47 protein-coding genes and 2 pseudogenes (1 of these 49 only partly in view) are annotated in these 57,671 nt (G+C 42.0%); 14 read left to right on the top strand and 35 right to left on the bottom strand.

Annotated elements, in window-relative coordinates; translation table 11 throughout:
- Both V7K32_RS12395 and V7K32_RS12390 read left to right on the top strand, forming a co-directional pair.
- Positions 1-2,307 carry the 3' portion of a heavy metal translocating P-type ATPase gene (locus V7K32_RS12395; RefSeq protein ID WP_334993544.1) on the top strand. The gene continues 15 nt to the left of window position 1, outside the view, so the window shows 2,307 of its 2,322 coding nt (coding positions 16-2,322); its start codon lies off the left edge, out of view; the stop codon is at positions 2,305-2,307.
- Positions 2,308-2,326: 19 nt separating this feature from the next.
- On the top strand, positions 2,327-2,554 hold the full coding sequence (locus tag V7K32_RS12390) for a hypothetical protein (protein ID WP_334993542.1): 228 nt from the start codon (positions 2,327-2,329) through the stop codon (positions 2,552-2,554).
- A 28-nt stretch (positions 2,555-2,582) separates the two neighbouring features.
- On the opposite strand, the gene V7K32_RS12385 is transcribed toward V7K32_RS12390, so the two are convergent.
- A complete protein-coding gene (locus V7K32_RS12385; RefSeq protein ID WP_334993540.1) occupies positions 2,583-3,017 on the bottom strand; it encodes a heavy metal-responsive transcriptional regulator in 435 nt (144 codons plus the stop codon).
- A 439-nt stretch (positions 3,018-3,456) separates the two neighbouring features.
- On the opposite strand from V7K32_RS12385, the gene V7K32_RS12380 reads away from it, so the two are divergent.
- Positions 3,457-4,545 carry an aromatic ring-hydroxylating dioxygenase subunit alpha gene (locus V7K32_RS12380; RefSeq protein WP_334993538.1) on the top strand — a complete coding sequence of 363 codons (1,089 nt, stop codon included), beginning with the start codon at positions 3,457-3,459 and terminating at the stop codon, positions 4,543-4,545.
- Between the two features lie 764 nt (positions 4,546-5,309).
- Here V7K32_RS12380 and V7K32_RS12375 read toward each other — a convergent pair.
- Complete coding sequence (locus tag V7K32_RS12375; RefSeq protein WP_334993536.1) at positions 5,310-7,292, bottom strand: heavy metal translocating P-type ATPase; 1,983 nt, start codon at positions 7,290-7,292, stop codon at positions 5,310-5,312.
- Between the two features lie 507 nt (positions 7,293-7,799).
- Here V7K32_RS12375 and V7K32_RS12370 point away from each other — a divergent pair.
- Positions 7,800-8,183 carry a hypothetical protein gene (locus V7K32_RS12370; RefSeq protein WP_334993534.1) on the top strand — a complete coding sequence of 128 codons (384 nt, stop codon included), beginning with the start codon at positions 7,800-7,802 and terminating at the stop codon, positions 8,181-8,183.
- Between the two features lie 439 nt (positions 8,184-8,622).
- Positions 8,623-8,985, top strand: coding sequence for a hypothetical protein (locus V7K32_RS12365; RefSeq protein ID WP_334993532.1), 363 nt, complete (start codon positions 8,623-8,625; stop codon positions 8,983-8,985).
- Positions 8,986-9,195: 210 nt separating this feature from the next.
- On the opposite strand, the gene V7K32_RS12360 is transcribed toward V7K32_RS12365, so the two are convergent.
- From V7K32_RS12360 to psaK, 10 genes are all read right to left on the bottom strand, one after another.
- Positions 9,196-11,874: a DEAD/DEAH box helicase gene (locus V7K32_RS12360; RefSeq protein ID WP_334993530.1), complete on the bottom strand. Its 2,679-nt coding sequence runs from the start codon at positions 11,872-11,874 to the stop codon at positions 9,196-9,198.
- Between the two features lie 134 nt (positions 11,875-12,008).
- Positions 12,009-12,827 (bottom strand): pyrroline-5-carboxylate reductase, encoded by an 819-nt coding sequence (gene proC, locus V7K32_RS12355; RefSeq protein WP_334993528.1) that lies wholly within the window; start codon positions 12,825-12,827, stop codon positions 12,009-12,011.
- 106 nt (positions 12,828-12,933) lie between these two features.
- On the bottom strand, positions 12,934-13,536 hold the full coding sequence (locus V7K32_RS12350) for a cell division protein SepF (protein WP_334993526.1): 603 nt from the start codon (positions 13,534-13,536) through the stop codon (positions 12,934-12,936).
- Positions 13,537-13,920: 384 nt separating this feature from the next.
- On the bottom strand, positions 13,921-14,589 hold the full coding sequence (locus V7K32_RS12345; protein ID WP_334993524.1) for a YggS family pyridoxal phosphate-dependent enzyme: 669 nt from the start codon (positions 14,587-14,589) through the stop codon (positions 13,921-13,923).
- Entirely contained in the window at positions 14,586-14,864 is a 279-nt protein-coding gene (gene pipX / locus V7K32_RS12340) for a transcriptional coactivator PipX (RefSeq protein WP_100898955.1), read from the bottom strand. The genes V7K32_RS12345 and pipX overlap by 4 nt, the downstream gene beginning before the upstream one ends.
- Positions 14,865-15,309: 445 nt before the next feature.
- Positions 15,310-16,899, bottom strand: a complete 1,590-nt coding sequence (locus V7K32_RS12335) for an anthranilate synthase component I (protein ID WP_334993522.1) — start codon at positions 16,897-16,899, stop codon at positions 15,310-15,312.
- A gap of 124 nt (positions 16,900-17,023) precedes the next feature.
- Positions 17,024-17,941 carry an energy-coupling factor transporter transmembrane component T family protein gene (locus tag V7K32_RS12330; RefSeq protein ID WP_334993521.1) on the bottom strand — a complete coding sequence of 306 codons (918 nt, stop codon included), beginning with the start codon at positions 17,939-17,941 and terminating at the stop codon, positions 17,024-17,026.
- Between the two features lie 167 nt (positions 17,942-18,108).
- Complete coding sequence (gene der, locus V7K32_RS12325; RefSeq protein WP_334993519.1) at positions 18,109-19,479, bottom strand: ribosome biogenesis GTPase Der; 1,371 nt, start codon at positions 19,477-19,479, stop codon at positions 18,109-18,111.
- Between the two features lie 489 nt (positions 19,480-19,968).
- Complete coding sequence (locus V7K32_RS12320; protein ID WP_334993517.1) at positions 19,969-21,165, bottom strand: site-2 protease family protein; 1,197 nt, start codon at positions 21,163-21,165, stop codon at positions 19,969-19,971.
- 634 nt (positions 21,166-21,799) lie between these two features.
- Positions 21,800-22,054 carry a photosystem I reaction center subunit PsaK gene (gene psaK, locus V7K32_RS12315; RefSeq protein ID WP_334884305.1) on the bottom strand — a complete coding sequence of 85 codons (255 nt, stop codon included), beginning with the start codon at positions 22,052-22,054 and terminating at the stop codon, positions 21,800-21,802.
- Between the two features lie 111 nt (positions 22,055-22,165).
- Here psaK and V7K32_RS12310 point away from each other — a divergent pair, with 111 nt between their 5' ends.
- Positions 22,166-22,798 (top strand): phosphoribosylanthranilate isomerase, encoded by a 633-nt coding sequence (locus V7K32_RS12310; protein WP_334993515.1) that lies wholly within the window; start codon positions 22,166-22,168, stop codon positions 22,796-22,798.
- 69 nt (positions 22,799-22,867) lie between these two features.
- Here the strand turns inward: V7K32_RS12310 and folE are convergent, their stop codons facing one another.
- The 5 genes from folE to V7K32_RS12285 all read right to left on the bottom strand — a co-directional run bounded on the left by folE (position 22,868) and on the right by V7K32_RS12285 (position 27,760).
- Complete coding sequence (folE, locus tag V7K32_RS12305; protein ID WP_334993513.1) at positions 22,868-23,572, bottom strand: GTP cyclohydrolase I FolE; 705 nt, start codon at positions 23,570-23,572, stop codon at positions 22,868-22,870.
- A gap of 122 nt (positions 23,573-23,694) precedes the next feature.
- Positions 23,695-24,420 (bottom strand): SDR family oxidoreductase, encoded by a 726-nt coding sequence (locus tag V7K32_RS12300; protein WP_334993511.1) that lies wholly within the window; start codon positions 24,418-24,420, stop codon positions 23,695-23,697.
- Between the two features lie 355 nt (positions 24,421-24,775).
- Entirely contained in the window at positions 24,776-25,756 is a 981-nt protein-coding gene (locus V7K32_RS12295) for an acetyl-CoA carboxylase carboxyltransferase subunit alpha (protein WP_334993509.1), read from the bottom strand.
- Between the two features lie 143 nt (positions 25,757-25,899).
- Positions 25,900-26,919 (bottom strand): long-chain acyl-[acyl-carrier-protein] reductase, encoded by a 1,020-nt coding sequence (locus V7K32_RS12290; protein WP_334993507.1) that lies wholly within the window; start codon positions 26,917-26,919, stop codon positions 25,900-25,902.
- A gap of 142 nt (positions 26,920-27,061) precedes the next feature.
- Positions 27,062-27,760: an aldehyde oxygenase (deformylating) gene (locus V7K32_RS12285; RefSeq protein WP_334993505.1), complete on the bottom strand. Its 699-nt coding sequence runs from the start codon at positions 27,758-27,760 to the stop codon at positions 27,062-27,064.
- Between the two features lie 177 nt (positions 27,761-27,937).
- On the opposite strand from V7K32_RS12285, the gene V7K32_RS12280 reads away from it, so the two are divergent.
- Entirely contained in the window at positions 27,938-28,765 is an 828-nt protein-coding gene (locus V7K32_RS12280; protein ID WP_334993503.1) for a carbohydrate ABC transporter permease, read from the top strand.
- 121 nt (positions 28,766-28,886) lie between these two features.
- On the opposite strand, the gene V7K32_RS12275 is transcribed toward V7K32_RS12280, so the two are convergent.
- Entirely contained in the window at positions 28,887-29,918 is a 1,032-nt protein-coding gene (locus tag V7K32_RS12275) for a hypothetical protein (RefSeq protein ID WP_334993501.1), read from the bottom strand.
- A gap of 254 nt (positions 29,919-30,172) precedes the next feature.
- On the opposite strand from V7K32_RS12275, the gene moaA reads away from it, so the two are divergent.
- On the top strand, positions 30,173-31,159 hold the full coding sequence (gene moaA, locus V7K32_RS12270) for a GTP 3',8-cyclase MoaA (protein ID WP_334993499.1): 987 nt from the start codon (positions 30,173-30,175) through the stop codon (positions 31,157-31,159).
- 80 nt (positions 31,160-31,239) lie between these two features.
- Here the strand turns inward: moaA and rpsD are convergent, their stop codons facing one another.
- Entirely contained in the window at positions 31,240-31,848 is a 609-nt protein-coding gene (gene rpsD / locus V7K32_RS12265) for a 30S ribosomal protein S4 (protein WP_334858756.1), read from the bottom strand.
- Positions 31,849-32,301: 453 nt separating this feature from the next.
- Between rpsD and V7K32_RS12260 the strand changes: the two genes are divergently transcribed.
- Positions 32,302-33,003 carry a hypothetical protein gene (locus V7K32_RS12260; RefSeq protein WP_334993497.1) on the top strand — a complete coding sequence of 234 codons (702 nt, stop codon included), beginning with the start codon at positions 32,302-32,304 and terminating at the stop codon, positions 33,001-33,003.
- An 830-nt stretch (positions 33,004-33,833) separates the two neighbouring features.
- On the opposite strand, the gene hetR is transcribed toward V7K32_RS12260, so the two are convergent.
- The 7 genes from hetR to V7K32_RS12225 form a co-directional block, all read right to left on the bottom strand.
- Complete coding sequence (hetR, locus tag V7K32_RS12255) at positions 33,834-34,733, bottom strand: heterocyst differentiation master regulator HetR (RefSeq protein ID WP_334993495.1); 900 nt, start codon at positions 34,731-34,733, stop codon at positions 33,834-33,836.
- Positions 34,734-36,554: 1,821 nt separating this feature from the next.
- Positions 36,555-39,020 (bottom strand): EamA family transporter, encoded by a 2,466-nt coding sequence (locus V7K32_RS12250; RefSeq protein ID WP_334993493.1) that lies wholly within the window; start codon positions 39,018-39,020, stop codon positions 36,555-36,557.
- 1,054 nt (positions 39,021-40,074) lie between these two features.
- Positions 40,075-41,382 carry an inorganic phosphate transporter gene (locus V7K32_RS12245; protein ID WP_334993491.1) on the bottom strand — a complete coding sequence of 436 codons (1,308 nt, stop codon included), beginning with the start codon at positions 41,380-41,382 and terminating at the stop codon, positions 40,075-40,077.
- Positions 41,383-41,481: 99 nt separating this feature from the next.
- Positions 41,482-42,528 carry a zinc-dependent dehydrogenase gene (locus V7K32_RS12240; protein ID WP_334993489.1) on the bottom strand — a complete coding sequence of 349 codons (1,047 nt, stop codon included), beginning with the start codon at positions 42,526-42,528 and terminating at the stop codon, positions 41,482-41,484.
- A gap of 63 nt (positions 42,529-42,591) precedes the next feature.
- A complete protein-coding gene (locus V7K32_RS12235; RefSeq protein WP_334993484.1) occupies positions 42,592-42,813 on the bottom strand; it encodes a hypothetical protein in 222 nt (73 codons plus the stop codon).
- A gap of 49 nt (positions 42,814-42,862) precedes the next feature.
- The gene (locus V7K32_RS12230; protein ID WP_334993482.1) at positions 42,863-43,417 is read right to left on the bottom strand and encodes a PIN domain-containing protein; all 555 of its coding nucleotides are present in this window, start codon (positions 43,415-43,417) and stop codon (positions 42,863-42,865) included.
- Positions 43,418-43,436: 19 nt separating this feature from the next.
- Positions 43,437-43,865, bottom strand: a complete 429-nt coding sequence (locus V7K32_RS12225) for a helix-turn-helix domain-containing protein (RefSeq protein ID WP_334993480.1) — start codon at positions 43,863-43,865, stop codon at positions 43,437-43,439.
- Between the two features lie 379 nt (positions 43,866-44,244).
- On the opposite strand from V7K32_RS12225, the gene V7K32_RS12220 reads away from it, so the two are divergent.
- On the top strand, positions 44,245-44,748 hold the full coding sequence (locus V7K32_RS12220; RefSeq protein ID WP_334993478.1) for a GNAT family N-acetyltransferase: 504 nt from the start codon (positions 44,245-44,247) through the stop codon (positions 44,746-44,748).
- A gap of 16 nt (positions 44,749-44,764) precedes the next feature.
- On the opposite strand, the gene dacB is transcribed toward V7K32_RS12220, so the two are convergent.
- The 6 genes from dacB to V7K32_RS12190 all read right to left on the bottom strand — a co-directional run bounded on the left by dacB (position 44,765) and on the right by V7K32_RS12190 (position 51,024).
- Positions 44,765-46,228 carry a D-alanyl-D-alanine carboxypeptidase/D-alanyl-D-alanine endopeptidase gene (dacB, locus tag V7K32_RS12215; protein WP_334993476.1) on the bottom strand — a complete coding sequence of 488 codons (1,464 nt, stop codon included), beginning with the start codon at positions 46,226-46,228 and terminating at the stop codon, positions 44,765-44,767.
- 74 nt (positions 46,229-46,302) lie between these two features.
- Entirely contained in the window at positions 46,303-46,794 is a 492-nt protein-coding gene (locus V7K32_RS12210; protein WP_334993474.1) for a tellurite resistance TerB family protein, read from the bottom strand.
- Positions 46,795-47,489: 695 nt separating this feature from the next.
- Entirely contained in the window at positions 47,490-48,722 is a 1,233-nt protein-coding gene (locus V7K32_RS12205) for a hypothetical protein (protein ID WP_334993472.1), read from the bottom strand.
- Complete coding sequence (locus V7K32_RS12200) at positions 48,719-49,063, bottom strand: hypothetical protein (protein WP_334993470.1); 345 nt, start codon at positions 49,061-49,063, stop codon at positions 48,719-48,721. Before V7K32_RS12200 ends, V7K32_RS12205 begins: the two co-directional genes overlap by 4 nt.
- Before the next feature lie 50 nt (positions 49,064-49,113).
- Positions 49,114-50,556, bottom strand: coding sequence for a tetratricopeptide repeat protein (locus tag V7K32_RS12195; RefSeq protein ID WP_334993468.1), 1,443 nt, complete (start codon positions 50,554-50,556; stop codon positions 49,114-49,116).
- Positions 50,557-50,634: 78 nt separating this feature from the next.
- On the bottom strand, positions 50,635-51,024 hold the full coding sequence (locus V7K32_RS12190) for a hypothetical protein (RefSeq protein WP_334993466.1): 390 nt from the start codon (positions 51,022-51,024) through the stop codon (positions 50,635-50,637).
- A gap of 680 nt (positions 51,025-51,704) precedes the next feature.
- On the opposite strand from V7K32_RS12190, the pseudogene V7K32_RS28730 reads away from it, so the two are divergent.
- Positions 51,705-51,791 (top strand): annotated as a pseudogene (locus V7K32_RS28730) (DUF4351 domain-containing protein); the annotation flags it as partial.
- Between the two features lie 178 nt (positions 51,792-51,969).
- Here V7K32_RS28730 and ilvB read toward each other — a convergent pair.
- The 3 genes from ilvB to V7K32_RS12175 all read right to left on the bottom strand — a co-directional run bounded on the left by ilvB (position 51,970) and on the right by V7K32_RS12175 (position 55,969).
- Positions 51,970-53,883 (bottom strand): biosynthetic-type acetolactate synthase large subunit, encoded by a 1,914-nt coding sequence (ilvB, locus tag V7K32_RS12185; protein ID WP_334993464.1) that lies wholly within the window; start codon positions 53,881-53,883, stop codon positions 51,970-51,972.
- A gap of 132 nt (positions 53,884-54,015) precedes the next feature.
- On the bottom strand, positions 54,016-55,278 hold the full coding sequence (locus tag V7K32_RS12180; RefSeq protein WP_334993462.1) for an MFS transporter: 1,263 nt from the start codon (positions 55,276-55,278) through the stop codon (positions 54,016-54,018).
- A gap of 97 nt (positions 55,279-55,375) precedes the next feature.
- A complete protein-coding gene (locus tag V7K32_RS12175; RefSeq protein WP_334993460.1) occupies positions 55,376-55,969 on the bottom strand; it encodes a hypothetical protein in 594 nt (197 codons plus the stop codon).
- A gap of 194 nt (positions 55,970-56,163) precedes the next feature.
- On the opposite strand from V7K32_RS12175, the pseudogene V7K32_RS12170 reads away from it, so the two are divergent.
- From V7K32_RS12170 to V7K32_RS12160, 3 genes and pseudogenes are all read left to right on the top strand, one after another.
- Positions 56,164-56,712, top strand: a pseudogene (locus tag V7K32_RS12170) (LemA family protein).
- A gap of 6 nt (positions 56,713-56,718) precedes the next feature.
- A complete protein-coding gene (locus V7K32_RS12165) occupies positions 56,719-57,330 on the top strand; it encodes a hypothetical protein (RefSeq protein WP_334993458.1) in 612 nt (203 codons plus the stop codon).
- The gene (locus V7K32_RS12160) at positions 57,297-57,644 is read left to right on the top strand and encodes a DUF3137 domain-containing protein (RefSeq protein ID WP_334993585.1); all 348 of its coding nucleotides are present in this window, start codon (positions 57,297-57,299) and stop codon (positions 57,642-57,644) included. Before V7K32_RS12165 ends, V7K32_RS12160 begins: the two co-directional genes overlap by 34 nt.
- Positions 57,645-57,671 lie beyond the last annotated feature (27 nt).

The following is a 57,671-nucleotide window of genomic DNA, read 5'->3' as shown; positions in this document are numbered from 1 at the left end:
CTCAAACTTCGAGGTATGAGTTGCGCCGCTTGCGCCAACAACATCGAAAAGGCAATTCGCTCTGTTCCTGGGGTAAGGGACTGCAATGTTAACTTTGGAGCAGAACAAGCTGCTATCAAGTACGATCGCTCTCTAGCTAATTTAGAGAAAATCCAAAGTGCGATCGCATCTGCGGGATACTCTTCTTACTCACTCCAGGAAGAATTGCTCACCGAAGAAGATGATGCAGAGATTGCGAGTAGGCAAGCATTACAACGCCAACTCTCCCTCAAGGTAATGGTGGGAGGTGTAATCAGCATTTTCCTATTTTTGGGGTCGTTGCCTATGATGACTGGGTTAAACTTACCCTTAATTCCCAGCTTCTTGCAAAATCCTTGGATACAGTTAGTGCTGACAACCCCCGTCGTGTTCTGGTGTGGTGGATCTTTTTACCGCAATGGCTGGAAATCCCTCAAGCGGCATACGGCGACGATGGACACGCTGATTGCTTTGGGTACAAGTGCAGCATATCTATATTCTTTGTTTGTTACTGTTTTCCCGAAATTTTTTATTGCTCAGGGCTTGATACCTCATATTTATTATGAAGTTGCCGCCATTGTCATTACCTTAATTTTGTTGGGGCGATTGTTAGAAAATCGCGCTAGGGGACAAACTTCTGAAGCCATCCGCAAACTCATCGGATTGCAAGCTAGAGATGCCAGAGTCATTCGTGATGGTAGAGAAATTGATGTTCCCATCGCCGAAGTCAGAATTAACGATGTGATTTTGGTACGTCCCGGTGAAAAGATTCCCGTAGATGGTGAAGTGATTACAGGCGCTTCGACGGTAGATGAAGCGATGGTGACGGGTGAAAGTTTGCCAGTCAAAAAGCAGCCAGGAGATGAGGTGATTGGGGCGACGATTAACGGTGCGGGTGCATTTCAGTTTCGGGTGACACGAGTTGGAAATGATACGTTTTTGGCTCAAATCGTCAAACTGGTGCAACAAGCCCAAGGTTCTAAAGCCCCAATTCAGCGCTTGGCAGATCAGGTTACAGGATGGTTTGTACCAGCTGTGATTGCTGTTGCGATCGCCACTTTCGTCATTTGGTTTTATTTCACGGGCAACCTCACCCTAGCAACAATGACAACGGTAGGTGTACTAATTATCGCCTGTCCTTGTGCTTTGGGTTTAGCTACCCCCACTTCTGTAATGGTGGGGACGGGCAAAGGTGCAGAAAATGGAATTTTGATTAAAGGCGCAGACAGCTTAGAACTAGCACACAAAATTCAAACTATCGTTCTAGATAAAACTGGTACTTTGACTCAGGGTAAACCCACTGTTACAGACTTTGTAACTGTCAACGGCACAGCTAATGGTAATGAAATCAAGCTTTTACAGTTAGCAGCAACGGTAGAACGCAATTCTGAACATCCTTTAGCTGAAGCTGTGGTGAAATACGCCCAATCTCAAGAAGTGAGTTTAACAGAGGTAAAGAACTTTCAGGCTAATGCAGGTAGTGGTGTGCAAGCAGTTGTTTCAAATCAGCTTGTGCAAATTGGTACACAACGCTGGTTAACAGAAATTGAAATTAATACTATAGCTCTCCAGCAGTATAAAGATGCCTGGGAAGCGGCTGGTAAAACAGTCATTTTGATTGCTGTAGATGGGGAACTACAAGGTGTAATGGGTATTGCCGATGCCCTCAAACCTTCCTCAGCAGCAGTGGTAAAAGCCTTACAGAAGTTAGGTTTAGAAGTAGTAATGCTGACCGGAGATAATCGTAAAACTGCTGATGCGATCGCTCTCCAAGTTGGCATCCAGCGAATCTTTGCCGAAGTCCGTCCAGATCAGAAAGCGGCGATTATCCAATCTTTGCAAGGGGAAATAGAGAGATTTCCAAAATCCAAAATCCAAAATCGTTCGACTGAGCGAAGTCGAAGTCCAAAATCCAAAATTGTCGCAATGGTAGGCGATGGCATAAATGACGCCCCAGCCCTAGCACAAGCTGATGTGGGAATTGCGATTGGGACGGGAACAGATGTAGCGATCGCAGCTAGCGATATTACCCTAATTTCTGGCGATTTACTCTTAATTGTGACAGCTATTCAACTTAGTCGCGCTACCATCAACAATATCAGGCAAAATCTCTTCTTTGCCTTTATTTACAACGTTATTGGTATTCCCATTGCGGCTGGAATTCTGTTTCCCATCTTTGGTTGGTTACTCAATCCAATTATCGCCGGTGCTGCGATGGCTCTTTCTTCGCTGTCTGTTGTTAGCAATGCTCTCAGATTGCGTAACTTTCAACCAAAAACTATCTCATAATTTTAGGATAATTTCGGAAATGTTCAGTAAAAAAATGCTTTGGGGAAGCCTTACAGCTTTAGTGTTTCTCACTGGAACATCAGGCGTAGTATTAGCAGAAATGCCAGCCCACTCGCCAGAGCAAAACAGCCAATTTTATCATATTGAGCAACCTTTGGGCTTGAAAGTTGGGGTTGCGATCGCAGGTTTAGCCTTAATTGGACTAGAATTATGGTGGTTTCTTCTTTATAAAAATCCTGAGTCTTAGATAAGAAACAAACAAATTCTTTTAATTTTTAATTTTGCCTTGCGGTACTAGTGTTTTGAATGATCGGACAAATTGTATCCTCATGCTGTCCGCCGATATTCTTCCAGCCGGAAAGTAATCCCTTTATTTCAGACCGTAAAGTTAACAACTGATCAATTTGGCGATCAATTTGCAAGAGCTTCTCTTCGAGCTTGTCTTGAATTTCATCACAGGGAGCTTGTCCTTGGTCATAAAGCTGAAGAATATTTCCAATTTCCTCTAAGCTAAGACCAAGATTTTGTGACCTTTTAATGAATGCTAGACGAGTTAGCACATCCAATGAAAACTGGCGGAAGCCTCCCTCTGTTCGTCTTGATGATTTAATTAAGCCTAAACTCTCGTAATAGCGAATTGTCCTGATGGGGATTTTACTTATATCTGTTACCTGACCAATTAAAAGAAGTTTTTTCTCTTGAGTTAACATAGGAAATTTCCAAATTATTGTAATTATTATTACATATCGTCATCCTATTTTAATGAAAATCATAAGATTCAGATCCCCGACTTCTTAGAGAAGTCGGGGATCTCGTTGTCCATGAATGATTTAGGATTGCTAGATTTTACTAGTTTATTCAGTCGTTTTAGAGGCTAAAAAAATATTGTCATCAGTAAGGGGGATTTTTATATAAATAGGGAATTTACTAAGTTTTAATTATTCCAATATCTAATTTAAATAGATATTGGCTTAGTTAAGCTTAATGGGCATATTTTTGACAATTTTAATATAATTTTTTTATAATTATACTTCTTACTTTTATCCATTGCTTGGGAACCTGTTGCTCATGGTACTGAAAGTAACTGTTTTTATCTAGTTCTCATGTTACTTCTAGATCAACAGCTTCACCTCAAGTGAAACCATAAAAATGAATCTCAACTCGCAGACTTTTAGTTCAACCCGTAAACCTAAAAACTTCAATAATCCAGAGCATTTTATTGAGGGATGGTATTGGGTAATACCCTCTCGAAATCTGCGGGTGGGTGAAGTAAAACCTGTCACTATTTTGGGCAGACAACTAGTGATTTACCGTGGTCAAGACAAAAGAGTAGCTACCTTTGATGCCTACTGTCCACACATGGGCGCTCACCTTGCTGAAGGCAAAGTTGAGGGTAATGCACTACGTTGTTTTTTCCACCACTGGAAGTTTGATGCTGAGGGAATGTGTATTGATATTCCATGTTTAGATACACCACTTTCCCTAAAGTTACAAACTTGGCCTACTGCTGAGAAGTACGGGATGATTTGGGTTTGGACTGGAGAAATACCACAACAACCCTTACCTTTTGTTCCAGAGTTGGAACAAAAAGAGTGTGATGTCGCTATCCATTCTCATTTTGTGATCAACTGTCACCCCAGCGTGGTGATGATTAATGCGATTGATGCTCAACACCTCAATACAGTTCACAAACTGCCAATAGAAATTATTTTTGAAAGACAAGAACTGAACGAGAATGCAATTATCTTCAGTAATACTACACCTATCAAAGACAATTTCTTTTTAATTAAGCTCATTCGTATTTTCTACAAAAATGCTATAACTTACAGTATTTGCTATTGGTATGGTAGCATTGGCATTGTAACACTTGGCCCTGATTTTTTCCATGTCCACATGATGGTTGCAGTTCGCCTCCACGAAGGGGGAAAAACTGAAGGTCAAGTTCTGTTGATGACTAAAAAACGTAAAGGAATTTTTAGTTGGTTATACAATCGAGTTGTACTATGGCTGACTAAGATTGCAGCTAAGTACTTTCTCATGGGTGACATCAAGATTCTTCAAACAATTCAGTTTGATTTGAAAACTCCCATCAAAGTAGATCAGCCAATCATGCAGTTTATTAACCATGTTGAAAAACAGCAATCTCTAATGTGGGGGACTTGGCAAGAAGAGCGATCGCGCGATGTGGAGAGCAAGCCCAAGCGCGAGAGATGGCAAGATACAATGAGTAATGATTAATATTATGTTTATCTGCCCAGAATTGGGTCAAGCTGCTTGGTCATTTAAACATACACGAAATCATACCATTGTCAACAAACTTTGCAACAAATGAATCGGTTCTAGGGGCGTACAACTGTACGCCCCTAAAAATGTAGGTATAGGAGATATTTGGTAAAATGGTATAACAATTAATCAAGGTTAAAAGTTCAACAAAATTACTTTTAACTTTTAATTTATTTTTGACTGGGCTACCAGATAAATAAAAAGAAGTGGCAAAGCCACTTCCTAATTCCCAGGTAGAACCTAAGTTATGAGTATAACCATTGCAAAAATTTGAAATAGTATAAACAAACACCAATTAACTTAATATCTATGTTTTCCTTGTTTTCTGAGTTAGGAAATTTTGATTTACATCAGCCAAATAACTGTATATTTACATAGTTTCATAATTGCAATGCAGACTTAATTTTATTAAACCTTATGTAAGTTGAGAACCGTAGTTTTCACCCTCTCCCTAAATCCCTCTCCCAAATCTGGGAGAGGGAGTTTGAAATTCTGTCTCCCCGAATCCCTCTCTCTGGGATTCGGGGTTGGGGGATGAGGGCAAATCCTTTTCATCATGGAAGAATTATAGGTTTCCAGATAGACGTGGTTTAGTTCATCGTTAAGATGTGCCAGTTTTGCATATTCATCAAAAAGCTGCTGTTTTAATTGATACTCGCGTAATAGCCTCAACAGCTACGGGAGCATCCCAATTACAGATTCCCGATTTTCCAATAACTTTATTTCATCACTCTAGTTGCGTTGAAAATTGCCAGCATTGCTACTCCGACATCAGCAAAGACAGCTTCCCACATTGTCGCTATACCTAAAATACCCAATCCAATAAATACAGCTTTAATGAATAAAGCAAAACCGATATTTTGCCAAACAATTGTGCGGGTTTTTCTGGCGATTTGGATTGCTTCTGCTACTTTTGATGGTGCATCTGTCATAATCACAATATCGGCAGTTTCTATGGCTGCATCTGAGCCTAACCCACCCATTGCGATACCAACATCTGCTCTAGCAATCACTGGTGCATCATTAATGCCATCGCCAACAAAGGCGACTTTACCATGCTTGCCGGCGCTGCTGATTATTTTCTCAATGGCATTAACTTTTTCTTCAGGTAATAACTCTGCTTCATAGCTATCTATGCCAAGGTATTCAGCAATTCCGGAAGCGATCGCTTGATTATCTCCTGTCAACATGACTATTTTCTCTATACCCATTCGCTTGAGTGCTTGAATAGCCTCTTTAGCATCTTCTTTTATCTCATCCATGATGATAATATATCCAGCGTAAATGTTATCTACTGCTAGATGAATAATTGTTCCCGCGACAGGGCATTTATCATGAACAATATTCTCTCTGTGGAGTAGGCGATCGCTTCCCGCTATCACTACCCTATTTTCAACTTTGGCTCTAATTCCATAGCCGGCTATCTCTTCATAATCTCTCATCTCAAATTCATCGATTTTGCCACCATAAGCATTGCGGATAGATTGAGCAATGGGATGATTTGAATGCGATTCTAATTGGGCAGCTAGTTGCAGGACTTCTTCTTTATTGAACCCATTTAAGGGAATTATTTGTGCTACTTTAAATGCGCCTTTAGTTAATGTTCCAGTTTTATCAAATACAACTGTATTAACTGCATTTAATGTATCTAGAAATGTAGAGCCTTTAACCAAAATTCCCCGTTTAGCCGCACCTCCCACGCCTCCAAAGTAACCTAAGGGGATACTGATAACGAGTCCACAGGGACAGGAGATAACTAGTAAAATTAGGGCGCGATAAACCCATTCTGAAGAAGTGGCGCCAGCAATGAATAAAGGAGGTAATAATGCAACTGCTAGAGATGCAAAAACTACTATTGGCGTGTAATATCGGGCAAATTTAGTAATAAATTTTTCTGTTTCTGCTTTTTTACTTTTGGCATTTTGCACCAAGTCCAAAATCTTAGCAATGGAAGAGTCATCAAATAGTTTTGTTACTCTAATGCTGAGAACACCCATTTGGTTGATCATTCCAGCCAAAACTGTCTCGGATAGTCTCACCGATCGCGGTACAGACTCTCCAGTTAATGCAGATGTATCGACTTGCGAATTCCCATCTATAATCTCACCATCTAAGGGAATCTTTTCCCCAGGTTTTACAACGATAATATCTCCAATCTTTACTGTATTAGGGGAGACTTTTTTTAATTCTCCCTCTGTTTGAATATTGGCATAATCTGGACGTACTTCTAATAAAGCTTTGATGGAATTACGGGAACGACTAACGGCAATATCCTGAAATAATTCTCCAATTTTATAAAATAACATGACTCCGACAGCTTCGGGTAATTTATGAATTGCGATCGCCCCTAGTGTCGCTACTGCCATTAAAAACGTTTCATCGAATATTCTCCCTTTAAGGATATTGCGCCCAGCAGTTTTTAAAACACTCCATCCACTTAATAAATAAGCAGGGATAAAAAGCAGATATTCACCTATTGAGTAGAATGTATTGTGTAATTGATTTTCAAAAATTACACCAGGCGCATATAAACTTAAAATCGCTACTAAAGGCAATACCTCATTTTTCAGATTGAATTCTCCACCGTGGTCGTGATTGTGGTCATGGTTATGATTCTCATCATGATTGTGATTATGATTCTCGTGATGGTCATGTTCACAGTTGCAACAACCTGAAGATTCTGAATGTACTTTCCGCTTCATTTTTTATGTTGAGGCTACTAAATTAATTGATATATAAGCCTGTTTCTAAATGTAATAAAAAAAAGAACTTTTTACAAGTTGCTAATTTAAGAACGAGAATCTATATCAAATTTATTGCTAAATATTTATCCTATTTTTTGGCTAATTTTAAGCTTATACTGATTTTAATAATGTAAAATATGACTTTTGTTCGTAGTGAGCGATTTATCGCTCTGCATAAGATTTCAAAGAGAAATTGCTGACATCAACCCAACAATTACCCACCATCTTGAGGATATGGAGGGGATTTAAATTTGCTAAAGTACACAACTTAGGTTTTAAAGCCAAATATCAAGCCTGTTTAACTTCTAAGTTCTGCTGTAGCAACTAATTTGCAATCAAACTAGGTAGCACAGGAACATTCTTGGGTAACAAGTGTCAGGCTAGCTATTCTTAGGCAAAATGCACTTGAAGTTTGAAAGTGAATCGAATACCCTAAACTAGTAGACAATTTTCTCAAGTAAATCTATGAACAAAAAAATTCTTTTGAATTTGCTTTCCACTTCCTCAATCTTTGTGTCGATGATGTCTACACTGGTGGCATTTCATCCTGCCCATGCTAGTGGCAGTATTACACAGCGATTGATGCACACACAAGACGGTCGTACCTGTATCACTAACCCACATGGTGGAACAGATTTTGTGTGCATTCGAGATTCAGAGAGAAAGATACCGTATACCTCATCTGCACGTTCCTCGACCATTGTCACATCAGTATCAGATCAAAATGTTGCTATGTTGAATTTTACTGACGCGGAAAGTGATGCTGCAATTAGGATATTTAAATGCGACTGCCCGCTATGTATAAATTCTTTGCGTCAGTTGCAGGGTACTGGAAACTTGGTGTACTAAGGTTGAATAGCGCTTATAGCGACTACAACTTTTGTTAAATACATGTGATTAATCACGTATAGAAGATATACGAAACCAAAAAAGCATTTTTAATACATCCTGAGTGCTACAAAACCAGTGTATTAGCAAAACGAGGCAATTTGTAAATAGATGCCTCGTTTTGTTGTTTCAAACTTAAAGCTCAGTATTTTTACTCTTAGTCCTTTTCTGGCTGAAAAGGTACAACGTAATTGGCAGAAATGGCGGATCGCTCCCGCCGATTGCTTTTCTGCTAAGTTTTTTTTCTGCCAAAACTCCGATGAAAGACCAATCAATTAATTTATTTAGGGGACTTCCAAGAAATAAATTACCCAATCTAGTGGGGTGGGCATCTTGCCCGCCCATATACAAGGGCGGGCAAGATGCCCACCCCACAAGAAGTAGTTGAGTATTTTTTTATTTGGAAGTCCCTAGCCGTACAGGGCTAACAATTTTAGGATCTATTGTTACGCCCATATTTATCGTGTTGATATTTTCCTTATATTTTCCTAAAACTTGGGATGCTACTATTTTAAAGCTGGGACTTGCCCGTAGTTCTAGCACCTCTACTAAAATAATTATTGCTAATCCATTGCAAAATAAAACTCCTGAACTAATGGAGTCGTTTGATACTCCAGTCGGAGCCTTGCCAGTGGTCAAATATGCTAACGACAACTGTTTGTATGCTAGGGCAACAACTGCTCATACCAATTATTATGGTGCTGATCAACTGAAAGATAAGCTAAAAAAACGATATCAGGTTCAGTGCGTACTGTGGGAATAAAATCACGAGATTGTTTTAACAATTCGCAATATCAGTGGGTGGTTTAGAAACAATTGTTCCTAGAGTTTTGGCTATATCTAAATTCATTCTTGGGACAGTTTGTAGGGGTAATTAATGAATTGCCCCTACACCATTTAGTTTTTCGTAAGTCCTGAAAATAAAAAAAGCAAAAACATTATCAAATACTCTCTGTGCCTAAGAGTGTCCTGTTTATTCAACCACCTCATTTACAGGGAATCTATCAATCAACTGCATCGCCCGATGAGCATTACGCTGAAAAGAGTCTGGCAAATGGGGAACGTGGGGTATTTGCGATAATAAATCCAACGTCCGCCGTAGAATTCTCACCACATCGCCTTCATCCAAGGTAGTGTTTTCGCATAGTTCTATCCACTCCATTCCTAGCGCCCATTGTTCCACGATCGCAATTAACTCAAACTCCAACCATATAGGCAGTGCTACGTTATACCGCCGTTGTAGTTGGAACATTTGGCGACGAATTCCCCGCAATTTTGCTAAGGCTTCTCCTACTTCATTACTAAGCTCAAAGTTAACCTTGCTATCTGGACGGGGGGTTTCCATCACCAAACCGGCGGCGGCGGCAGCTAAATGGTGCGGATCTAAGTTGTCCAATTCACCGCTAGCGAATACTAAACCTAGCCACAATTCATTCTCGCCTCGAATGGCGGCAGCAATTCGCCCTAATACTGTCGGCACTAAGTTATCTAAAGCGCCAAAGTGTTGCAGAATTGAGATTAAATTGAGAAATTCTTCCCAATGACGTTGTGACTGTTGCTCTACTTGCCCTTGCAACTGTTCAAGTTCGGCTTCTAGTTCAACATAGCGGGCTCGGCGCTTGAAAAGTGTGGCAGCATTGCCTGATTCATGTAGGGGATGAGCTTCTAATTGCTCTTGAACAGCAGCAGTGCGACTGAGTTGTTCTGCTACTTCTGGTGCCAGATGCAAAGATTCTATCGGATCGGGAATACGCGTGGCGATCGCAAATGTTTCTTGATTACCCCGGCGCGACTGTCCTGGCTTCAAAGGCATCTCTGGCGGTGGCAGGATATCAGGTGACACTTCAATTCGCGGCAGTTCGGCATATAAATCGACTACATCCCCTGTGGTTGCCACATACCAGCGATTATCATGTCCCAAGCATACCAAGTAAGGAGCTTGACCAGAACCGGGCGATTTTCCCACTAACACTGCGGTTACGGGCGTAGACACTGTGATGTTTTTCCCTTTGAGACTCAGCAGAGTTCCTGATACTGCAAAGCCCAACATCATCCCCAATTCTTCTTGTCTGTCTTCCTGCGCTTGCTCTTGCAAGGTTTTCAATATCTGGCGTTCCACTTTCAGGCGTTGCCGCAATTTCTCATAAATAGCCAGTTCATTTTCATCAACTGCGGCGATTTGCTCATGAAGTTGAGCTAATTGTTTTTGCAGTTCGGCAATCTCATCGTATTCTGGTCTTAAATGCAAGGTGGCCATATACTGCCCAAAGCTGCGTTCTATCAGTTCCCTGGTTTGCTCTAGGGTGTGTGTTTGCAGCAAGTTGAGTACCATGCCATAACTGGGCGTAAACTGGCTTACAAGGGGATCTGGCTTGGATGTTCCCAAATACGCCGCTTCTTTAGCTCCTTCAAAGGGAGTTTGGACTGTCACCACATGACCTTGTTTATCCATCCCCCGGCGGCCTGCTCGTCCCGCCATTTGCAAGAATTCGGAAGCGTTCAACAAGCGGTGTCCAGTATCGGTACGCTTGGAAAGGGTAGAAATTACCGTTGTCCGGGCGGGCATATTAATTCCCGCCGCTAATGTTTCAGTAGCGAATACTACTTTAATCAGCCCCTGCTGGAATAGTTCTTCTACGAGTGCTTTCCAAGCAGGTAAAATTCCAGCGTGGTGAGCAGCAATTCCCCGGTATAGGGGTGCAATTTGTCCAGAACGCCCTGCTTCGGGATTGCGGGCTAAAAAGTCATCAATCTGTTGTCGCAAAATCTGGGATTCTTCATTATTTACCAGCCATAAATCCCCTACTTCTGCCACGGCTTTATCACATCCCCGGCGGCTGAAGATAAAGTAAATCGCTGGTAGCATATCCCGTTGCTCTAACTGGCTCAGGGTAAAAACTATTCCAGGAGCCTCTGGTCTACCACTTCTGGCCTTGTCCCTTTCTCCCCCTCTCCCCTTCTTCTTCTGAATCAGGCGGGGGTTAATTTTGGTTTTGCTATCATTCAGTAGGGGAAATAACCCTTTGGGATTGCAAAAGTGAAATTCCAAGGGAACTGGGCGAAAATCGGAGTAAATCAGGTCAGTTGGCCCGTGAACGCGATTTAGCCAATCGGTGAGTTGATCGCTATTGGCAACCGTTGCTGAGAGGGCTGCCACTTGCACTTCCCGGGGACAATAGATGATTGATTCTTCCCAAACAGTACCGCGCTGGCGATCGTTCATGTAGTGGCACTCATCAAGTATCACTGCATCAACGTCTACTAATGAGATGCCGACTTGCCCAATGGGTGTGCCATAGAGCATATTTCGGAAAATTTCTGTGGTCATCACCAAAATCGGTGCATCTCTGTTAATCGAAGCATCTCCAGTTAATAGTCCGACTTGATCAAAGCCGAATCTTTCTCGAAAGTCACGCAATTTTTGATTCGACAGCGCTTTTAGGGGAGTAGTATAAAATACACGTTTTCCTCGCGCCAGGGCGCGATAAATGGCGTATTCCCCAACTAATGTTTTGCCCGAACCTGTGGGCGCACATACGACTACGGAGCGTCCGGCGTTTAGGGACGCGATCGCTTCTTTTTGAAACTGATCCAGATCAAAGGGAAATATAGACCCTAAGTCAAGTTCTGGAGACGGTGCAGGATAATTCACTCAATCACATTTGCAACCAGATTGTTTACTATACTAACGAGTCTTTTGTCAACTGCGTTATTAGTCATTTGTCATTGGTCATTAGTCATTAGTTTTTCACAAAGGATAAAGGACAAATAACAAAGGACTCTTAATTATTTTCCCAGTTCTTGCGATCGCTCTGTGGCGGCTTTGACTGCTTCTATTAAAGCTGAACGAAATCCTGCCTGTTCTAGCTTGGCAATTCCCGCAATGGTTGTACCACCGGGACTGGTAACGCGATCTTTGAGTTCTGCTGGGTGCATTTTGGTTTCATGTAACAGTTTCGCTGTTCCTAATACGGTTTGCAAGGCTAGTTGATTGGCAATTGCTCTAGGTAAACCTGCGGATACTCCGCCATCAGCAAGTGCTTCTACCAAGAGCGCCACGTAAGCAGGCCCGCTACCAGATAGCCCTGTGACTGCATCCATCAGTCCTTCTGAGACTTCCACTACTTCCCCCACAGCAGAAAAAACCTGCTGTGCTATTTGGTGGTGCTTGGCATTGGTGTATGCACCCGAACAGATGGCGGTAATTCCTGCTCCCACTGTTGCTGGGGTGTTGGGCATTGCTCTAATAACTGGCAATTGCACAAATGCAGCTTCTAGCTGACTCAAAGGCACACCCGCTAATATGGAAATTATTAGGGGTGAGTGTTCTTTATTAAGAATATCAATATCTGTTAATTCTTGAGCGATCGCGCTGAACACCTGTGGTTTTACTGCCAATAAGACAACTTCTTTGACTTGGGCGAAAACTTGGCTATTATCTGTCGTCACAGCAACATCGTATTGCTGTTTTAAAAAATCTAGGCGTGAAGATAGCGGTTCGCTAACTATGATTTCTGATGATTCATAAATTCCACGCGCAATAAGGCGGGATAAGAGCGCTTCTCCCATTACCCCACCACCAATTAAGCCAAATTTTATAGTCATTGATAGTTTGTCATCTCTCATTAGTCGGTTGTCCTTTGTCATTTATCACTATTCTTAAAACCCAGGACTAATCACAAAGGACAAAGGACTAACAACTAATTTAACTTTATTGTGCCATCCGGTTGGTTTCGTTGCCCCAGGTTTGATTTTGAGAACCTGTAGGACGAGAGGAACGGGCTGGCGGTTGTGGTACTTCATGAAGAACGCCACCTTGGGTGCTAACTTGCACACAGCTTGGTGTAAACAAGAAGATGCTCTCACCGATGCGCTCTTGATGTCCATCTAGTGCGTAAGTACCACCTGCAACAAAATCTACTGCTCGTTGAGCTTGATCTGGGTCCATTATTGTCAGATTTAATACAACTGACTTGCGTTCTCGCAACGCTTGAATTGCCTGGGGCATTTCTTCAAAGGTGCGTGGTTCGAGTACTAAAACTTCCGAAATTCCGTTAATTGCTCCTGGCATACCAATCACATTCCCCATTGGCTTTGAACCTGCTGTTATATCATCTCCCATTGTAGGCACTGGTTCCCGCCAGCGACGATTTTGAGCGGCTGGGCTTTCCTGTGGTGCCGGTGGTTGGGGATTTTCTTGCTGATACAGGTTTTGGTAATTATTATCTGTTTCTGGTTCTTCTTCGTAATACTCGTATTCCACTTGCTCATTTAGACCCACAAAGTCTCTGAGTTTGGAAAATATATTGTTCATGGTCTGTGTACTCTCCTGGTGCGAATAGCCTGTATTGACTTGGGCAATGGATTGATTGAGTAGGAGCGATCGCTAGATCGGTGATACTACCCTACATCGGTGGATATTACAGCAAGTATATTGCTATTTGTAACCCATACTACTGGTTTTGGCGATTAACTGACACTTCTTAAAGAGGTCTGTGCATCGCCTAAACATAATAATGAGTCAAAATTATATCCTAAGGTATGTCCTAAGGAAAGCTCTTTTTACCCCATTTTCCCTTAGCGATTGCTTTTGTCAATACTATATCCTTTGTTTCTTATTGCACCAGTCTGTTACAAAATTCTTGTCATCAAATCCTGATCTCTATTAATACTGAAGATCGAGGCTGATAATCAAAGGCTAAGAGCGATCGCCAAACAATATTGTTCCTAATCGTACCATCGTTGCCCCTGCTTGCACTGCCAGTTCGTAGTCGCCTGACATACCCATAGACAGGTGCTGCATTTTAATGTGCGACCAGTTTTGCTCTCTTATTTTCTTTGCTAGCTCACGATTGAGATTAAATACATTCAAAATTTCCGGATCATTTAATCCTGAAGGCGGAATTGTCATCAAACCTTGAATTTGTAAATTTTTGTATTGATCGAGTGTGGGTAAATCAGCCAAAAGTTCTGGCACACTCCAACCAGACTTGTTGGGATCGGGGAGAATTTTCACTTGCAGGCAAACCTGGGGACTCACTCCTAGCTGTTGTGCCAATTGATCTAAGCGCTGTGCCAGCTTCAAGTTATCGACGGAGTGAATCCAAGGGAATTGCTCAATGGCTTTTTTGGCTTTATTGCTTTGCAAATGTCCAATAAAGTGCCAGGTAATATCGGGTAAGTCTTGCAACTCGGCTTGTTTGCTGGCGGCTTCTTGGATACGACTCTCCGCAAAATCACGAATTCCTGCGGAGTATGCAGACCGAATGGCCTGGACAGAAACTTGCTTGCTAACAGCAATCAATTTGACTGAAGCTGGTAGAGAGGAACGAATGGAAACAATACGTTCGGAAATCGAACTATTCATTGGAAGGTGCGTTGGAAAACACTCTGAAGCTGATCGTACTCCTGAGATTGTCCACTGCGCCGCAAAGTACGTAAGCGATTTTCCAACATCATTCTCGCCTCAGTACGTCCTAGAGACTGGAATTTAACACCTTTAACGTCATTTGCGACCAAAAAAAACAAGCGCTGGGCATAAAGTGTGGTGAACAAATCCTGGTTGTCATCAACCATACAGATTTTGTAGAGTAAACCCCAAGTTGGATGGTTTATGTAAGTTTCTGCGTTTTCTGGATTCATTTAAGAGTCAAGGTGTAGTCAAGGTGGGAGTATATATCTTTTCGCAGTGAATTCAAAACATTCAGACGATAATACCAACATTCGCCAGAATATTTGCTTAAAATGCAAAACTGCGGTTGCGAAGACCTTGATCTAGTTTCTAGTGGGCAGATGAAGCTAGTGGTAGTGAAGCGCAATGGTACAACATGAAACGCGAAGCGTAGAGGCTTGTCGATAGATTTCGCCGTATGCTTTGGTGACTCAAACACACCAACCTGGCGGCACAAGGCATAAAACAGTCCTGACCCTCTTATTGAAAGTTTAGCGTAGCAAAGGAAAACACTCTTTGAAATTCCCAACGGCAACAGCTAACTTTTCAACTTCTTTCCATACTGCCACAACTATGGGTGAATGGCACAAAATTTGGGAGTGGGGGGATGGGGGAGAAGAATTAATAACCAATGCCCTATTCCCTATTCCCTGATTGCTGATCTAGCATTTTCAGGGCTGCCAGTTGTGCCTGGGCTTTGTGCAGAGATTCATACCATTCTTTCTCAGGCTCGCTGTCTGCGACAATTCCTGCGCCAACTTGTCCCCAGACAATGTTGAGTGTTGAGTGCTGGGGGATGAGTTTTGAGTCAGGAAATGAAGAAGAATTTACTCCCCCTGCCCCCCCTGCCTCCCCTGCCCCCCCTGCCTCCCCTGCCTCCCCTGCTCCCCCTGCCTCCCCTGCCTCTTGAGCCGAGGGGGCTAATAGCAGTGTGCGGATTAAGATATTTAAATCTAAATGACCACGCCAGTCTAAATAGCCACAGGAACCGTAGAACAAGCTGCGCCGCACGGGTTCTAGTTCTTCGATAATTTCCATGCAACGGACTTTGGGACAACCTGTGATTGTGCCACCTGGAAACGTGGCGCGAATCAAATCAATGGCAGTATATTCGCCTTTTAAACTACCTTTGATGTTGCTGACAAGATGCATGACATGGCTATATCGCTCAATTGTCAGCAATTCGTCAACTGTAACCGTTCCCCATTCACAAACTCGCCCTAAATCATTGCGTTCCAAATCCACCAACATGATGTGTTCTGCACGTTCTTTGGTGTTGCTGAGTAAATCTTGTGCCAGTTGCATATCTTGTTCTGGAGTGACACCACGCGATCGCGTCCCAGCGATTGGTCTGGTTTCGGCTTGCCGATTTTGCAACATTACTAACCGTTCCGGCGAACAACTAATCACTTCCCCCCAAGGCGTCTGCCAATAGCTGGCAAAAGGAGAAGGATTAATTTTTTGTAAGGCTTGATAAATTTCCCAACCAGAAGCCGATGTAGCCGCTTGAAATCGCAATGAAAGATTTGCCTGAAAGATGTCTCCAGCTTGAATATATTTTTTTGCCTGGTTTACAGCTGTTTCATAATCTGCTTGCGATGGCAAAAACTGAGGAGATGAGGGAGATGAGGGAGAAAATTCTACTTTGTCCCCTAACTCCCCTTTTCTGTTCTCTAATTTGTACTGGAACTCATCGAGTTTACTTGCATCACTGGCTGCTAGCCAAAGAATTTGTTGCGCGTGATCCAAAACAGCAAAACAATCTGGTTCATACCAAAAAGCTATAGGAAATGGTAGGGGATCAATTTTCTGATCTGGTAACTGTTCAATTTCCCATGCTACATCGTAGCCTAGCCAACCTAACCAACCGCCCGTGAAGGGGAGATGGGGGGCAGGGGGAGCAGGGGGAGCAGGGGGAGCAGGGGGAGAAAATACTACCTTATCCCCGTCATCTCCCCCTACCCCTTGCTGTAACAATTTTTCTAAAAAAGGAAAAACCTCTCCTACTTCTGGTGTCCACATCTGGGGGATGCCATTGACTAGGCGAGGAGCGCCTGCACAGATAGAATATCGGCACAGTTGGGGATGATCGATTGGCGTTGGGTAGGGACTTTCCAGTAGGGTAGCAATTCCCGGTGCGGAGGTGGGTTGAAAAAGAGCAGCAAAAATTTCCGAACCTGTGCGCTTTTCTAAGGGTAGCGATCGCCAATACCAAGCCTTGATCATACTGTTTAAAAGCGTTGTCAATAATTAGTTAACAGTTTTTAGCAGTGAGTAGAAATAACTATGACTACTGACCACTGACAAAATGCAATTACCTATTATGTATTACCACTTTCTCGGTGCAAAATCAGACCTCAGTTCCTATAGCTAGCCGTATTCCCCAGAATAAAATTAAAGTCGCAATAGCAAGCCAGTCACGCGCTTTAAATCGTAAATCGTGCCACTGCACTCGATGCTCGTTGGGACTGGTAAAACCCCGCACCATCATTGCATTCGCCATTTGATCGGCTCGTAAGAGCAGATTTTCTAACAGTCTCTCTGCGACTGTCATCCAAACTTTGAATCCTCCTTTCAATCCTAGCTTTTTCCAATTAATTGCCCTTGTCATCACGGAGCGAAATAAGTTTTGCACTTCTTCTAAAACCAGGGGAATAAAGCGTAACGATAAGGTTAAAGTTAAAGCAATTTCGGTGACAGGCAGCTTGAAGCGTCGCAGGGGTTGCATTAGGCTTTCTATGCCAGATGTGATTTCTTCTGGTGCGGTTGTCAGCAGATACAGGTTGGTGCTGTAAATTACGGTAAATATAATTGTACTCAGACGTACAGCCAAATCCAAGGAATAGCGAGTTACTTTGACTGGCCCTTTGTGAAATAGCACATAGCTGTATTTGTGATTACTTGCTGGCTCTTGAAGAATCTTATTAGAGTTTGCTTGCTGGGTTAATATTTGTTCATTAGCTGGGAGGCGGGACTGATAATTTACACCCATTCCATCAGGACTGATGGCTCCGATCGCTAAGACAAAAAACGATAGTATTAATAGCCAACCCATTTGCTGCTGCCATACTCGCCGGGGAATCCTGGCAATCAAGGTGGCAATAATTAATAGTACCACCAGCAGCACCCGCCAAAAGTTGTTAGCTAAAATATAGCTTGTTAAAAAGCTCATCAACCAGGCGAACTTGACTCGCGGATCGATTTTATGCAACCAAGTTTGGGGTTGTTCTAAATAAAGTCCAAGTGGGAGCGATCGCAATAAATCCATTTTAAAATTAGGAGTTAGGAGTGAGGAGTTATACGGATTACCTGGTAGGTTGCATAGAACAAGGGGTTTAAGCTTCTTGTCTCACCCAGCCTGATTTTATGTAGTTTGACTTTAACTCATAACTCCTAACTTTTAACTCTTAACTTTTAACTCCTAACTTCTAACTTTTAACTTATTTTGACGCGAGTTGCTCTATTAACATTACCACTTTCGGCATCACGGACTTTTTTGCTGCGCCATAGTAAAATAATTGGCGTGCCTTTAAATCCTAGCTGTTGCCGGAATTGGCGTTCAATGTAGCGGCGGTAGTTGTCGTTGAAGCGTTTGGAATCGTTGACAAATAGTGCGATCGTTGGTGGTTGGCTACTTACTTGTGTACCATAATAAATCTTGCCCTGACGCCCACCACGAGATGCTGGCGGTGAATGCCAGCTAACGGCATCTGTTAAGACTTCGTTAATAACTGATGTGCTGACACGGCGTTTGTGTGATTCAGCCGCCGTTTTCACCAATTCGAGAATCTTTTCTACCCGTTGTCCTGACAAGGCGCTCACAAAAATTGTTTCTGCCCATTCGGTAAAATGTAACCGTGATTGCAGAGTTTTTTCGTAGTCGTAGATTGTGTAAGAGTCTTTTTCGACAGCATCCCACTTATTAACGACGATGATGCAAGCTCGACCTTCTTCGATAATCCGCCCAGCTAATTTTTGATCTTGCTCAGTGACTCCATCTACGGCATCTATGACTAATAAAACCACATCAGCGCGGCGAATCGCTTTGAAAGCACGGTTAATACTAAAGAATTCTGTGCCGTATTCTATGTGTTTCTTTTTGCGAATACCGGCGGTGTCAATCAAACGGTAGGTTTGTCCCTCTCGTTCAATGACGGTATCAATAGCATCGCGGGTGGTGCCAGAAATTGGGCTGACAATTGCCCTCTCTTCCCCAACAAAAGAATTGAGTAAGCTCGATTTGCCCACATTCGGGCGTCCCACAATTGCTACTTTGATTTCATTCGTGTCTGGGATGTCTTCAATAGCAGGTATGTGATTAACTAACTCGTCGAGTAACTCTCCTGTCCCACTTCCATGAATTGCGGAAATGGGGTAAGGTTCGCCCAATCCTAATTCCCAAAACTCGGCAGCTTGCATTAAGCCTTGTTCTGGGGATTCACATTTATTTACAGCTAGTAGCACAGGTACGGGTTGTTGGCGCATCCATTCGGCGATTTCTAAATCTGCTGATGTGGGGCCTGTTTGACCATCTACAACAAAAATAGCGCCACATGCTTCTGCAAGCGCTGTCATTGCCTGTTGGCGAATTAGTGGTAAAAATTCGGTATCATCATTAAAAACTAAACCACCAGTGTCTACGACTAAAAATTCGCGGCTATTCCAGAAAGCTGGTAGATAAGTGCGATCGCGTGTCACTCCCGGTTCATCATGGACAATCGCCGTTTGTTCCCCGGCGAGTCGATTAACCAGGGTGGATTTGCCCACATTTGGGCGTCCGATAATTGCAACAATTGGCAGTGCCATAAAACCAGGGTAAGTGAGAGACGTAGTATATCACGTACTTACATTTTACTCGCTTTAAATTGGAAGTTTTAATAATTTCACAATCATCCGAGGCTATGTCAAAGAAACCACTAAGAGGTTTTATAGCGCTTCTCAGGTGGATGAATTACGTATACTACATCATATCAAAATACAAAACCTCACCCCCAACCCCTCTCCGATGCTTTGGAGAGGGGAGATAAAGCACAGCTTTATCGGGGTGAGGCTAAGCTGTACCTCACTGTTATTAAGGATATACTACGTAAAACCGTCTCAATTATTCAACTGATAACTGTTGAACTAAACTTCAAAGCAGGGAGAGGTTTATCGAACTCACGTTAATTTAAAAAATAAAAAAGGTAGGAAATCCTACCTTTTACCCAAAAAAAGCATTTTGTAACCAAATACCAAATTAAATATCACATACGCTTTTGACAAATCTATTGCAAAACTATGACAAGGATATGACGTTTAATTTGTAATTGACTTCGCTAGTGCTGCTAGTTGCAACCCAGGTGAATAACTTGCTTCTTCCTTGATCCGTTTAATTTCAGCATCTGTTACCCGCAAATTTAACTTTTGTGCCAACGCCCTGACAATATCTCCCCGGTCAATTACACCAGCGACAGCACCAGCCGGAGAAAGTACGGTAATTCGAGGTAACTGCTCATTTTCTAGCTTGTTAATTACCTCAGCTATCGTTGTTGCTTCAGCAACAGTGGGTATTTCTGTCAGGGGATGCACAATGCTATGTAAGGTTTGGGTTTCCCATTCACTCCTTTGGGTTAAACGAAAATCGTCAATGGAAACTAGACCCCGGTAACGTCCATCAGATGCGGCAAAATAAATCTGTGAGGGAGTGGTTTCTAATAGGTATAAATCGGCAAAGGATCGCAATGTCTGATCGGCATCAATTACCCGAAAGTCACGAGTCATCGCATCAGCCGCCACGACTTTGAGTAGGCTTTCTTGCAATGTAGTTACGTTGTCATAACTGCTGGCGTTGCGGACAGCAAACCAACCTAACAAAGCAATCCACAAACCAAGTACTAATTCTCTAGTCACAAAATCTACAACAAAGCCTAAAGCGATCGCACTATAACCCAAAATTTGCCCAGCCTTTGCAGCCCAGTGTACGGCTTGAAAACGATTACCTGTTATTTGCCATAGTGCTGCTTTTAACACTTGCCCTCCATCTAGTGGTAAGCCAGGAATCAGGTTAAATAAAGCCACCACCAAGTTAATTCTCGCCAAATCTCCGACCATAACACTGAGGGGACTGGTATCGGGAATTACGGTAACTCCTAGACTGAGCAGGAAAAATAGTATGATGCTCACCAATGGCCCTGCGATCGCTACTTGAAAAGCTTTGAAAGGAGTTTTAGATTCTTCTTCAATAGCAGCAATCCCGCCAAACAGAAATAGGGTGATTGAATTAACTTTAATACCTTGCGATCGGGCTACCAAGCTGTGACCCAACTCATGTAGCAACACCGAACCAAATAGCAGCAGTGCCATAACTATTCCAGCACTCCAAGCTATAACAGTCCCCCATTCTTGATAAGCTACCCCAAAGTTAAGAGTTGCCAACCCTAAAATCACAAACCATAACGGGTCTAAAAACAAGGGAATTCCAAATAAAGACCCAATTTTCCAATTTGTTTGCATTACATTGTCCTAAAACTAGATATCGCCAGTAATTTTTATACTGCAATATTTGCGTATATACTTATACATATATTTCCGAGCATCAATTCAATAGTGCCGAGTTACGAAATGCTCTTATTTCTAGAATAGACAATTAATGCCTGTGAGCAAAGCTCTGAAGTGGGGAATTGGGCATTGGCCATCGGGCATAGGTTATTTCTTCCTTACTCCCCTACCCGTCATCTTGAGTGTGTTCGATGGAAAAATTGGCGTTGATGACATCATGGTTCTTTCTCCTGCATAAATTAACTTACATAAGCCTTACAGAGGGGATTAATCCCGTTTCTAAAGCCATATTCCTCCGTTGATGAAGTAGTTGGAATCGTCTCTCAAGAGGAAGGTTAATACCTCCCCTCTCAGTTAGAGTGACTACACGGAGGCTGACTGGCTAATGCTGATGAGTTATTTTGCTGGAGAAAGAACCAAAATCGTTTTTAGGAGTTTTTGTATTGATTGCGGCGTTATATAACGGTTCTTGTTTACCGGAGGTACACCCGTAGGGGTAGGCCACTGCCCTACCCCTAGACCTAGTGATGTAATGTTGTACCGCATGTAAATTTGAACCGCTATAAGTAACGCCTCTCTCATCGCAAAACTACAGACGACCGATGTTAGTCAGTCCTAAAACGATACCAACGCCAACAATATGACCAAAAGCCATCGCTGCAACGAATGTTGGAATACTAATCGGCAGGATGGGGAACTTGGGGCCAACTAGGGGTTTTTCGATCCTAGTACTTAGTAAAACCATTACTAAGCTGCTGATGCTGATGATGATGCCTACTGTAGGATTCCACGCAGGTGTTGCGGGAACAGTTGCGGATGCTGCTAGTAAAATAGATGAAATCAAGCTTTTGTCTCCTAAAATGTAGACCTACAAAATTATAAAATTACCAAGGCACAAAAGTTTTTCGGATAGTTTAGACTTTCTTGATGATTATTATAAATTTGTTAAATTTTTATGCGCGTTAAAATTTGCGGCATCACTCAACCACAGCAGTCTATAGCGATCGCCTCTCTGGGCGCAACGGCACTAGGATTTATTTGTGTGCCAACCTCACCTCGCTACGTGACTACATCCCAAATTCGGGCAGCAGTAACAGAACTTCCGGCTCATATTGACACAATTGGTGTTTTTGCCAACGCTAGTATCCCCCAAATCAGTCAGATAGTTGTTGATTCTGGGTTGACTGGTGTCCAGTTACACGGAGATGAATTACCAGATTTTTGCTACCAATTACGTCAAGCTTTACCCAATATCGAAATTATTAAAGCATTTAGAGTTCGGAGTCTTGAGCATCTTGACACAGCAGCTAATTACACAAATTACGTAGATACTTTACTACTTGATGCTTACCATCCCGAACAACTTGGTGGTACAGGCAAAACCTTAGATTGGACAATGCTAGAGGAATTTAGCCCCAATTGCCCTTGGTTTTTAGCTGGGGGACTAACAGCAGATAATATTATCGAAGCTTTAAGTCAGGTTAATCCCAGTGGCGTTGATTTGTCTAGTGGTGTAGAACGCACACCTGGAGATAAGGATTTAGATAAAGTAGCCAAGTTGTTTAAGAAATTAGGAAGTAGAGAGTAGAGAATGGGGCGCAGGGGAGCAGGGGAAGCAGAACTATTGACCAATGCCCAATGCCCCATGCCCAACTCTTTAAAAGAATGCTGATTGATGGCGAATCAAGTTAAAAAATTCTTCGCGGGTTTTGTGTTCCTCTTGGAACACACCAACCATTGCACTAGTGACAGTCCAAGAGCCTGGTTTTTGAACGCCGCGCATCACCATACACATGTGGCTAGCTTCCATCACAACGGCTACCCCTTGAGGTTCTAGAATGGTCTGGATTGCTTCGGCAATTTGGCGGGTTAGTCTCTCCTGCACTTGTAAGCGACGGGAATACATCTCAACAATGCGGGCCAGCTTACTCAGTCCCACAACTTTTTGGTTGGGAATATAAGCAACGTGCGCTCTACCCATAAATGGCAGCATGTGGTGTTCGCACAGACTAAAGAAATTAATATCTCTAACTAGTACCATTTCGTTATGCCCTTCATCAAAGATGGCATCGTTAACGAGTTCTTCAAGGGATTGGGTGTAGCCACTGGTAAGAAATCGCATTGCCTCGGCCACTCGCTTAGGTGTTTTGAGGAGTCCTTCGCGTTCGGGGTCTTCGCCAACTCCCAATATTAGTGTCCGCACGGCGTTCTTCATTTCCTCCAGATGTTCCTCTTTTGGGGGGGACACGTCAGCTTGTCGCCCGTTGTGGGTGTTGCGATCGGGTCTAGGAGTTATGGCTTCTGCCAAATCGGGAATCAGAGGCGATTGAGAGGAATTGGAACCGTTGGAAGCAATAGTCATGATTAAGTCTTGGTTATGGTTTGAATTTAGTTAGGAGTTATGAGTTATGAGTTATGAGTTATGAGTTATGAGTTTATGAGTTAAAAATTCTAATTCCTAACTCCTAACTCCTAACTTCGCAATTAAAGTGCGCCGGCGCTGGGCATCAGGGTCAATTCATCAATAACTGCCTCTTGTGGTAACAGAACTGTGTAGAGAATTGACTGAGCGACAATTTCCGGGGTTAACATTTTGGAACGGTCTAAGTTAGCATGGACTGTTTCTGTGTCCCAAAGTTCGGTATTGACTGCGCCAGGACAAATAGCTGTGACCCGAATGCCGTGGGTGCGTTCTTCTTGTGCCAGGGTTTGAGAGAGCGCTATCAAACCAGCTTTGCTGACGCTGTATGCTCCCCAACCGGGAAAGGGCTGTTTGGCGGCAATTGAGGCGACGTTGATAATTGTGCCTGTACCCCGATCGCGCATTGAAGGCAAAATCCCCACAATGCACCCAAACACGCTGGTAAGATTTAAGTCAATTACCTGCTGCCAGTCCTCTAGGGGGGTTTCGGTTAAGGTGCCTGTATAAGCTATGCCCGCATTGTTTACCAGAATGTCTATATCACCAAAGTCAAGGGCGATCGCTTGGATCTTTTCTTTTACTTCAAAGATCCGCGCTAAATCTACAGCGTAAGCTTTCGCTTCCACTCCAGTTTGCTCGACTGCTTTTCTTACCGCCTCCAATTTATCCAAAGAACGGCTGACTAAGGCGACATCTATTCCCGCTTTCGCAAAGGCTAAAGCAGTTGCTTTCCCAATTCCACTACTTGCCCCTGTAATCAGGGCGCGTCGTTTTTGCTCAACACTCATGGTGTCTCCCAATTTTTTGCTAGTTCCCAAAGCCTATTACCACCTAATTATCCACACTTCTCGGTTTGGATAGATTAAAGGAATCTAAAAATCTGATGAGTTTCATTAAGTAACTGCTATAATGCAGTGCAATAGTGGGCGTATTTTGGGTTTTACTAGTGAAGACAAAAAATCACCGCCAGGAAAGCCACGCCGTACACTCAAAATTAAATTACTTAATAACACAAAAGCTACTCAATCAAATTGAGTAGATTTACCAAACATGCAAATGCCTATGGCTAGATTGTTAAAAATCTTTAAGCACATAGGCAATTATAGCATTGCTGCTTTGCTAATCAATTATTATGCGGTGCTGTTAGTGGTCAACTTCTGTAAAAACGCCAATTTTGCGGAATTTTTCATAGCGCAGTTGACGGCGTTCTGGAGCGGTTAAACGATTGAGTTCGTCCAAATTTTCTAATAGCACTTGCTTGAGAATGGTAGCGGCTTTTAAAGGATCGGAATGAGCGCCACCAGTGGGTTCGGGTAGTATTTGGTCGATAATTCCCAACTTTTTCAAGTCGTGGGAAATAATTTTTAGAGCAACGGCTGCTTGGGGAGCCTTTCCAGCATCTTTCCAGAGAATGGCGGCGCAGGCTTCGGGAGTGGCGACGGTATAAACTGAGTGTTCAAACATGAGTAGGCGATCGCCTACACCAATACCGAGTGCGCCACCGGAACCGCCTTCACCAATAACTGTGCAGATAATTGGTACATCTAAGCAGAACATTTCCCGCAAGTTATAGGCGATCGCTTCTCCTTGACCTTGATGTTCTGCTTCTACTCCAGACCAAGCTCCTGGTGTGTCGATAAAAGTTAGTATTGGCATACTAAACTTGTTGGCGTGTTCCATTAACCGCATTGCTTTGCGGTAGCCGCCAGGGTAAGGCATTCCAAAGTTACGGGCAATATTGTCTTTGGTATCACGACCTTTTTGATGACCTAACATCACCACAGGTTGCCCACTCAGACGACCGACACCACCAACTAAAGCCGGATCGTCACCACCAGTGCGATCGCCATGCAATTCCATCCATTCATCACTAATAGCCTGAATGTAATCGAGAGTACTGGGGCGACGCGGATGACGAGCGACTTGCAATCGCTGGGACGGGGATAGACTACTGAAAATTTCCTCACGCAGTTGCATGGCGCGTGCTTCTAGTTGACGTATTTGACCAGAAACATCGACGCCATTTTCTTCTGCAAGTTGCCGAATTTGATCGATTCGGGTTGCGAGTTCTGCTAAGGGCTTTTCAAAATCTAACAGTAGCGGTTTACGCTCGGTAGTTGCCATCGTAGGGGTTATAAGTTACGAGTTATAGGTTTTTCAGAGTTAGGAGTGAGGAGTTAGGAGTGAGGAGTTAGGTATTACAAGGAGTGTACTGGTGAAAGTTTTTAACTTTTAACTCTTAAACTTTTAACTCCTAACTCTTACAGTTAAACCAGCAGTGGTCTAAATCCATGTTTTACTGATACCCGACCAATCTGCTCCATTTTGTCTACGGTAATCTGATTCCGTCCCCATGAAAAGTTCGTGTATAACTTCTCAAATTCCAGCAGCATTGATTCGGCAAAACAAGCAAACAACTGGCGGGCTGGAACGTCCATATTGACGATTTTCATAATTTTCCAGTCAATATCTAGGGAATGCTCTACAATTCCACCATTTAACACATGTACACCAGGATGCTGAATTTTCGTCGCTAAGTTTTTCGGATAACCACCATCAATCAACAAACAGGGTTGTTTCAAAGTGGTGGGTTCAATTTCCACGCCTCTGGGCATACTAGCAACCCAAACTACAACATCAGCTAGGGGCAGTGCTTCTGTCAAACCCATGATTTTTCCTCGCCCCAGTTCGCCTTGCAACTCTTTAAGACGTTCTTGATCGCGAGCTATTAGCAGAAGTTCTTGAACATCTGTTTTCGCATCTAGCCAGCGTGTAACTGCACTGCCAATATCCCCAGTTGCTCCACATATAGCAACAGTTGCTTTTGATAAATCAATTCCTAGTTGTTTTGACGCTTCTTCCACCTGCTTACAAATAATGTATGCAGTATGAGTGTTTCCGGTGGTGAAGCGTTCAAACTCTAGTTTAATGTTGCGGACTTGGCTAAACTGCTCTAACTTAAAGTTTTCAAAAATAATTGAAGAAAATCCGCCTAAAGCTGTGATGTTAATGCCGTGCTTTTGTGCATGGGCCATAGCGTTGAGGATTTTGCGTGTTGCGGCTTTGATGCGGCGACTAGCTAGCATCTCTGGCAAAAAGCAAGATTCTACATACCGTCCTTCAATTTGTTGCCCAGTTACGCTGGTAACAATAATGCTATCAACAATTTGCGGTGGGGCGCTACACCAAAAGTCTAGCCCTTGATCGGCATATTCTGGGTATCCCAATTCTTGAGCTACCGATTGAGCGTGTTCTAAACTAGTCAGATGTCCAATTAGACCAAACATGTAGTGATTATTAGGCTTATGCTGTCTCGAAAGGGTGGAATTTAGTAGAGTTGGGAGTTGGGAGTTGGGAGTTGGGAGTTATGAGTTGGGAGTACAACTCATAATTTCTCACCGATCATTCATTCCTCACTCCTAACTTTTTTTAAGCGGCTATGAGTCCGTAGGCTGACAAGCGCATAATATCGCGTGTTGTAAAACCGATGTTACTTAATGCTTCACCGTACTGAATCATAAAGTCTTCTACCAAAGCATCTTTTTCCATTGCCATTGTGTGGGCATCACCCTCTACTTGGTTAAGCATTTTCCAGACTATGGGTAGGTTTTGGCGATTTGCAAGTTCAAGTTCAGCTTTGGATTCTGTAAAGTGTTCTTTCAACCAAACTTCTCCAAAGTTGAGGTGACTATATTCTTCTTTTACGACTCCCTCAGTAATTTTACGGGCAAAATCGTCGGCAACGGGGATGTAAATGTTATATGCTGCGATCGCAAAACATTCAATAATCAAAGACTGAATCAACAAGCAAGTAACAACTTTTCCTGATGCTGCGGCTGTTTGGAAATTTTGGTGTAGTCCAGAGAAAAATTCCTTAGCAAATTGTAAATCTGGGGTTACTTGCAAATTGCGCCCACAAGCTTCAAATCCTTTCTTATGCCGACTTTCCATCTTAGATAGGCGAATCAATTCATCATGAGATTCTGGCAGCAGTTGGGCTAGTGTGATGTAATTCTCATGGGCTTCTTGTTCCCCTTCAATCACGATCGCATTAATCCGGCTATAAGCATCTTTGTATGTTTCGCTCTTGAAATCTAATTCTTTAAATTCGTCTGTAACTTGCTGCATGGTATGTTTACTCCTGTAAAGGAAAGATTATTTGACACCAGGATTCAATTTACCGCATGAACTGAGGGTAATAATCACTGTGGTTTAATTTAACTTAACAAGTAGACTATGTTTATAGATTAACTGTTGCCGAGGGAGATGTAGTAGTAGCAAAACAAATGCTTTGCAGCTGAAGTTATGTCCAAACCAAACCCGAATCTGAAATCTGGCGATTTTTTGAGCCTAGTAGTCTTACTGCTAGGGGCATTTATCGTTCTACTACCTCTGTTTGTGGTCTTTCTCACCTCCTTTGCACCGACGGCCACCAGCCTGGAAAATTTGTCTAAAAATAGCTGGTCTTTAGCTAATTACCGCGTTGCATGGCAACAGGGAAAATTTTTACTGGCGTTTGCTAATTCTACCTTGGTAGCGATCGCTGTGACGGCGTTTCAGATTGTCACTTCTGCTTTGGCTGGTTACGCCTTAGCACGGCTGAAGTTTCGCGGGCGCCAAGCACTGCTATTGGTAGTTTTAGCAACTTTAGTAATTCCCTTTCAGTTATTGGTGATTCCCATCTTTTTAGTTTTGAAGTGGGGACACCTGATAAATACATACTGGGCGCTGATTTTACCCACTGCTGTCAACGGATTTGGAATTTTCTTGTTACGTCAGTATTTCCAGACAATTCCGGTGGAGTTAGAGGAAGCCGCAGCCATAGATGGGGCTAACCGACTGCAAATTTTGTGGCGGGTGATGTTACCTTTAGCCCGTCCGGCGTTGGTGACGCTGTTTTTGTTCACCTTCATCGGTGAATGGAATGATTTGTTTAAACCTTTGGTGTTTACGACACGACCAGAATTAAGAACGGTACAACTGGCGTTAGCTGAGTTTCAAGAGCAATTTACGAATAATTGGCCGTTGATGATGGCGGCAGTGACAATAGCGACTGTTCCAGTCATGGTATTATTTCTCATTGGTCAGCGTCAGTTTATTCAAGGTATAGCTACGACGGGAATTAAGAATTAGTATCGCTAATGTGGGAATAACTTTTATACAAGCGATCGCCAATATAGCAAATGCGATCGCCGATACTTTATTAAATTACGAATTACGAATTAGTAATTACGAATTATGAACTCCCCCCTCCTTAACTAGTCTCCTGAATTTGCAGACGGATAGTGTGTTCAGTCGCACCACTAAGTTGCAATTCCATGATTTCACCACCCAGAGGTTCCAAGCAAGTGAGGAGCGATCGCAAGTTGGGTGTACTTGCACCTGTATCTACATATAATCGATCTGCTAAATTACCGATTCGTTTCCAAGTCATGTACAATTTAGCGATCGTTTGTTCAATTTGCGATGCTTGATTTACCAAATCAGCAGCAATGCTCAAACAGCCGACTCTTTGCGCTTCTTCTAAGGCTGTTTCAATATCAACATCTTCCTTCGTCAGCGCCTGAACTTGAGCCGCCCCTTTGAGATATTTGGCTAAGTTACGCGCTTCGGTAGTTACCTGTTTGAGGGTATCGACATCAGGGTTAGCAGCAATTTCTTTCTGGATAAACTTTTGGTGCGATTCTGGTAGTTTTTCCATTTCCTTCACCAGTGGGGCAATGTAGCGTGGAGGAAGGGTGTTATCTGCTGCTTTTTCTTTGACTGCTTCGGGTAATAAATCTGAGGACATGGCTGTCCATTCATCGCTGAGTTGACGGACTTCGCGCCTGGTGATGCGATCGCCTTTTTGGGCGGCTTCACTCACCATCTGTTGCACTTCTGGGACTGCTTTGGCGGTTTCAACAAAAGCCCGTTTGCTGAAGTTGTTTACAGTTGCGGGATCAAGTTTACCGTCTTCGATCAGAGTATCGGCACTATTGGCCAGTTGAATCCATGAGTATGCTTGACTTTTGCTGATTTCCCGTTCTTTTAGCCATCGCAGAAAGCCAGTACCGCGTCCGTCACCACCGACTTTCTCTCTGTCGCGGATAGCCCGTAAAATTCGCCCCCGCCAGATTTCAGTTTGCAAATCAAAGCGATCGCATACCTGCCAAGCTACTTCTAGCTGCTGTTGAAAATCTGACTCTAGAATCTGTTCATCTTCTGGATCGGGCAGTTCAAAGCTGATATCTGCTGGCTGTAGTAAAGCAGCAGCAAGGTCGTTGATGGAGTCGGTGTCTTGCACGATTGATGACTAACTAGTGGATGCGATCGGCTTATTATGCCACAATCTGTGGACTCTCACTTAAGGGGGAGTACGGTATTTTGAGTTACAACAAATAGACATCTCCGACAATGAATGTAGAGACGCGAAATTTCGCGTCTCTACAAGGGTTTCATGTTACGCATATTTAATTTCGGGAGATGTCTAATATAGTAGGAAGGCGTAAACCACCTTTGTAAAGTCTTTAATTTATCAGAGACAATAAAAATAAAACGATGAATCAGGTAGACTACCTCCGCATAAGTTTAATCGATCGCTGCAATTTTCGTTGTCAGTACTGTATGCCAGAGGGAGTAGAACTGGATTATATTCTCAAGCAACAGCTATTGACTGATGAGGAACTACTGACCTTAATTAAAGAGGTATTTATTCCAGTCGGCTTTAAACGGTTTAGGTTGACTGGGGGTGAACCCTTATTGCGTCCGCGCCTGGTAGATTTAGTAAGCGCGATCGCAACTCTTCCCCAAACTCAAGACCTCTCTATGACCACTAACGGTTTTTTGCTGGCTCCGATGGCACAAAACCTCTACAATGCTGGTTTGCGACGAATTAATATTAGTCTAGACTCTCTTGATCCCGACATTTTTGATCAAATTATCGGTAATCAGGGGCGTTCTCGTTGGCAACAAGTTTGGCAGGGGATTCAAGCTGCCCATCAAGTTGGATTCGACCCTCTGAAGCTGAATGTGGTGGTGATTCCTGGCGTTAATGACCACGAAGTTCTCGATTTAGCCGCCCTGACAATTGACAAACAGTGGCACGTTCGATTTATTGAATTTATGCCCATTGGTAATGTGCATTTGTTTGGCGATCGCGGTTGGGTATCTTCAGCCGATTTACGCCAACAAATCCGCGATTGCTGGGGCTTGACAGAATCACAAGTTTGTGGTGCAGGTCCTGCTGATGTCTTTCAAATTCCTGGTGCGAAGGGGACACTGGGATTTATTAGTCAAATGTCGGAATGTTTTTGCGATCGTTGTAACCGGATGCGCCTTAGTGCTGATGGCTGGCTGCGTCCCTGTTTATTAAATGAAACCGGTCAAATAGATTTAAAAACTGCTTTGCGTTCTGGCACTAGCACTACTCAATTACAAGAGCAAGTCAGGCATTTACTGGCTATCAAACCAGAAATTAACTATAAAGGGCGCGATTCTGGCATTTCAGGTACATATACCCGCACCATGTCGCAAATTGGTGGATGAAAATAGTTAGAAGTTAGAAGTGAGGAGTTAGGAATTATCGTTTTTCAACTCATAACTCATAACTCCTAACTCCTAACTGTTTAAGCTTGTCGTGAGTAGTATTCCACCACAAGTAGTTCATTAACTTGTAGTGCCACCCATTCTCGCTCAATAACGCTGTTGACTCTACCAACCAACTTATTTTTGTCAAACTCCAAATGACTGGGGAGGTTTGCCAAACCGGGATATTGTAAGTTAGCTTCCACTAACTTCCGTGATTGTGCGCGATCCCTGACTGCAATTACTTCGCCAGGACGGCATTGATAGCTAGCAATATTAACCACACGACCGTTAACAGTTACGTGACCGTGATTTACCAATTGACGAGCTCCTGGGATAGTCGGGGCTATACCCAAGCGGAAAACGGTATTATCCAAGCGCATTTCTAGTAATTGCAGCAGCACTTGTCCGGTAGAACCAGTAACACGTCTGGCTTTCCGCACATAGCGCAGCAATTGCTTTTCAGTCAAACCGTAGTTGAAGCGGAGCTTTTGCTTTTCTTCTAAACGGATAGCATACTCAGAGCGCTTCTTGCGGTTCTGACCATGCATACCAGGTGGGTAAGCGCGTCTGGCGCTTTTACGAGTTAATCCTGGTAAGTCGCCCAAGCGGCGGACAATTCTGAGGCGTGGCCCTCTATATCGGGACATGAGTTTCCTTAATCTAATCCTGTTTAAACTTTACCCAAACATTCCATTTTGACATTCCCCCGATTAATAATCAGAGGATTCTTGGTTCTTTGATGCTGCTTGCTTTGGTATGACGTATCATACCAATGTAGAGGCATCAACTTTTTCGCCAGTTGCTTTAAGTCGGTATCGACACACTAGCTGCCAAGCCTGAATTCCGGCCTGTCACGCCGTACTCCTGCCAATAAGTTTTTTGTGTTTATTTAGTTTTGTAGGCTACTCAATCATCAGATTGGTTTACGCAGTATTCTTACTCTGAAATACTTTTTACGTTGCCTACTTATCTTTCAAACAGTTATATTAACACAATTTCCGGCATAATTAATTATGTCTATACCTTGCTACTGCCGAAATTCTTTAATTACAGAGGATTTTTAAGATATTTGAGTTAGCATAACTTTGGGTGTTTGGAGAATGGCAACGTTAATGAGCAACAAAGCGGTTAATAGAGGTAAGAACAAACAAGCCAGTTCCACCTCCAGGATTTTAACAGTATCAGTTTTGGCTATAACTGGATGCTTGGCAACGATCTTACCCAATACAGCGATCGCTGCTTCCTACAACAATGATTATAGTGTTTGTGCGGGTCGCCTTTTAAAAGTGGGTGTAACGGCAGGAGCGGCTTCACTTGGTTGTGCAGCAGCACTGCGTCCAAGGGATTTGGCTGCTTGCGTGGTTAAAATTGAGAAGGGAACCCAAATTGCCGCGACAGATGCGCTTTCTTCTTGTGGGAAGGCCCGGCGTCCTGAGGAGTTAGCTACCTGTGTAGTTGGCGTCAGCTTAAGTACCAAGGAAGCAGCTAATCCGGCAGTTCTAGATTACTGTGGACGCAGTTTGTTACCCGTGCGCTTTGGGCAGTGTGTGGTTGGCTTGCGTAGTCAAATCGACTTTCCCGCTACACAGGCGTTAGATACTTGTATCAGTGCTGATGATAGTGTTATCGGTGCTTCATCTTCGTCTACACCGTCAACTATAATACCTGCCGGTTCAAGTCCAAGTTTAGAGACTACCCCATTTCCAACGCAACCAAGTGTTCCAACGCAACGGATTGTTCCAACGCAACCAAGTGTTCCAACACAACCGGTTATTCCAACGCAACCGATTTTTCCAAGGTAACCCGGTAGGGCGAATTAATTACAATCCTTTGTAATTGACTGAAAATACAGGTTAATTAGTAGGGTGGGTATTATAACATCCACCCTACTGATTTCTCAATTTTAAATTGATGGATAAGCTGTTCCACATTTAAATTGCAGAAGCAAAAATATCTATATAAAACCATAATTGCCCTCTGCTTGCAAATTATCAGAGAGATCGGTCTAAAACCCTGTCATAAAGGACGGCTTTTTCCGAGATTTTGCTACAATAAGGTAAGTCGCCATAAAGCATTGGGAGACTTATTTTCGGACGTTGAGAGACTGTAAGACTACTTAGTAGCGAGTTTCGATGAAGCGTCAAGGAATTCCTCACTCCTTTAAGAAGAGAAGGTATGTCAAGCAAAGTAAACACTTACAAGACAAAAGTCACAAGGGATTTGGTTACTTTTGTACTAAAATTAATAGTACAGTGTTACACTGTAAATATACCAAGGATCTCGCTACTTTTAAGCAACCGGCAAAATCAGTCAAAAGCTTATAAATTAAGCTTTTTGAATTTGGCGTAGCGTTACTAGTATAGTGGACGCCCAAATAAACCACCATCTTAAGCTAAAAATCTTTTAATTTGCATCCTCAAAAAAATGAATCTCTTGTGGGGTGGGCTGAAAAGCCCGGCCTAGTTGTGCAAATTAAATGCGCGACAGCTTATTACAGCCAGAAAGCCCAAAATTAAAGCATAGGTGACTTTTGAGAGCCAGTTGCTACCCTGGCTTAAGGCTAAGAGGAAACAAGTCGGCACTGCAAGGGCGTACTGGCTCAAGATTGACTTTTGATTTCCGCGGTATTGTACTAGTCTTCCCTTTGTCCAAAAACTGTTTGTAAAATTACTGGAATACCTCCATCTTGGTGATATTTATCTGCCCAGGCACGGATAACTTCATCCAATTCTTCCATAGCCTGCTCCATTTTTTCTGGGAGGATATCAAGTTCTTCTAGCAAGCGCATGGCATTTCGCCGCCGTTCTGCCCAATTTTTCATCATGCGGAAATACCGAGCGGTATCTTCTACCATGATGTAAGTGCGTTCTTGATCGTCTGCTGGGGCATAAAAAGGACGGGTAAGAGCATAGAAGGGCATTCCCCAAGGAGAATCAATGCGTGTTACCGTTCCTGAATAGAGTAGACGGCGCTTGATATGCTCACCCAAGGCTTCACTCAAAGGCATTTGGTGTTCGGGTGGCAAGTCTTCTTGCGATCGCCTGTGCAAAAACTCAATCAAATCCAGAAACTCAAAGGAGCTAACTAACTGGGCATCAGGTAGATTACTTGGCAGTTTTTGCTCAATTTGTCTTTTTTCTTCACTTGTCAGACTGGTACCAGGAACGCGCGATCGCCCCGGTTGCCAAGGATACTTTTCTAGCCAGACATAAGGCAATTGAATTAAATAGCGCGGTTCTTGAGAACCCAGCATCTTTAATAGTTTGCCTTCTGTTAGAGCCTGTCTGACTTCTTCTACAATAATTTTTACCCGTTTCGGCTCTAGGTGGTGCAAATGCCCTGTCATCCGCAGGTTTTGCCCCTGCTCTAGATAGGTCATGTAAATTGCACACTTTGCTGCTGTTGCGGCTGCGTCTAAAAATGCCCCATGCCTGTGCCCACTCGTCCGCATGGCACTAAAAGCCAGATAAAGCATGATCTGATCCATCGCACTGGGGTCAAGACGTTTGATCAGATCTATGTCGTTACTCATATTACAGACAATTGAATAGCACGTTTACACAATTTTTAATGGATTGAAAATAGGTAGTATACACCTGGCTGAAGGCGATGTTTTTACTTCAGACTATATTAGTATGCGATAACTATGAAATCCGTGGTAGTCCAAACTACCATTTTCACATATTTTCTGGTATTCAGGCAGATTTAGTTATGGTTGCTATAACTGTCTGGAGTATCTAACCGGAAAATTAGAGATATCACCAAGTCGAGCTTGACGACGGTTTAAATCCCAAAAGTCAACTGTGTTGCAAGTAATCTACAAAGCTTTTAAGTTCTCTGGGGTTTTTCTCATCTTGCAAGAGCAACAACGTGAAGCTGTTTACACCTTAATTATGGCACTATGCCGACTCGGAGTAAAAACTAGCTGTCGTGGTTCATCGCTTGATATCTGTTACTCGAAAAAGATGGTTTTTATTCAGCTTTGGCGAATTATTTTTACCACACAAATGACTAGAAATAATTGGGACTGGTCTAAAAATAAATCGCTGACCAGGTGTAGAAACATTCAGAGGTTGAGCCACACGGCTCGTTGCAAACTATCATCTTGTTCATAACCTCATGTGATGTCTCACCCGTCTAAGCCGTTGGCTTGAGGGAAGATAGTAGACATCAAGTAGAATTAATTCCAATTTCCAAAATACCTGTTTTTTTTTCACATATCGTTCCTTATCATATCATTTTTTTTTGGTTTTGTCATAAATTTATGTGTCTTAAAATTTAAAAATAATGCCTATTTAAATATTTTTTATTTTTGTTAAATCAAGGCTTTATAATATTTTATTTTTCCTCCTAAATTCAATTCATAATTATCTTTTTATGTTGATAATTTTACACAGAAAACCTCGATTGAGTCTGAATTAATCGCATAGCTATTAGGCTTTGCTTATCATGCTAATAGCCTAATGATTAGTTATTAGCCAAATATATAATAAAACATAGTGGATTTTATTTCATGATTATTTAGATATTTTTTTCATGAAATAATAACTTTTCATGATTTAACTAATTCATTGGCTACTTTCAAGTATATTTTTCCCTCCCTGCTTTATATATTTGACGGATGTTGAATTATGTAAATAAAAAGAAGAGAATCCGCAGCTAGCGACGATATAAGCTTCTTTTTATAGGCGTCTGGGCGATCGCAGACCAAATTGACTAGTACATACCGACAGAAATAAAGATACCATCTCACCAAACACAATAAGGAAGTGGCTCTGAATAATTAAAGGTTTGTAGCAAGCGGCTCTAGCCCTATTTTAAGGTCTGAAGGTTTACTAAAACTCAATTTAATTAATTTTACATTACGTAACATAGTTTAATTTATTCTTGCCCACTTAGTGAGTGTACCATGCTTAAAAACCGGGTTACTCTAAATACTTGTGCTAGTTATTGATCTCTTAGTTCCAAAACGTGCTGCAATGGTCTTAACTCCTTGCTAATCTCGTGCTAGAGCAAGTACTCGTGCTTAATTGCTTGAGTCAGTACTACTCATACTGCTTATATATACGTGTTTTCTCTACCTGTATCAGGCTAAATCCCTAAAAATATATTACTAGTCAAGTTATTCTGATTACTGCTGACTTATGTATTAAGTGTTATCTCCACCTATACAGCAGTCGTAAATTATTGGTAAAAACAGAGATCCCCGGCAACTTTTACGAAGCGGGGGAGCAAGTTTTGTCAAAGATGATTTAGATAAGTTGCAACTAGGCGTATTCGCGTCAGGATTGGTGTCCAGAGTGATGGAAGCTAATTTACCTCCCACCACACCTAAACTGATTGAACTCGTCATTTAATTGGTGGGGCTAGAGGGTTTAACCTGATTTCGCATTGTTTCAAAGCTGAAAGCAGCCGCGCCAAAGGTTACTAACAACACTCCCAGAATTTGCACAATATCCAAATTTTCTTGAATGATTAATCCAGCGAAAATCACGGTTAAAACTGGGATGGTACCACCGATGAGCGCCGATCGCGAGCCACCTAGTTTACTAATACCAACATTATTTAGCAAATAACCTGCAAGAGTCAAGACACCCAAAATAAATGCGCTTAAAACCAGTTCCAGCATCTTAGAGGGATCAACCACCAAATTCCAACTGCTTGGTAAAGGTAGCATCAAGCAGATAAAGCTCAACAGCAACATGGTGGCGAAGTTAATTAAAGTAAAAGTCACGGGATGCAGTTTGCTAGCACAAACCCGCGTCAGAATTATGTAGGCTGCAAAAGCGACGCCCGAAAGAATGGCGGCGCTGCTTCCCATTGAAATATTACCTATACCTGGGCTGGGAGAACCTCCCAAAACCAACAATTCACCACAGCAAATTGCGGCGATCGCACTGATGCGAAATGTCGTAGGGCGATCGCGGAACAGAAACCACGACAATAGACCACTAACCATCGGATAGATAAAGAACAGTGCGATCGCCATTCCAGTTGTGACTTGAGCGATCGCAATGTATATGAGAACCTGAGACAAAAACAAAAAGCAGCCACTCACAACTGACAACAGCAAAATCTGCTTGGTAGCTGCATTAGCAGGTGTGGGATTTCCTCTAACCGAAGCGGCCAAGTTTTCTAAGTCTTGCCATAAGCTTGGGTGTAGTATCGGAGATAACAATACCAACAGTGGTACTACTACCATAAACCGTAGGGTCAAAATTAAGAAAGTATTGCCCAAAGTCGGCGGCAGTAAGCGTTCTACCTCTAATACTCCAAAAATCTGGGAACCTTCGTGGAAAATTATCTTGATAGCTACGTTGTAAAGCGACGATAGCACTGCGGATAAGACAATCAACAATAAACCGATTTGGAGCGACGATACACCAGAGGAATTGCGCGATCGCGGTTGTGGAGGTTTTGTTTCTGGCTGCGGCTCTACCGCAGTAGAAGGCGCGGATTTAGCTTTGCTCTGCACCACATTCCTGCGGAGGAGAGAAATGGATTCAGCAGCGTTTCTCCTCCGTGAAGGTTGTATTCCTTCCGGCTGTGGTACAGATACAGTCGGAGGTTCTGATGTCGTTTCCTTTTCCGATAAGTCCTTATTGAGGACAGAAATTGGTTGAGCAGGATTCGGCTCTGATTTAGTTTCCGTTTGGGACAAGTCTTGGCTGGGAGCAGAAATTGGGTTGGCGCCGTTTTCTTTAACAACAGTCGGCTCTGATGTCGTTTCCCTTTGGGACAAGTCTTTGTTGGGGACAGAAATTGGGTTGACGCCGTTTTCTCTAACAACAGTCGGCTCTGATGTCGTTTCCCTTTGGGACAAGTCTTTGTTGGGGACAGAAATTGGGTTGGCGCCGTTTTCTCTAACAACAGTCGGCTCTGATGTCGTTTCCTTTTGGGACGAGTCTTTAGTGGTGATAGAAATTATGTTAGCGACGTTTTCTCTAAGAACCGGCTGCTGTGATGTTGTTTCCCTTTGGGACAAGTCTTTGCTAGGGACAGAAATTGGGTTAGCGCCGTTTTCTTTAACAACAGTCGGCTCTGATGTCGTGTCCTTGGGTGAAAATTTATTAGCGATCGGGGAAATTGGCTCAGGGGAATTTCTTACTGCTTCGCCAACCTGTGGCGGGGATGTCTCAAAAGAACTGTTTTTTTCTGGCTCGGTAAATTGTAAAACAGTAGGTGTACCTGCTGTTGCTGTTTTGCGTGAAGCAACTTCAATAGTTTTTTCTAGTTCTCCATGCAGGCGATTAACAAACTCCGCCAAAATCGTTTCCCCTTGCTGCTGCTGGCTGTACATCCGTGACAACTGTTGGGAAAGATTACTTTGATAGTTCTTCAGTTCCTGTTGCAGCGAGTTAAAGGTAACAGTAACGGTATCATCCAAGCTGTCAAACATGTGTTCGACTTTTTCATTGATTTCACCCACTACATTGCTACTTACTTCAGCCGACTTAAGCGCAGCTTGATCGTAAGACTTGCCCTCTACGGTTTGGTTAGCTAAAGTTGTCAGAGAGGATTGCAGTTGTGAAGATATATGCTTTGCCAGAACTTCTGCCAGTTGCCGAATTAACACTTGCTGCTCAGTAATTTGGCGCACTTGTTGTAAATGCTCTTTTTCTTGTAGCAAGCTTTGAATGTCATCAGATAACCGATTTTTTTCTGACTGAAGCCGCTTTACGTCTTCCTGCAATCCTCTGAGGACACTCTGCTGAAGATTTTCTAAGTCTTCAACTACAGCCCAAAGAGCATTTTCTGCTGCTCTGGATAGCTCGCCTCTGACTCTCGGGTTTTCTGGTTGCTTCTCGAATCGCCCCATTAGCTTCTAACCTCTAACACCTTGACGATAAAGCTGCTTCTGGTACACTTTATTGGCGCTCATACTAATTCTTGTATTTTGTCAGATAAATTAAAAATTTTAACAGCACTTCCGCATTTCAACGTAATTCTGTCATACTGAACACAAGTTGGCAAAGCATCAAATTTTCCCTACTGCTTGATACACAGTGTTTTCTTGAGCATTGACAAGTATTTTGTGATTCGATTTTAGATTTTGAATTGCCCGTATGGCTGTAAGCCGCTTGAACTCCAACCTTTTTGTTTTGGTCAGTTTAATTTAGATCAACTATTTGCTAATGAGATTTTTACTTTTAAATAAATCTCGCTGCAAATAAATATTTGTTGTTTTGCTACCAATAGTAATTCTCAAAGACTTGCAGATGGGTGCGTTATTGCCACAAAATTGTCTGACTTGCGAAATTAACTGTAAATTCGTGTGGAATGTAACTTGTGTGACAGTTTATATCTCTAAATTGAGATTAAATTATCTTTTTGTGGAAATTCAAAGTTACGCTATCCCCTGCACAACATTCTAATGAATGAGCAGCAGTTCTGCAAAAATACGCTTTTTTGGGGAGCATCCCAATTTTGGCTTAAATATTTTCTCTCACCCCCAGCCCCTCTCCTCTCCCAAATGAGGGGAGACATAATTCTAGTTTCCCGAATCCCAAATGATGGGATTCAAGGTTAGGGGATGAGGGCTATCAAGGTTTTTGCACCTGACGGGATGCTCCCCTTTTTTGGCGTTGTTGCAGTCGAGGTTCTGCTTTGAGTAGATGCAGTAGAGCAAAAAGTTAGGAAAATATTAAGTAAGTGGGTCAAATTAAATATAAAACCTCACCCTCAATCCCTCTCCTTATTAAGCTGTTCCACATTTAACTTGCATAGTTATGGCGGGCAAGATGCCCACCCCACAAGACTTTGATTTAATTTGATTATGCAATTTAAATGTTTTTCAGCTTATTGTCGGGGGAAGCCGGAAGCAGGGTGAGGTTTGCTGTTATATTTAATTACGACTATCTACTGAATAATTCTTAGAGAAATAAAATCCGGGCGATGCTAAAGATGGCAGCGCTAAGGACAGCACTCACGGGGATTGTAATTAGCCATGCGGCGGCAATGCCTTTTAGTGTTTGAAACTTAATCGAATTGATATTTTGCACTAGTCCAATACCAACTACACCGCCGACGAGAGCGTGAGAGGTGGAGACTGGTAAACCTAATCGGGAGGCGATGAGGATGGTGGTAGCAGTAGCAAGTTCGGCACAAAATCCACTACTAGGTTGCAAGGCAATAATGTTTTCGCCAATAGTGGCGATGACTTTTTTACCCCAGACAGCTAAACCACCAACAATACCAGCACCACCAAGGATTAAAATCCAAATGGGGATCGTGATACCATCTGTAGGTACGCTGCCAGTGCGATTGATGTAGACGATCGCAGCTAAAGGAGCGATCGCATTTCCCACATCATTAGAACCATGAGCAAAGGCGACAAAGCAAGCACTTAGTAGTTGGAAGCGGGCGAATAATCTTTCTACGGGATTTTGGATTTTAGATTTTGGATTTTGGATTGATGGTAATTCCTGAGTCTGGGGTGGAAATTTTTCCTCGACTTCTCCCAAATCTCCCAATTGTCGCCAACTAATTATTGTAAGTCCAACTGCTGCTACTGCACCGGTTAACAGTGGGATGTCGTAAGCCGGGATGTTGAAACCAAGCTCAATTACAAAATTGGTTAGCGGTTGAGTCAGCGATGGTAATACAATTACGCCGAATATACCTAGCAGTAAAGTACTCAACCAGGGAATCCACTCTTGTAACTGCACTACTTGATTGGGTTGATCTAAAATCCAGTGCTTGATTTGACTGTAGAATAAAGCAGCGATCGCACCACTAATTAACGGCGTTAAAACCCAGCCAATGCTAATCAAGCCAATTGATGACCAATCAATTGCACCTACTCCCAAAGCTACCCAACTAAATCCAGCGATCGCACCAACAACCGCATGAGAAGATGAGACTGGTAAACCGCGTGATGTGGCAATTTGCAACCACACACCACAAGAAATTAGCACCGTTACCATCCCAACAACAAATATTTGGGGTGTAGCTGTGAATAAGGCGGGATTGGCAATTTTCGTTGCGAGAGTTTCCGTTACCTCATGTCCAAACAATACAGCACCCGTAAACTCTAATATCCCAGCAATTATTATCGCTTGTTTGAGGGTGACAGCTTTGGAACCTACAGAAGTTCCCATCGCGTTAGCAACATCGTTTGCTCCGAGATTCCAGGCGACGTAGAAGGCTAGTAGGGCGACTGCAACTAGGGTAATAAGCATTTTTTGGGGGAGCAGGGGGAGCAGGGGGAGCAGGGGGAGCAGGGGGAGCAGGGGGAGCAGGGGGAGAAAAATTGCTTCCTCGTCTCCCTCATCTCCCTTTTATGGATAAATTAAGATTTTATAAGTATCCGGTGTGGGTGCGATCGCAACTTCTACAGCTGCTGATAAATCTTTTAATGGATAGCGATCGCTAATCAACGCTTGCACGTCAATTCGCTGATTAAATACAATATCGGCTGATAGACTCTGAAGCCGATAAGATGAGCTATAACTCCCTATCAAGTCAATTTCTCGACGGTAGAGGATATTGGGATTAATGGGAATTTCCACCTCATCCGGGAATTCCGCGAAAAATAATATTTTGCCACCTTTGCGGGTACTATCAAGTGCTTGAAAAAAGGCTTTCTCGCTAGGAACAGCCAGCAGGGTAATATCAACACCCAGTCCACCAGTTAGCGCAGAAATTTTGGCGGGTAAATCGGGATCGCGAGCATCAAAAGCCGCCTCTGCACCGACACTCAAGGCTTTTTCAATTCTAGAGGGTAGTAAATCGGTAGCGATCGCTTTTGCTCCAAAATACTTTACCAACATGATAAACATTAACCCAATTGGCCCAGCACCAGTAACTAATACAGTTTGTCCTGGGCCAATTTGGGCTTTTTTCACAGCTTTCAAGCAGCAGTTAGTTGGTTCTACAAAACTCGCTTCTTCAAAACTGATATTATCCGGGATGGGAATTAGCCCGCCATTTTGGACAATATGTCCGGGAACTTTGACATAATCGGCAAAACCGCCGCCACTGGCGTTAAAGCCTGCGGTTGTGGAAATGTTTTTGTAAACATCGCACATGGAAAAATTATCATTTAGGCAGTAAGCGCAACGCATACAGGGGATGTGGTGCATCACTGCTACTCGTTGTCCAACTTGCCAACCTTTTACATCATTGCCTAATGCTGCGATCGTGCCAGCAGTTTCATGTCCAAAAATGCGCGGCGGTTCATATAGTGGATAACGAATTTTCTTAATATCTGACTGACACAACCCCACAACCCGCACCTGTACCAGCACTTCATCTGGTTCCAGGGTTGGAACTGGGATATCTTCGTAAGACAGTTGATTAACGCCTCTAAATACCTGTGCTTTCACGTTGGTTTTTCCCGCTCAACGATACTAGATGTAACATTAGTGGTGAACGTTAAGCTATCAGGTTTAAGATTTGTGTGTCTTAGCCTGTTCTAATTCTGTTTCTAAGCTTTGTTCAAATCTTTGGAATGCTTTGATATCCGCCGATGAGAGGTTTCCTTGAATTTTGCCATTCTGAAGCCGCAGAATCTCCCCTCGGTTGTCCTTGGCAGTAATTGTTAAAACTCCCTGATTCTGCCAGAGTCGATAGCGCTCTCCCTCAAAATATAGGCCCCCTTCTAGCGCCACCTTGCCTAATTTCTCCAAGGCTTTTTTAGCAGTTTGGAAAACACTCTGGCTATATTTTATGCCATAAAACCTTAGTGGCGAATATTGGTACTTCTTTGTTGAGCAGATCAAGTAGATCGACAAAAGTCAGTGGTGGCTTTTTTAAATCTTGAGACCATCGCTGCATTACTTGAACTATGGAATCTGGGTCAAGATCGTAAAGGTGAGTAAGAAAGGTATCTGGGTGCTTGGCTTTTACATTCCAAGACCTCAGATCCTTTTCTTTAAAATCTTTGAGATTTGAAGTAACAATTATATTAGCCTTAGCTGTTACAGCAGCAGCAAGAACATGGCGATCTCTAGGGTGATTTGTCATGACCTCAGCTAACCCATCTGGTACTTCGATCATTGCTTCTGGAAAGGCTGCTTTAATTGTCGCCTCAAGCTTCATTGCTCTCTCAACTGACATCTTCCGTGTAATTACAAGGTTGCGAGTTGCACCATCAAGAATTTCCTGCGACCAATAAGGTAAATAATAACCAGCCCTAGCACAACGAAGTAGAATGTCACGCAGGTACATGGGGAACATAACACAAGAGTCTAATAGAACAAGCTGTTCAGCCATTTTGTTGGTTGAATTACTCCTATTCGTAGAATCCTGCTTCTTGGCTCATCTGAGTTAGCTCAGTTAAGAGTTGATCGCGTTTCACATCCCGTTGGTGTTTGTAATTCATTAAATCATCAAAACGAACCCGTCGATGTGAACCCACCTTAATGTGAGGAATTTCACCTTGTTCTAATAACTTGATCAGGTATGGGCGTGATACATTAATAAACTCAGCGGCTTGTTGTGTCGTCAATTCCTGTTGTTGAGGAATTATAGATATAGCCTTACCTGATGCCATTGCGTGGACAACTTGAACCAGCACTTGATAAATTGGCTCAGGAATGTTAATTTTTTCTCCGTTAGCTCCTACCAGTTTCGCCTGAAAATCTTTAACGCTCAGTATGCGCTCCAGTTCTTTGATAGATTGAGCTTCTAGCTGTGGAGATATTACAGAATCTAAAGACATGTTCTGTTTTAACATCATATTAGTCTACTAGTGTGTTGCAGGGTTTGTCATTAGCAATGCAATTTACACTGTTAATCTTATTCACCATCTTAATCCTACACACTACACAAACGAAATATCCGAAAAATAAAATAAATTATCTTGTATGATCCCAAGCTATCTGGAGAAAAAATGTAAAAACTCCAGTGAGGTTAAGGGATGGTTAATCAAACCTATACATCTAATGTCTTAGTTATTGGTAGAGGAACCGGAAGAACTGCAACTGCTATCCAAGCGGCGCGACGGGGAGCCAAAGCTATTCTGGTGAGATAGGATTACAGCTTCCGTAACGCTGTATTATTTTTGAATATTTTCTCAAGATTTTCTTCTTACGCTAGCAATGATTATTCGCCATGCGACTGAAACTGACTTGCCTGCAATTGTGGCAATTTATAATGCCGCAATTCCTAGTGGCATGGCAACTGCTGATTTAGAGCCTGTATCCGTGGAAAGTCGCCTGACTTGGTTTAAGGCGCGATCGCCTTCACAACGCCCACTTTGGGTAATCGAAGTAGAGGGAGTAATTGCTGGATGGTTGAGTTTCCAATCCTTTTACGGGCGGCCTGCCTATAATACTACTGCCGAAATTAGTATTTACATAGCCCCTGGCTTTCATCGATGTGGTTTGGGACGGCAACTATTAGCACAAGCAATTAGTGAAAGTCCTAGTTTGGGTTTAAAGACTCTACTATGCTTCATTTTTGCCCACAATCAACCCAGTTTAAAACTTTTTGAAACATTTGGTTTTCAACCTTGGGGACATTTACCTAAAGTTGCCGAAATTGATAGTGTTGAACGGGACTTAGTAATCATGGGACTCCGAATTACTAAACCTGTTGTTTAATTGGATAGCAACAATATTAACAACGCTGTAACTGTGTTAACAACACAACAATTTCATCAATTGCCTGCCGCACAACTGTTGCAGATTGTTCTGATTGATTGACGAGAATACTAAAAACCAACGGCTCATATTTAGGCGCATTCATATATCCAGATAGAGAAACTATACCCGTTAACGTGCCTGTTTTTGCTTGGACAATTCCCTCAGCAGGTGTATCTTGAAAACGGTTTTTTAAGGTTCCACTTTTACCCGCCACGGGTAAAGATGCGCGATATATATATGCTGTTGGTGTTCTTGCTATCCCTCGCAAAGTTTGTACAAAAGCTTCTGGTGTCACTAAGTTACGACGTGATAAACCCGAACCATCTACTAAAATATAATTTGCTGGATCAACTCCCAATTTAGTTAAACTCGCTTTCACAACTGCCAAACCGACATCAGCGCTAGTTTGATTTTTTACTCTGGGTTTTTCTACAGCTAATGCTCTCAACAAGGCTTCAGCATAAAGATTATTACTATTCTGAAGAGTTTCCATTAATAATTCAGATAAAGGTGGCGACTCTACAAATGCTATTTCCTTTTGATTCACACCACCATTTATTACTAATGTTTGCCCCAAAGAGATTTTTTCTGTTGCCAAAGCTGCACGGAAGCGCCGTAAAAAGTAATAATTAGGGTCAACTACAGGCAAATCTATTAAAGACGGTTCAGAATTCGTTGTCAGTTGTCCTTGAATTCGTAATACTGATCCTGATAATTCGCGCGTAACATTGACGTAGATCGGTTGATTTTGGGCAACGGTTGCTGACTGATTAATTATCCGCCACTCTTTCGCCTCGCCAGGATCAATCCACACTACTTGTAAAGATTTACCTACAGCTTGCGGTACAAGTTTTAAGCTAAAAATATTTTGATTTAGAATAAAGCTGCTGACGGGTGCGCCATAGTCTGACTGCACATCTTCCCATTGCCAGGTGGGGTTAACAATATCACCTTGAATATAACTATCATCAGCTATCAATCGCTGAATTTGAGTAATACCTTTCTGTTTTAGCTGCTGTGCTAATGTTTGCAGTTGAGTATCACTTAAGCTGGGATCTCCCCTACCGACAACACGTAAAACACCATTGCCATTCTGATAAATAGAGGTGCGAATCCGAAAATTAGCACCTAATTGCTGTAATGCAGCAGCTGTTGTCAGCAATTTGAGGTTAGACGCGGGAGTAAAATATTTCTGAGCATCCCGACTGTAAAGAATTGGCCCCGTTGACAGGGGTTGTATTAAAATTCCCCAGCGCACCCGACTAAATAAAGGACGATTGATTACAGCATCTATAGCTGTTCCCAGTTGGGTAGAGCAAATTGATTTTGTAGTGGTTGTTGGTGCAACTGGGGTTTGGGCTTTAGCTGCTGGCTGGGTAACACCAATTTGAGTACCCAGAAACAGCAGCATCAAGCCAAGAGAAATTTTCCTAGTCATCAGATAGTTCTTAAAACTACTTGATGATAATAGCTTAGTTCGACAGGAGTAAATTAATACTCTTATTCTTATTCTTATTCTTCTTCTTCTTCTTCTTCTTCTTCTTCGTCTTCGTCTTCTTCATCTTCTTCCCCGAACACTGCGTCTATAAGTTCTTGTGCGCGTTCGTCTGAAATCTTTAAGGCTTCTTGAAGTTCAGAGATATAATCTTGTTCAGCTTCGGGTACTTCCTCATCAATCCCTACCACTAAGATAGCGGTGATGTATGCAGCTTCACGATGGCCTTTATTCGATAAAGATTCGATGGACTGGGCGATTAAATCTTCTGGTTCTTCTTCTTCAATTAAGCTGACGACTTTTTCGGTCAATTCTTCAAAGTCTTCTTCAGAGTAATCTTCAAATAATTCAACCCGACCGAGAAATTCACTTAAAGCATATTCTTCAACAGAAGAAATACCTTCACCGTCAGCCGCAGCAGAAAATAGTCCAAGAATGGCGATCGCTACTTGTGGTTCTAGAGCAACTGAACTAACACTACGGCCTTTGGGCAACTTGCGTTTAGACATAATTATCCTTTAAAACGTACGTGATATTTCAGGAAGTCATATTTTGCGCTTTATCATGCTTCCTAGATTTATGATTCCCAAAAGAATGCGAAAATATACATTGGAATGAATCTTTTTTCATAAAAAATACGTAGAGAATATATTCATCTGCGTATAAAAACGGTTAAGTTCCCTTGAGCGATCGAGGTTTTTAGTGACTAAGCTGTTCTGCATTTAATTTGTATAATTAGGGCGCTCATGTTGCCCACCCCACAAGAGTTTTATTTTATTTGATTATTCAATTTAGATGATTTTCAGCTTATCTATATTAAATTCATAGATTACTCGGTAATCAATACTGCGTAGGTTAAGAGTCGATCCCCCCAACCCCCCTTAAAAAGGGGGGCTAAAATGCCTTATTTTCCCCCTTTTTAAGGGGGACTAAGGGGGATCTCCAATGACTATGCACCTTAACCGAGTAGTATTGACTCGGTAATCTCCTACTCTTAACTTATAAAATCCTGACCATTCTCCCGTCAGAGGCAGAGGCTTTATTTACGTTTGGTAATTAGCCAACCTAAAGCAATAAATACCAATGTAGCTATGATGCTTAAAGTTAACGACGCGTAAAGGGGATGTTTTTGTATTAGCGGTAGATTAATTTTATCAATATGTGTTGTGAATACGCCAGAGGCGATGTCTACGACGGGCTACGCCTACGCACCACCACCAAAGCCGATACCTAGTACTTGTATTGTGTTCTCTAAGGAGCGATCGCGATCGGCTTGTTCTATTTCGACTATGCCGCGAATTGAGTCTATTGCTCTACCCAGTAACTCGGAACCATGACGAAAATAACCTAAGTCGCTGTTGATTTGTTGTTGGAAGTAAGGGCAATTCTTTTGGCTAAATGTTTCTAAAAAGCTAATATTGTCGCCTATTATAGCATGAATTCGCTGTAATCTCTCTTCATAATTATAGGCATTTATAGTGATTGTATTTTGATATTCTTCTAAATTTCGCAATAGGCGCGTATATGTTAGTGCTAGCTGGGGTAAAGCTTTTAACTGGTTTTTTAAGTCAGTTAAATTAGCTACAACTAGAGATTTTTTATCATCTAATTTAGGCACTTTATTAATCTCTGCTTCTATTTTAAGATAAACTTTATCTAGTTCTTTATAAATTCCTCGACTGTCTTTATAAGCTTTGACAACTTTGGTACGAAAGAAAAATAAATCTAATAACTCTTGATAGCATTGGTTAAATTTAATATCAGCTTGATCGTCTGTAAATAACCAAATCAGCACATGTTGATAATTAGATATCTGGCTAAATAAACCATATTCAAAAATCGGACTCCCAAATAATTCACCTTGGCGATTAAATGGCGGTTGTTTTTGGCTATCTGGAAAAATTGCTGTTAAACATTCATCGGCTATTTGTTTAACATCTTTTTTGTCTTTTGCGCCTGTTAACCAAGCTGTAATCAGCAGAGTTTGTCCGAGATATAAAGGATGTTCTTTAAAACTAAGACAGTTCTTTTGATTGAACTGACTTAAAAAAGTAATATCTACGTTTGCTGTTGGGTTATCATCTTCTTGTTCGGGACGACGCAAATTCAGCCACAAACTGTAGCTGTCATAAATCCGCAATGGATGAGCAAATCCTTTAATTAGTACATCTTGAGTTTGGTTTAGGGGAACTTTACCAGCAAATGATATTGCATAATTATTATCAATAACTTCTGCATCATTGAGCAAATCTACACGAGGGCTATTAGGTTCTTTGTTTAGGTTTATATGCTGGCTCAGATGCAAGTCTTGATGTAAGGTTGTCTTAAGTATTTCATCACCAGTTTTCCAAATAAAGTTTTTATTAACGGATGGATCGTTTGAGTTTTTGTCAAGTTGAAAGGCAAAGAGATGGACGTTAGGTGCATATATTTTCATGGTTGGTTTGACTGGGGTGCTATTGTCTTTTTATCTTGCAACTTTTGCAGTTCATCTTGCAAAACTCGATAGCGATTTTCTTGGGTATTTTCTTGAGCTTCTGGCTTAGTTTTACTGACTTTCTCAATTTCTCTTTCTTCAATTAATACGGCATCTCTGACATCTTCGTGGTTGATATACCAGTTGCGAATTGCTTCGGCTAGTTCTTGCGGTGATTGGGTTTCAAATTCGGCAATAGTTTCTCGCAGTCTAGGTATAGTTGCTATGGCTTCAGGTGAAAATACAAAATCTTGATGTCTGATGACTTGGGTAAATGCTTGGATGAGTTTATCGGCTTCCATAAGTTTATTTTGTGTTGGTTAACTCTTATTTTATCTCTTGTATAGCTTTTTTACCCCACCCTAACCCTCCCCGTATGTATTGGGGAGGGAGCATGATTTGGAGGAGTTTTAGGCGATGAGTCTAATTTTTGGGTTTTGATTTGAGCGAAACTCAAAAGTTGACAACTAGGTGCATAACTTACACCATCTGGAAATTTATCAATGAGATACTCTAATGTTGGGGAGTCGCTAGCAGATAAGGGTAAGGCATGGAGAGGTAGCAGGTGCAGGAAAAGATGAGGAATTAAAATCAGCTTTTGGCAATGAGATGGAATTAATGAAACTATTTGATTGAGGTGGAGTATTTGCGCTAGTTGAATAAGTTGATTATTAAGCTCATATCGCCATCGTTTTTTATCTTCGCAGTAAAGCTCGATATATTCCTTATTCCAATTTTTCAAGTTGTCTAAATCTTGTTGATCGGAATGCCAGATTATTGGTTGATTGTTGTGGCGGGTGATGATGAAAGCGCGAAAACAATCATTAAAAATGTACCACTGGATAATTGCCGTTTTGTCGTCTAGAAGGTTTTGAATTTCTCCAAAGCTGATGTTGCTATCAATTGAGGGGAGATTTTCTTCACCGCCTACTGGTGCTTTGGCTATTTGGGCAAGTTGTTCATTTTTGGCTAGCAGTTCTACTAAGTTGCGGGTTTTGCTCTGCTCTATATATTCTATTGCTTCTGTGTCTCTTTTTAATTCCAGGCAAACTTCCACCATGCGTCTATAAAGCTTATTCCACTCTTCTGTTTGTTTATGCTTGGCTTCATCGCCAGAAACAATTTCTTGGCGCAATGATTTGACAGTGGCAATGGCAGAGGCAAAGGTATTGTAAGCTGAGTTAAATTGTTCTGTGTCTTGATAGAGAATGCCAAGATTGAATAAAGTTTCCGCATGGTTTTGGGGAAAGGCGCTGCGGGTTCTAACTTGGAGTGCTTGATTATAAGCAGCGATCGCTAATTCAATATTCTCGGCTCGTTCTCCTAATATTCTGTCACCGTAAGCAGTCGCTAGATTATTTTGCGTCATTGCCCAATCGAGAGGAAAGGCGCTGCGGGTTCTAACTTGGAGTGCTTGATTATAAGCAGCGATCGCTAATTGAATATTCTCGGCTCGTTCTCCTAATATTCTGTTACGGTAAGCAGCCCCCAGATTATTTTGCGTCATTGCCCAATCAACAGGAAAGGCGCTGCGGGTTCTAACTTGGAGTGCTTGATTATAAGCAGCGATCGCTAATTCAATATTCTCGGCTCGTTCTCCTAATATTCTGTTACGGTAAGCAGCCCCCAGATTATTTTGCGTACCTGCCCAATTTTCAAGAAAGGCGCTGCGGGTGTAAACAGTTAGGGCGATTTCGTAGCCTGCGATCGCAATTTCCATGTTGCTAGCTTTGCTACCCAAAGGAAAATCGCTAATCCGATCACTGAATATAATAACCGACTTTCCGCACTTCATCGTGTAATATGCGTAGATTTCCCATAGGTGGAAAAAAATGGTTAAATCAACAACATAAATCGCCAATGGTATTCAATATTAATACTTAATAATTTGAACATTATTAGGAATTTTTATTGAAAAGATAGATAATACATTTTGAAGTGCGGAATGTGGGATAATAATCAAGTAGGCAATGGACTCTACTTTATCTGCTTCCGCTTCTGCTAAGGTATTTGTTGCCCAGTCACGCCATAAATCAGCAAAAATATGATTTAGTTTATCGGTATTTGCTGCCAGCAATGGGTAAATTACTTGAGCATCGCCGTTGCTGTCATCTGTTACTTGCAGTATTTTTTGTATAAATTGCTCGTAAGTCTCTATATCTTCTGGGGTGATGCGAGTAGTTTCTGTTTGAGTTTTAACCGTTGTTGAGCGAAAATTTAGTATATTTACCAAATTTTTCAGCCAATTTACTATTTGGCGCATTGTTATGCCCTTTTCCTTTGCAAAAAACCAGCATCAAGCAATTTTGTTTTAGCCGCCAATATCTCTGGTTCTTCCCCATTAGGGCAATTTAACAGGCTTTCGATTAGGGACTTCCAAATAAAAAAATATACAACTATTTATTGTGGGGTGGGCGTCTCGCCCGCCCATAGTCAAAGGCGGGCAAGTTGCCCACCCCACAAGATTGGATAATTTATTTCCTGGAAGTCCCTTAGCTGATAATAAGCTTGTAGGCGCTGTTGGTTCATGGGCGAGTGCAAGTATTATGTAACACCTTCTTTATTATGACTTGTTGGTGAGCCGCGCAATGGATCGGTGTCAACTTCACAATTACCCCCCTTAATCCCCCCGATGCATTGGGGGGAAACCGGAAAATCTAGTTCCCTCCCCAATGCATCGGGGAGGGTTAGGGTGGGGTAAAACGCCTGTGAAATAAGGATTTAAGTTTAAGTTGACACGAACATTGCAATGTTTCTTCTTAATGTTGTAATGTTGATGACCAACGTTATAATGTTTCGTCTTAATGTTGTAATGTTAATGACCAACGTTATAATGTTTCTCCTTAATGTTGTAATGTTAATGACCAACATTGCAATGTTTCTCCTTAATGTTGTAAGGTTGATGACCAAGATTGCAATGTTAGCTACGTTTACCGTACTCAACTAGAAGACTTAGCTGAGGCGCTGTTAGATTTCAACAATCAAAGTGATTTAGTCAATTACTTAAGTAATAAGCTGTTACGCATTTAATTTGTATAATTAGGGCGCTCATGTTGCCCACCCCACAAGAGTTTTATTTAATTTGATTATTCAATTTAAATGATTTTCAGCTTACCTGCGGGTGACTTTGCCTACGACATGGTTAATCATAAAAAACTCCACCCAGAAGAGGATGGAGTTTTTGGGCATATAGAATTAGCAAAAAGCGTTACAGCTTCGTTCCACACTCAGCGCAGAAGTTATGGGTTGGAGCATTTTTCGCATTGCAGTTGCTACAATACACTGGTTCTGCTGCTGCTTTCGGCGATTGCTTCTGCAAGCCAACCATTTGAGCATTGCTCTTACCAGGAACTACCATTGGATAGCAGTTTTCGTCTCTGGTGACGTGGACATTCACGATCACCGGGCCTTTGTGTGCTAGCATTTCGGCGATCGCATCTTTTAATTGACTGCGATCGCTAATTACCATACCCTTAATGCCATAAGCTTTTGCCAATAACTCTACGTCTGGCATCCCTACTTCCATGTTGGAACAAGAGTAACGCTCACCATAGAAGGCTTGCTGCCACTGGCGTACCATCCCTTGCCAACCGTTATTAATAATTAGTGTCTTGACATTTATCCCATATTGTGCCAGTGTACCAAGTTCCTGCAAACACATTTGGAAACTAGCATCACCGCTAATACAGATGACTTCTTCATCAGGAAACGCTACTTTAGCGCCCATTGCCGCAGGTAAGCCAAAACCCATCGTTCCCAAACCAGCGCTAGAAATCCAGCGCCTTGGCCCATTCTTCAAGAATTGTGCTGCCCACATTTGATGTTGTCCCACATCTGTAGTGTAGAAAGCGTTGGGTGCTTGGCTATTGACTTCTACAATTACTTCTTGAGGTGAAATGCTGTCGGCATGGTGCGGCACTATTAGAGGATATTCTTCGCGCCAACGGTTAACTAAATTTAACCACTCTTGGTTTTGATTAGGGGTAGCTTTGGCGCCTGTTTCTTTGCAGCGACGCAATAAGTCTACTAACACGTTCCGCACATCGCCGACGATGGGGACTTCGGGAATGCGGTTTTTGCCGACTTCTGCGGGATCGATGTCGATATGAATGACTTTAGCGCGGGAGGCGAATTCGTCTAATTTACCAGTTACGCGATCGTCAAATCTCGCGCCGACGCAAATCAGCAAATCACAATCACTAACGGCAAAGTTAGCGTAAGCTGTACCGTGCATCCCCAACATTCCCAAAGCTAGGGGATGATGTTCGTCAAATGCACCGATCCCCATTAAGGTTGTGGTGACAGGGATATCGAATAATTCAGCTAGTTCTTTGATTTCTTCATGGGCGCTAGCTGCGATCGCGCCACCACCGACATACAATAGCGGCCGGCGACTTTCAGTAATTAACTGGATAGCTGCATTAATCTGCCGGGGATTTCCCTTGACTGTGGGACGATAACCGCGTAATTTCACTGAACCTGGTTTTATAGGCACATAGTCAAATTCTTCTAAAGCTACATCCTTGGGGACATCAATCAAAACTGGCCCCGGACGCCCACTGCTAGCGATGTGGAAAGCTTCGGCAACAATTCGCGCCATATCTTTAGGATCGCGCACTACATAAGAGTGCTTGACAATTGGTAGGGTAATCCCGTAAATATCAGTTTCCTGAAACGCATCTGTACCAATCGACGGACGCGCTACTTGCCCTGTCACCACAATCATCGGGATCGAATCCATGTATGCTGTAGCGATCCCAGTCACCAAGTTAGTTGCTCCTGGGCCAGAAGTGCCAAAGCATACTCCTACTTTACCAGTTGCACGAGCATAACCATCAGCCGCGTGGGCTGCGCCTTGTTCGTGTCTTACCAGGATATGCTTCATAGCACCAGTTGCTTCTACCTTATACAAGTCATCGTAAATTGGTAGAATTGCCCCACCAGGATAACCAAAAATATAATCAACGCCGTGGCGATGAAGGCTGTCAAGCAGAGCAAAACCACCAGATGCACGCTTGGGCAAGGCTGGCGGGCTAGAAGCACGAGACTGTTTGTGATTCTCGGTTTGTGGGAGACTGATTTGGGAAAGCAATTCTCCTGCGGAGACACTTTGTAAACGCACGGTCAAACCTCAGACTATAGCTAAAGTTAATATTGAATTCTGTATTTAGGATTTCATTTTAATTGAAAAATTCAATCAAAATCTGAGAATTTTATATATTAAATATAAAGCTCGATTATTAGAGTACATTAATTAAATTACGTCTTGCAAGACTTTGCGGGTATTTTGCCAAGCCCAAACACCCACAACTACGACAACAATACTCATTCCCACAAGCACAGTTCGCAAGCCCAGAGCATCAGTTAATGGACCAGTAATCGCCAAAGGTAAGGCCAGAGCGATGTTGACGGCATGATTTTGAAACCCAAATACTTTACCGTGCATCGTCGGTGGTGTTTGTTGTTGAATTAAAGTTTGCATGGGTACACCAATTAAGGCAGCACCTACACCCAAAAATGCACATAGTCCTAGCGCCAACAATAAGTTGTGTGTAAAAGTGAATACCCCTAAAACTAGTGCCATCATCAAAAATCCAATTAAAGGTAAGGGCTTGCGATGCAATTTCTGACCCCAGTTACCTAAAATCGCCGCCCCAAATACCATACCCACCCCTGCTGCTGCTAAGAAAAAGCCAAACTGTTTTTCTTTTAGACCAAACTCTGCGGCTAATCGAATTGTCAACACTGTTAAGGCTGCAAACACACAATATAAGGTTGTCAGTTGCAGCATGGCATTCAAAATCAAAGGGTTTTTCTTGAGATAGCGCAGACTTTCGGTAAATTCAGCCCAAGGGTTATTTGATGTCCGATGTTCTTTCGCTTGTTTGGGTTCTTTAAACTTAATCGGCTGGATTAGCGCACCCGATAAGATGTATAATCCACCAACCACAAGCTCTTGGCCGTATTCTTCTCCCATCAAGCTTTTCGCCAAACTCAAAATCGGCTCTCCGATCGCAAAGCCAACAATTAAAGCTCCCATCATTGTGCTAGTAAACAGGGCATTGGCTGCCAACAAATTTTCTCGCTTCACTAATAAGGGAATCGCTGCTTGTTCTGCTGGTGCAAAAAACTGTGTCACCGTGGAAATGGTAAAAGTCAGGATTAATAGAATCAGAAAGTGTCGTGGTAATAAGGGAAGACACAGCGTTAATATTCCCCGCACGACATCTGAACCGACCAGAATCAGCTTTTTTGGCAAGCGGTCAACAAAAATACCACCCGCAGAACCGAACAAAATTGCTGGTATGGTAAACGATAGCATCAAAGTTGAATACATCGAGTTTTGTGCTAACCCAGGAAGCGGTGGGTAGTTCTCCAACAGAGCAATTAGCAAAACGAAGAAGACTTTATCTGCTAACTGGGACAACACTTGCCCAATCCACAGGAGCATAAAACCACGGTTTTTTAGCAGTGCGCCAAACCCGTTATTAACAGCAGCTGGTTCAGTTGGAAACATTTAGATACTTTCTTTAGGTAGATGGGGAGTCGGGAGTCGGGGAACTAATGACCAATGACTAATGACTAACTCCTATTTACTTACTCCATTGTCCGGATTAATTTGCTTCATAGCGCTTTAACAGCATAAGCAAAAATTCAGTTGCTGTCAGATGACCTTTGGGTGGATAAATTTCAATGGATGAATCTACCCAGCAGCCTTGGACAATTTGAGGCGATCGCCAGATGGACAAATGATCAACTGCTGGCTCTGCATAAAAGTTATTTTGCCCACAACCTAGCAAACAAGAACTCCAATGGGTGAAATAATCATGACTCATCCGATGAATAGGAAAATTACCCTGTAATGGTACTCCCCATCCATCTATAGCAATAAACGCTTTCACACGACCACCCAAGAGTTGCCACAAATGCGCTGCTCCTATTGCCCCAACTACGCCAGCACTAAAGCTAATAAATATAATTGGTGATTTTAAAGAGCCAGTCAAGCGATACCTGCGGGGAGCTACGCTAACGCGCAAAAACTGCAAAATGTGCAAGGCTGATAAAACTAAAAAATCTTTACCCGGATAAATCAGTATATTTGCGGTATTGTGTGCGATCGCGCTATTAAGAACTACATCTAACAATACTAGTCTAAAGCTTTCAGTTAACTCTGGCTCATGAATTCCAGGGCAAATAATTATAGTCATTTATAACACTACCTTTGATTTTTTGAATCTTCCGATGTACAGAGCTTTTTCAAAAATCAAGTAATATTCTTATATATTACCTTATTTTTACTGAGTAAATTATAGTCCCCCTCATATATTTTTCCGAAAGAATACTATTTTAAAACCTTACTAATTTGGATTATAAATAATATTAGATTAATCCAATACATAAAATGTTTATTTTTATAATTAGTTTTGTAATTTTGCTATTAATTATTTTGATTGCTCTATACAATAGTTTAATTCATAAAAAAAATCAAGTTAATAACGCATTTTCTACTATTGATGTGATTCTGCAAAAAAGAAGCGATTTGATACCTAGACTTATTACCTTAGCTCAAATATATATGCAATTTGAGCAAAAAACATTGATAGAAATTAGCAGGCTCAGAAGTAGAGCAACTTAAACAAATTTAAGTGATAATAGCCGAGTTGCTGTAGAAGACCAAATTTCGAGAATATTAAGCAAAATTATTGTAATAATTGAAGCATATCCTGAATTAAAAGCAAACGACCATTTTATCAAATTACAATATTCCTTAAGTGAAGTAGAAGAACAACTTTCCGCCGCTAGAAGATTTTATAACTCTGCCGTAACTGAATATAATAATGCTGTAGAAATGTTTCCGACAAATATTATAGCTTTGTGGATGAAATATGAATTAAAATCGCAATTTCAAGCTAATCCACAAGCAACAAATAATATAAACATTGAAATTTAAAAAAATATGTCAGAATTAAACTTGGTAAATATTCAAGAATTCTTAAACGCAATAGTTAACCTGTTAGAATCTCAAAAGAAATACAACTTAGCACTTCAGGGCTTGGAAAGTTTTTTCCAAAATAATGCAGCAACAAATACAAAACAATATTTGTATGCACGGGTATTGCTTTTAGACGCATACCTCTATAATGGACACTTACACAAGGCAATTAACTTATGCCAAGAATTGAGCAACAGTAAACATCAAACGACTCAGATATTAGCACACTACTATCTTGCCGAAGTATTTTCAGAAGCTAATCCTACAGAACAAAAATCATCACTAAATTCAACTAAAAGTTCATTCACGCCTGCACAAGAAACTGAACTTATAAACACTGGGTATGAAGCTATTACTAAAAAACGCTATAAAAAAGCAATCCAAGCATTAAAGATTTTTTGTCAAGCTGCTTCTCCAGCTACAAAACAATATTTGCTAGCATATAAATGGCTGATAAAAGCATATCAAGAGAATGGGCAAATTAATCAAGCGATCGCTCTTTGTCAGCAACTCCTGCTTAATGAAGACGAAGTAACGCTAATATTCATGCTCTTAATCATGCTAAGAAACAGGTAATTAAATTAGAAGATCCAGAATTTGCTAAATTTTTCACTGTTTATGGTGATGACCAAATAGAAGCCCGTTATGTTTTATCTACTAATTTAATGGATAAAATAGTTAATTTTCGCAAGAAAACCAATAGAAATATTTATATTTCCTTTGTTGATGACATGATATACATAGCTATTGAAGAAGCAGTAGAAATTCATATATTTGACCCTAATCTATATAAAATTGTGTTAAACTTTGCGCCTTTAAGAGAATATTTTGAAACTCTCAACTTGATGTTGGGAATTGTTGAAGACTTAAATCTGGATAGACGCATTTAGCAAAATGTAAGAATTCAAGAGTCAAAA

Origin of the sequence: Nostoc sp. (assembly GCF_036917635.1) — a bacterium.
Classification (GTDB): domain Bacteria; phylum Cyanobacteriota; class Cyanobacteriia; order Cyanobacteriales; family Nostocaceae; genus Nostoc.
The sequence above is the reverse complement of the archived record's forward strand: the minus strand, read 5'-3'. Positions and strand labels throughout refer to the sequence as shown.

Bases quoted from the DNA above. Each gene is read 5' to 3' on its own strand.
- V7K32_RS12390 (WP_334993542.1), top strand. From the start codon at position 2,327: ATGTTCAGTAAAAAAATGCTTTGGGGAAGCCTTACAGCTTTAGTGTTT.
- V7K32_RS12385 (WP_334993540.1), bottom strand. From the start codon at position 3,017: ATGTTAACTCAAGAGAAAAAACTTCTTTTAATTGGTCAGGTAACAGAT.
- V7K32_RS12380 (WP_334993538.1), top strand. From the start codon at position 3,457: ATGAATCTCAACTCGCAGACTTTTAGTTCAACCCGTAAACCTAAAAAC.
- V7K32_RS12375 (WP_334993536.1), bottom strand. From the start codon at position 7,292: ATGAAGCGGAAAGTACATTCAGAATCTTCAGGTTGTTGCAACTGTGAA.
- V7K32_RS12370 (WP_334993534.1), top strand. From the start codon at position 7,800: ATGAACAAAAAAATTCTTTTGAATTTGCTTTCCACTTCCTCAATCTTT.
- proC (WP_334993528.1), bottom strand. From the start codon at position 12,827: ATGACTATAAAATTTGGCTTAATTGGTGGTGGGGTAATGGGAGAAGCG.
- V7K32_RS12350 (WP_334993526.1), bottom strand. From the start codon at position 13,536: ATGAACAATATATTTTCCAAACTCAGAGACTTTGTGGGTCTAAATGAG.
- V7K32_RS12345 (WP_334993524.1), bottom strand. From the start codon at position 14,589: ATGAATAGTTCGATTTCCGAACGTATTGTTTCCATTCGTTCCTCTCTA.
- pipX (WP_100898955.1), bottom strand. From the start codon at position 14,864: ATGAATCCAGAAAACGCAGAAACTTACATAAACCATCCAACTTGGGGT.
- V7K32_RS12335 (WP_334993522.1), bottom strand. From the start codon at position 16,899: ATGATCAAGGCTTGGTATTGGCGATCGCTACCCTTAGAAAAGCGCACA.
- V7K32_RS12330 (WP_334993521.1), bottom strand. From the start codon at position 17,941: ATGGATTTATTGCGATCGCTCCCACTTGGACTTTATTTAGAACAACCC.
- der (WP_334993519.1), bottom strand. From the start codon at position 19,479: ATGGCACTGCCAATTGTTGCAATTATCGGACGCCCAAATGTGGGCAAA.
- V7K32_RS12320 (WP_334993517.1), bottom strand. From the start codon at position 21,165: ATGCAAACAAATTGGAAAATTGGGTCTTTATTTGGAATTCCCTTGTTT.
- V7K32_RS12310 (WP_334993515.1), top strand. From the start codon at position 22,166: ATGCGCGTTAAAATTTGCGGCATCACTCAACCACAGCAGTCTATAGCG.
- folE (WP_334993513.1), bottom strand. From the start codon at position 23,572: ATGACTATTGCTTCCAACGGTTCCAATTCCTCTCAATCGCCTCTGATT.
- V7K32_RS12300 (WP_334993511.1), bottom strand. From the start codon at position 24,420: ATGAGTGTTGAGCAAAAACGACGCGCCCTGATTACAGGGGCAAGTAGT.
- V7K32_RS12295 (WP_334993509.1), bottom strand. From the start codon at position 25,756: ATGGCAACTACCGAGCGTAAACCGCTACTGTTAGATTTTGAAAAGCCC.
- V7K32_RS12290 (WP_334993507.1), bottom strand. From the start codon at position 26,919: ATGTTTGGTCTAATTGGACATCTGACTAGTTTAGAACACGCTCAATCG.
- V7K32_RS12285 (WP_334993505.1), bottom strand. From the start codon at position 27,760: ATGCAGCAAGTTACAGACGAATTTAAAGAATTAGATTTCAAGAGCGAA.
- V7K32_RS12280 (WP_334993503.1), top strand. From the start codon at position 27,938: ATGTCCAAACCAAACCCGAATCTGAAATCTGGCGATTTTTTGAGCCTA.
- moaA (WP_334993499.1), top strand. From the start codon at position 30,173: ATGAATCAGGTAGACTACCTCCGCATAAGTTTAATCGATCGCTGCAAT.
- rpsD (WP_334858756.1), bottom strand. From the start codon at position 31,848: ATGTCCCGATATAGAGGGCCACGCCTCAGAATTGTCCGCCGCTTGGGC.
- V7K32_RS12260 (WP_334993497.1), top strand. From the start codon at position 32,302: ATGGCAACGTTAATGAGCAACAAAGCGGTTAATAGAGGTAAGAACAAA.
- hetR (WP_334993495.1), bottom strand. From the start codon at position 34,733: ATGAGTAACGACATAGATCTGATCAAACGTCTTGACCCCAGTGCGATG.
- V7K32_RS12250 (WP_334993493.1), bottom strand. From the start codon at position 39,020: ATGGGGCGATTCGAGAAGCAACCAGAAAACCCGAGAGTCAGAGGCGAG.
- V7K32_RS12245 (WP_334993491.1), bottom strand. From the start codon at position 41,382: ATGCTTATTACCCTAGTTGCAGTCGCCCTACTAGCCTTCTACGTCGCC.
- V7K32_RS12230 (WP_334993482.1), bottom strand. From the start codon at position 43,417: ATGGCTGAACAGCTTGTTCTATTAGACTCTTGTGTTATGTTCCCCATG.
- V7K32_RS12225 (WP_334993480.1), bottom strand. From the start codon at position 43,865: ATGTCTTTAGATTCTGTAATATCTCCACAGCTAGAAGCTCAATCTATC.
- V7K32_RS12220 (WP_334993478.1), top strand. From the start codon at position 44,245: ATGATTATTCGCCATGCGACTGAAACTGACTTGCCTGCAATTGTGGCA.
- dacB (WP_334993476.1), bottom strand. From the start codon at position 46,228: ATGACTAGGAAAATTTCTCTTGGCTTGATGCTGCTGTTTCTGGGTACT.
- V7K32_RS12210 (WP_334993474.1), bottom strand. From the start codon at position 46,794: ATGTCTAAACGCAAGTTGCCCAAAGGCCGTAGTGTTAGTTCAGTTGCT.
- V7K32_RS12205 (WP_334993472.1), bottom strand. From the start codon at position 48,722: ATGAAAATATATGCACCTAACGTCCATCTCTTTGCCTTTCAACTTGAC.
- V7K32_RS12200 (WP_334993470.1), bottom strand. From the start codon at position 49,063: ATGGAAGCCGATAAACTCATCCAAGCATTTACCCAAGTCATCAGACAT.
- V7K32_RS12195 (WP_334993468.1), bottom strand. From the start codon at position 50,556: ATGAAGTGCGGAAAGTCGGTTATTATATTCAGTGATCGGATTAGCGAT.
- V7K32_RS12190 (WP_334993466.1), bottom strand. From the start codon at position 51,024: ATGCGCCAAATAGTAAATTGGCTGAAAAATTTGGTAAATATACTAAAT.
- V7K32_RS12180 (WP_334993462.1), bottom strand. From the start codon at position 55,278: ATGTTTCCAACTGAACCAGCTGCTGTTAATAACGGGTTTGGCGCACTG.
- V7K32_RS12175 (WP_334993460.1), bottom strand. From the start codon at position 55,969: ATGACTATAATTATTTGCCCTGGAATTCATGAGCCAGAGTTAACTGAA.
- V7K32_RS12165 (WP_334993458.1), top strand. From the start codon at position 56,719: ATGTCAGAATTAAACTTGGTAAATATTCAAGAATTCTTAAACGCAATA.